We start from the raw sequence: 57,671 nt of genomic DNA, 5'->3' as shown, positions 1-57,671 counted from the left end.
GCAGGGAGGCGATGGGATCATCATTTCCAAGCACGCTTACCTCCACTTCTCTGGCGATAATGCCTTCCTCCACAATAATCTTGCGGTCATATTTAGCTGCGAGATCCATAGCCTTGGTTAACTCTCCCCTGTGGCGGGCTTTAGAAATACCGACGCTGGAACCAAGATTGGCCGGCTTGACAAAACAGGGATAGCCTAACTCCTTTTCCACTGTCTCGACCACAAGGGATGCGTTGTTTACCCAGTCCCGCCGCAGGCAGGACCAAAACCTGGCCTGGGGCAGGCCATGCTGAGCCAGCACTGTTTTCATCAATACCTTATCCATCCCCAAAGCTGAACCCAGCACACCCGCCCCGACATAGGGAACATTGGCCAGTTCCAGCATGCCCTGGACGGTCCCGTCCTCCCCGTAGGTACCGTGCAGGACCGGAATTACCACATCGACCGGGCTGTTATCCTGCCTTGCTTTTCCCACCGCAAGCAAGGCTACTTTTAAATCTGTCCGGTCATCTTTTGGTTTTTCCGGATCTACGCCAGCATCCACATCCATCCCTGTCAGAACCGGTTGACGTACTCCAGCCTTCAATTGCTCAGGGGTTACTCCGGACAGCCAATTCCCTTCCCTGGTAACAGCCACCGGAATTACTTCATATTTTTCCCGGTCTAAAGCAGCTATTACATTGGCTGCTGAATTTAATGAAACCTCATGCTCGCCGGACCGGCCCCCGAAAAGCACCAGCACCTGTTTTTTTTGCTTCATCTCAATCACTCCACCTAAAATTACTCCACAGATATCAGCCTGTTCCTTTTGTTGATATAATACATATTCCACCAGCAGCTTTCTATGTGTAATAAAGGCACTGCCGCTTGAGGTCAAAAACCGGCTTCTCTTATGAAAAGCCGGCCTCAATTACTACACCCGCCTGCCGTGAACGCACGGCATCTATTACTCTCTGGTTGCGGGAGCCGCGGAAGGGCAGTTCCAAATCCCGCTCCTCCTGGATAAAAGGGCCATCCACAATATAATCGGATACCAGGAGCAGCTCACGCACCGCGTTGTCCTCTTCCGCAAGGGCCAGCAGCACCTCCCAGGTATACCCGGTAAAAGTGATCAGGTCCAGGCCGAGCTTTTTAACCTCCCGACCCAGCCAGGCCAACTGCGCCGCCTGGAGAAATGGTTCGCCCCCGGAAAATGTTACCCCTTTGATTAACCTGGCAGTTTTTATTTGTTCCAACAAATCTTCTACTTTGATCAGGGCGCCGCCGGCCTGGTTCCAGGTATCCGGATTGTGGCAGCCCCTGCACCCGTGCCGGCAGCCCTGGGCGAATACAACAAACCTCAGGCCCGGCCCGTCCACCACGCTCTCTCTCTCCGTTCCAGCTATACGCATCTCCATAAAGCTTATTCCTCTTAGATCGTAAGTTTGACTTGTAAGATTCTATTATATGATTAAAATAAAACAAATTGACAGGATTAACAAGATTAGACGGGATTAACAGGATTAATAATTTAATCAATAGATTATTTACTGATTTTTTTAATCCTGTTAATCTTATTAAATCCTGTAAATCCTGTCTGATTGTTTTTTTTATTATTTATGAGCTATCCTGTCCCGTAACTCCGAAAGCTTGCTGTCGTTGAACCTGTCGGTGGTGCTGAGGTAACCGGTGATCCGGCGCACCCGCCTGATGTTGATTGAACCGCAGCGCGGGCAGAGATCTTCATTAAAAACTCCGGTCAGGCTGCAGTTGGTGCAGAAATCCACAGGGTAATTAATACCGCAGTAACCCATATCGCTGTCGTGCATATGCCTGACTATTGTTTCCACCGCGTCCGGGTTGTGCAGCGGCGGCGAAGACATTTCCACATAGCTGATGTGGCCGGCGTTGCAGTATTTATGGTACGGGCCCTCCAGGCTGATTTTAGCAAAACTGCTGATGGGGAAATCAACCGGCACATGGAAGGAGTTGGTGTAGTAATCCTTTTTGGTGACACCTGGAATAACACCGAATTCCTTGCGGTCCAGCTTGACAAAGCGGCCGGACAAACCTTCCGCCGGGGTAGCCAGCAGCGTGTAGTTGAGGTTGTACTCGTCAGAGGCCTCGTCAATTTTCCCGCGCAGGAAGGCTACTATCTCCTGGCCCAGCGCCTGGGCTTCCTCATCCTGCCCGTGGTGGCGGCCGGTCAGGGCTGTAAGCGCTTCAGCCAGGCCGATAAAACCAACAGAAAGAGTGCCGTGCTTGATCGCCTCTTCAATTGGATCATCCGGCTTAAGGCACTCCGAGTCAAGATAAAGCTTCTGTCCCATAATAAAGGGCATGTCCTTAACTTTCAGCATAGACTGCACCTGGTAGCGGTGGTAGAGCTGCCGCACGGTCAGATCCACGATTTCTGACAGCCCGCGGTAAAAAGCGTCTAAATTCCGCTCAGCCTTGATCGCCACCCTGGGCAGGTTGATGGTGGTGAAAGATAAATTGCCCCTGCGGTCGGTAACCTCCGGACCGCGCCTGTTGGCCATGACCCTGGTACGGCAGCCCATATAGCTGACCTCAGTGCCGAACTGCTTGTTGAAAGAGGAGTCCATAAAGCTGAAGGTCGGATTCAGCCGCTTGCTTGCCACTTTGATGGCCAGCTTGAACAGGTCGTAGTTCGGGTCGCCGGGGTTGTAGTTAATACCTTCTTTAACCCTGAAGATGATATTGGGGAAAATAGGGTTTTCGCCGTTGCCCAGGCCGGCCTCGTAGGCCATCAGGAGGTTTCTTACCACCCGCCTGGCCGGTTCTGATGTCTCTGAACCAACATTAATGGAGGAGAAGGGCACCTGTGCGCCAGCCCTGCTGTGCATCGAATTAAGGTTATGAATTAAAGCCTCCATGGCCTGGTAGGTTTCGAAGTCGGAGGCTTCTTCCACAAAGGGGGCGATATCCCGGTCGAAGAAAGCGTAAGACTGGCCGCCGTGCATATCGTTCTGTGAGCTCTGCAATATTATGGCCGCCTGGGCGGTGGCTGTTGTAGGCCGCTTGGGAGGGCGGATATAGCCGTGCCCGGTGTTAAATCCCTCCATCAATAACTTGTTCAAAGGTATCTGCAGGCAAGTTAATGTTTTTCCGTAGAAGTCCAGGTCGTGAATATGAAGATCGCCCCGTATATGGGCCTGGGCCATTTCTTCGGGGATCAGCCGGTTCAGGTAGTATTTTTTACTGGCGGCACTGGCGATCTGAAGCATTTTTGCCGAAGGTGAGTTGCTGATGTTGGCGTTTTCCCGGTTGGTTTCTTCCAGGATTTCTTTCACCGCGTCCATCAATTCACCCTTGGCGTCCCTCATCCGTGTCCGCCTGGCGCGGTAAAGAATGTACGCCTTAGCGGTGCGCGCGTGCCCGGCCTCAATCAGTACCTTTTCCACGATATCCTGTACATCTTCCACACCGAAAAGGTTGCCGTTATACTGCTTTTTCAGCAGCTTTAAGACCTCAATGGTCAACTCCATGGCTGTCTGGCGGTCCTCGCCGCCGACCGCCCGCGCGGCTTTGAAAATAGCGTCTGTAATCTTGGTCTCATCAAAAGCTACTTCCCGGCCGTCCCGTTTTTGTATAGCTTTAAACATTTCCCTCCGGGCCCCCTTTTGAACTGCTTCCTTTAGTGCTAAGAAGGTCTTTCAACTCTTCCATAAAACTTTCCGCATCCCGGAATTCACGGTAAACCGAGGCAAAACGCACATAAGCGACTTCATCAAGCCCGCGCAGGCGCCCCATTACTAGTTCTCCAATATACTCGCTTTTCACTTCTGTTTCCGCCGTGTTTCGCAACTCCCTTTCTATATTGTCTACGACTGCCCCGATTTTTTCAGTTGAAACAGGCCTTTTCTGGCACGCCTTAATTAAACCGAGCACCAGTTTTTCCCGGTTAAAGGTTTCTCTGCGGCCATCCTTTTTCACTACTACCAGGGGCAGGCAGTCCACCTTCTCATAGGTGGTAAATCTTTTACCACAGCCCCCGCATTCCCTGCGCCGCCTGATCGAATCACCCTCCACGGTAGGCCGGGAATCTAGCACACGGCTGTCCGATAATCCGCAAAAGGGGCATTTCATAGCTATATTCACGCTCCGTGCTTTTATTTAGCTACATAATATGGTATCAGACATAGGAGAATTATACTATATATTGATTATTATTGAAAACGGTAAACAATACCATAATAGCAAATGGGAGAGCAGTAACTCCCCCACGCTTCAAAAAGGTTGCTGTTTCTTAAATTTTTGCTAATCCGGACAATGCTCTATCAGATAGAATTCTGCAATTGGCTGCAGTTTAATAACCGCCTCTGGCCTCATGCCTCGGGTCGGTAAAAGTGTTGACCTCGACCAAAATAACATCTGCTCCTATTTTCATTATTTTATTCCACGGCACGACTATCTCTTCTTCCTTACCAAGAAAGCCAAGAAACTTACCGCTTACACCAGGCAGGATAATAGAACTGATTTTTCCCTCTTCCAGGTCGATGTCTATGTCCTTGATCAAGCCGAGCCTGCGCCCGTCCACCACATTGATAATCTCCCGCACCCGCAGGTCAGAAATTTTAACCACCATCAAGCACCTCCGGTATTGGTCGTGAGAAGTGGGCAGTGAGTCGTGAGAATCCAAGCATTTCTATGTGGTCAATACTCATTACATCTATATGTTCATAAGACTCCAATCTGAACAAAAATATTGGGATAGAATACAGAATTCAGGAGTCAGCAGACAGAAGAAATGATCTTAATTCTTTATTCTGAATTCCGGCTCCTGAATTCTGTATTCTGAAAGAAGCGGCTCTTCAGAGCCGCTTCTTGCTAAACATGCTTTTTCATGTGACTTAGCGCGGCCTTTTCCAGCCGCGAAACCTGGGCCTGGGAGATACCTATTTCATCTGCTACTTCCATCTGGGTTTTTCCCTCGTAAAAGCGCAGCGTCAGGATTAACTTTTCGCGGTCGCTGAGTTTCTTCAGGGCGTCCCTGATGGCTATCCCCTCGAGCCAGTTCTGGTCCTGATTTTTTTCGTCACTAATCTGGTCCATCACAAATATGGGATCGCCGCCGTCATGGTAAATAGGCTCAAAAAGTGAGATCGGCTCCTGGATGGCGTCCAGGGCGAAAACTATTTCCTCCCTGGGCAATTTTAACTCACCGGCTATTTCATTAATGGAAGGCTCGCGGGAGAATTTGTTGACCAGGGCGTCTCTCACCTGCAGCGCCTTATAGGCGACGTCCCGCAGTGAGCGGCTCACCCTGATCGGGTTGTTGTCCCGCAAATAACGCCGTATTTCCCCAATGATCATCGGCACGGCATATGTTGAGAATTTAACATTTTGGGACAGGTCAAAATTGTCTATAGCCTTCATTAAGCCAATGCAGCCTACCTGGAAAAGGTCGTCTACATACTCGCCCCTGTTGGTAAAACGCTGGATCACACTAAGCACCAACCGCAGGTTGCCGTTAATCAGCTTAGGCCTGGCTGTGGTGTCTCCTTTTTGCATGGACTCGAACAAAGCTCGCATCGCGCTTCCTGTCAATACCGGGAGTTTTGACGTGTTGACACCGCAAATCTCGACTTTGTTCACCAGCATGAACGGACCAGCACCCCTTCCATATATCCAATTCGTTTTTACAGTCACATTATTACCACGGCAAAATTTTATTATACATCAGCGCCTCCAACCAAAAAGCCGCCTCAAAGGGCGGCTCAGTGGATTACTCCATGCGGTGGATTTCTTTTTTCAGCCTCTTGATGATCCTTTTCTCCAGCCTGGAAATGTAGGACTGGGATATGCCCAGCAGGTCGGCGACTTCCTTTTGCGTTTTTTCGAGGCCGCTGTTCAGGCCGAAGCGCAGTTCCATGATTTTGCGCTCCCGGCCTGATAGTTTCTGGAGTGCCAGGTAAAGGAGCTTTTTGTCCACCTCATCCTCAATTAGTTTATAAATTATATCGTTTTCCGTGCCCAGTACGTCGGACAGCAGCAGCTCATTGCCGTCCCAGTCGATGTTGAGCGGTTCGTCGAATGACACCTCCGCCCTGGTTTTATTATTTCTTCTGAGGTACATCAGTATTTCATTTTCAATGCAGCGCGACGCGTAAGTTGCCAGTTTAATCTTCTTGGCCGGGTCAAAGGTATTGACAGCCTTAATCAAGCCGATCGTTCCTATCGAGACCAGGTCTTCTATGCCCACCCCGGTGTTTTCAAATTTGCGGGCGATATAGACCACCAGGCGCAGGTTCCTTTCAATGAGGATGCTTCTGACGGCGCTGTCTCCGGATTCCAGACGGTTGATCAGAAAAGACTCCTCGTCCGTTGTCAAAGGGGGGGGCAAAGCTTCGCTGCTTCCCACGTAATATACTTTGGGCCGGTAGCCCAGCCATATTAACAGGCGCAGCGCAGCTAGCCTAATCGTCCATTTGACCTGCCAGAATTTTAACCGGGCCAAGAATAATCCCCCCTAAACAGACTGTAAGGACACTTTTCAGATTTACCTCCGCCTAGACTTTTCTTAGGGTCAGGATACCGGAGCCAGCAGCTCGGAACTTAGCAGGGCATGATAACTGCCGCCTGGGTCAAGTTTCTTATGGTAGATGGCAATGACCACTTTACCCACCCGGACCTGCCTCCCCTGACTCTCAATCAGAACTTCATCCGGCCGGAATCCTACCATCAGCCCGTTGACATTGCCCAGCGACTGGAATGGGACCGCCGTAAAGCGCGAGGCATAGTTTTTATCACCAAGAGAGCCAAGAAACCCCCAGACGTCAGGCTCCCCTTCTCTTTCGAAGCAGTTCCTGGCTTCCTCCGGCAGCAGGGGTTTTAAAACTGCATATTCCGCCACAATTACCGGGCGCCTGGTCATAGGGTCCTTCAAGTGGTTTCCGGTATCTAAAAAAGCATCCACCTTGATCCACCCGCCGTCGGATTTGATTATAAGACGCATGTTGAAGAGGTTTTCAAAATAGCCACTCTTAATAAGCGCGGCTATGCCTTTTGCGGCGGCATAGAAAGCGGCAAGCCCCAAAAATATGCCAGGCCAAAAATGCTCGGCAATAATGCCGCCAAGCCCGCTGTAACTTGCCAGGCGGCCGGAATGTGAAAAAAAGATCAGGCCTAAGGTCAACCCGCCCAGGGCAAAAGAGCTTAAGTAGAAACAGCCCAGGCAGGTCAAAAACTTACAGAGACTGACCGGCGCAAAGACTGTGGCTGTGATCACTATGGAAGCAGCTGTTTTAAACCATACTGTCATCAAAAAGCTGTTGCCCGGGAAAAACAGCGCCAGAGAATAAGCCGACCCCAGCGCGGCCCCCGCGGCAAGGCGCCACCTGCCGGCCGGGGCGCGTCCAAGTTTTGCGGCTGACCACAGAATAGCATAGTTCATCACCAGGTTGCCCAGAAAGACCTGGTCCAGGTAAACCGTGTAAGCCGCCATAAGGCCAGACTCCCATTACCCATACTACCATTATATTTCCTTAAATAGTCTCATATTACATACCGGCTAAATGATTACAGCCCTGGTCTTATTATACATTGCCAGGGCTGGATAATTTGTCGTGCCGTGACTTGCGGCTGTTTTATTATCCGCCAATTTAATACAAAACAATTTTATTTCCGATCTGATTCTTTTACCCAGACCTCACAACCTTCAAAAGGATTAGCGGCGCCGCTGCACAATTTACGATGCAAACGTCAACTCCTTTTAAAACCTGCCTTTTTGAAGGATTTAAGTTTGCGTAGAATAATCCAAAACTTAAAAATTTGGAGAATGGTTTTTTGTTCCTTACCGGTTTGAATATATATTAAAGACACTCCGGAACGCCGGGGCAATATAACTAGAGAAAATGTATGGCTATCCAGGGTTTCTATTTTCGCCATTTTTCTAAACAAAATGTTTTTATTTTTATAGGTGAATAATGTTTATAAATACTTTTGAATTTGGATTATTAATTATTTTGAGTATTATTAAGCCAGTCCCCATAGATAAACTATCATTAAGGATATGGAAATATGATACAACTCTTGAGTTCGAAATTAAAAAAAATTATCTATCGAAGTCCTAGATCTGATGAATATTTATATAAGATACAGGAATTAGAAAAACAAATTAAAGAAATTAAATTGCAAATAACTGATGCGCAGGTATTAAAAATTGAAAAAGTCATTGTTGAAAAAATAGTCTGTGAAAAAATTGAAACCAATTATAAAATAGATTCTATTACAACAGAAAATCTCTCCGGGACAATGAACGTTGGGACCATATATCCCAATTATGAAACAAAATATGCGTTCAATAAGGACGAAAAACCTTTGGATCAGTCAGAACCTGGAAAACCAAAAGTCAACTTGATATATGAGTAAAAGATAAGTTTTGGCCGATAGCACCTATTTAAACTTCTGGCAATATATTATATGACAAATCCATTGAAATTGAGGTGACAATATGTGGATGACTTAAAAAAAATATTATCTCAGGCAACCTTGTTACAAAAGCAGTTATTAAATTCCTCCGAAAGAAATCAAATGAGAAAATTTACCTTAAGACAACTAGCAGAAATAGCAGAGACTTTGATGGATTCCTCACCTAATATGGAAATCCATTCATACAAAGATGAGGTGATTGTATCAGGAGTAGTTCCTAATATCCTCAATCCTCAGGATATTTCTGTTGAGCTTGATAATGGTATAATTTTAAGAATTGAATGTATTTGGCATAAAAGTGACGAAACCGGAAACTTGGAATCAAAACCTTGTGAATTCAAGAAAAAGATAGAGCTTCCTTATTCAGTCATTCCTGAGACATTATCAGTCACATACCAAAAAGGAATACTTAGCATATCGGCTAAAAGGACCGATGGAACAAATACCTGGGCAGCCAAAGCACAGTTTTTGGATTAAGGTGATATTAATGGCTCAAATAGTAATTGGCAGTTTAAAGATAAACTGCATTCATTCGGGCGCGGTTTTAAATATCGGAGATATTATTTTCAGCCTGCCTTCGAATAAAATTGAATTAACGGCAGGAAGCAATTCTTTTTGCTCTGGGGACGGCATCACTTCACTTGTTCAAAAAGAGCAGCAAAGTCCTGCCGGAGAGAAGAAATATTTACCTGCAAATCCTTCGGGATGACAGGATAATACTGGAAAATCGGTTCTTTCCTTGTTATTAGTTTTTATATATGTTTTAACAGATTATTTTGTTACCGCTCCTTCATTTTACCCAAAACAACCATCGTTCCTTCCTTCTTTACGGCAGCCATTTTTCGCCAGGCGTTTGTAGATATTTTTTGATTAGTCGCATAGTCTATAGAAGAAAGGTTTGTTAAGTAATCTTTAAAAATATTTTTAACTCAAAAGGAATTGATTACCGTGCCTGTAATTATTGGACCTGTTATAGTAGAAAACCAAACTGGAGGAAAATTTAATTTTGGCGTCATTTTTTTTACAACTGACAAAAACAATATGCACCTTGAGGGCAGATGTAGTTCATATAACCAGGGTAGCTTTAATAACCAGTCCTCTCTTTCAAATTACCCTTCCATACTAATTAGTGGAATTTCCACTGATATAGTAGATTCAGAATTATTGGAAAAAATCATTTAATTGCTTGGTGTCAAAGCCGGTGGGTCAGAGTCCAAAGAGACAAGGCGATTTTTAAACTAATGGGAGCGCAATTAGTGCTCTCCCGGCAGGGAAGCGAGGTAGTTGAACAATGCCTTTAGTCATAGGGCCTGTAAGGGTTGCTATGCAAACCGGCGCAAAATTTAATTTTGGCAGCGCATTTATAGTTGTTAATAAAAACAACTTGCATAATGAGGCAGAAGTTAATTCTTTTAACCAGGGAAGTAAGAATTTTCAAAATTCGTTTTCCAACGCCCCGGATTTGGAATTCAGGAAGGTACGTACCGACATTATCAATAACAGCAATTTTAATAATTTCTTGCGGAAAGCTGGCTATAAAACAGATTGAGGTGTTTTTTTTGGCTTTAATTATAGGCGGCCTCAACATTGAGCTTCAATCGGGCGGCATATTTAACTACGGCGAAATAGCAATCAATTGCGCCAGGAGCAACATTCACCAGGAAGCGGACGCCAATTCCTTTTGCGTGGGAGACGGCAGCTTTTTCTACGGTACAACCGACCAGCCCAGCGTCTCAGTAAACGGTGTCATCACCGATATTATTGACGGTGACGCCGCAAAGACGGTAAAAGAATTTGCCGGCTTTTAACCATTTTGAATGAATTGTCGGGGATAGGGTTTTGTCTATCCCCTTTTAAACAGGAGGCGCAAAAATGGACGAGACTGCTACAAAAGGCATGGATATCATAATGAAATGTTATATCCACCACGACCCCCGTATACTTCTTGACAAGCTTATGAAGAACGAAGAAATGTTGGTATCCTTATACTACGAACTGGCCAATGACCCTCCGCCCGAACACTTAAAAAAAACAATCGCGCACATGTCGCAACATCACAAAGCTGTTTTAGAAAAAATAAAAATGCTCGTCCATCACTTCCCACCGGTATAAATACGCTGGGCTTGAACGACTCCGTTAAGGAGATATCATAACACATTCACCATCTGGCTCGAAGGGTAAAAAGGGTTAGGAACATAGCGTCGTGTCAGTGCCGCCTGTTATAAGCCCATGCATAAATGGAGGTTTACGGCATGAATTTTCAAAATAAAGATTGGCTTAAATTCGCCCTTGAACTCTACGAAAAAACCAAGGATATGGGCTTTACCAACTATTGGGACAAAGGTGGCCTGGAGTCACTGATAGATGTAGCCAATAAATTTACTTCCACCGGCATCGGCCACACACAACCCGATAAAGGGGAAAAAATTCAACAGGAAGCCAGTTTTACGGACCAAGAAAAAATAGAGAATGAGGTCTTTTGGCAGCAGGAGACCGGGCCCGTACATAGTGGAACGTTCGTGTCAGGAGCAACAAAGAGTGGCTATAACGTACCTGTCTCAGTACATGAAACAAACAATGAAATAAGTATTCATGTTATTATTCCCGGTATTGCCTCCAGGGACGACCTGAATCTCCTTCTTTCCCATGAAGCGCTGGAATTATCCGGCGTCAGGACTGCCGTTGGATTTTCGGGAGGTGATAAAAGGATTGAAAATTTTTATAAAAAAGTACGATTACCAGCGCTGGTAGACCCTTCAGGAGCTACCGCCACTTACCGTAACGGGTTCTTGTATATTCGCGTCCCCAAGAAGAGCCTTCTTTCCCCCTTGAAAATGGAAGTCAAGTTTGAGTAAACAGCATCAAACGCTGCTTACTGATCATGGCTCTTTTTTTATATTGTTCAGGCTTTTACCTTTCTACATAAATTAGAGGTTCTTTAGATTCTATGATCTCCCCAATCTTTGCCCCGGCTACCCCCGCCGCCATCAAAGCTTCAATTACATCCCCGGCTTTTTCTCCGGGAACTGCTATCAGCAGGCCGCCGGAAGTCTGCGGGTCAGCCAGGATCAGTTTATCGAGATCATCCAGCCCACTGCCCCAGCGCAGCCACTGTTCCAGGTACTCCAGGTTGCGGTAAGCGCCGGCCGGCACCATGCCAATCTCAGCCAGGGGACGGGCCTGTTCAAGCAAGGGGACTTGATCAAGATAAATACGGCCGCCTGCTCCGCTCGCCGCCACCATCTCATAAAGATGGCCCAGCAGTCCAAAGCCTGTGATATCAGTGCAGGCCCGCACCCCTACTTCCGACATAACCCTGGCCGCCCTGTCGTTAAGAGTCGTCATCAGTTCCACGGCCGCCCGGCAGGCCGAGTCATCCGCGAGCTTGCCTTTGACTGCCGTGTTAATAATGCCGATTCCCAGCGGCTTGGTCAAAACCAATATGTCATCTGGCCGTGCCCCGGCGTTGGTGATAACCCGGTCGGGGTGGACAAGGCCTGTTACCGCGAGCCCGTACTTCGGCTCGTTGTCCTCGATGGTGTGGCCGCCGGCCACAATCGCACCCGCTTCCCTGACCTTATCCGCGCCGCCTTTCAGAATTTGGACCAGAATCTCCATGGGCAGCAGTTTGACCGGGAAACCAATGATGTTAAGGACCAGTAGGGGTTTTGCCCCCATGGCATAAATATCACTCAAGGCATTAGCCGCGGTAATCTGGCCAAATGTATAAGGGTCGTCAACCACGGGGGTAAAATAATCCACTGTCTGCACTATGGCTGTTTCTTCATTCAGGCGGTAAACAGCCGCGTCATCAGAGGTGGAGGAACCAACCAGCAGGTTAGGGTCCTCTATAGAGCTTAAATGGCACAGTACCTGTGCCAGGTCCTTGGGACCGATTTTCGCCGCTCAGCCGGCGGAACTGGCCATCTCGGTAAGATTATAGCCGGATATCTGGGGAAGGTGACAGTTTTTTTCCCGCTGCATGCTCTTCCGCCTCCCTTATTTATGAATGTAAATAATCCTAGCTTTGGTGAGGAGCACTTATTTTATACAAAAAACCCCCTGCGACGGGGGGTGTATTTTTAGCGTCGTCTTAAAAAGGCCGGAATATCCAGATCATCATGGTTGGCAAAGGGCTTTATCTCCAAATCAGATTTCTGGCGCTCTTTTTTAAAAGCTCTCTGTTCAAAACCTGTTGCTATAACAGTGACTCTTACCTCTTCTTCCATTTGTTCGTCAATAACCGCCCCAAAGATGATATTCGCTTCGGGATCGGCAGCCTGGAAGATAATTTCCGCCGCTTCGTTCACTTCAAACAACCCCAGGGAAGTTCCACCGGTTATATTTAACAGAACTCCTCTGGCTCCTTCAATGGATGTTTCCAGCAACGGGCTGGAAATGGCCCCACGGGCCGCTTCAGTCGCCCTGTTGTCACCTTTGGCGCTGCCGATGCCCATTAAAGCCGAACCTGTATCCTTCATGATCGTTTTAACATCGGCAAAGTCCAGGTTAATCAGGCCCGGCACGGCAATCAGGTCGGAGATGCCCTGCACCCCCTGGCGCAGCACATCATCGGCAATGCGGAAAGCTTCAACAATAGAGGTGTGTTTTTCAATTACCTGCAGGAGCCGGTCATTGGGAATTGTGATTAGTGTATCCACCCTCGATTTAAGATTCTCAATACCGGACTCTGCCTGTGTGGCTCTTTTACGTCCTTCAAAGGTAAAAGGCCTGGTTACCACTCCCACAGTCAGGGCGCCCAGCTCTTTGGCTACTTCCGCAACGATGGGCGCTGCGCCTGTACCAGTGCCGCCGCCCATGCCGGCTGTGACAAAGACCATGTCTGAGCCTTTCAGCGCATGTAAAATTTCGTCTCGGTTTTCTTCGGCAGCCTTTTCACCGATCTCGGGGTTTCCTCCCGAGCCCAGCCCTTTAGTTAGCTTGGTGCCGATTTGGATCTTGTGATTGGCCTGCGCCAGATAAAGCGCCTGGGCGTCGGTGTTTACCGCGATAAACTCCACCCCTTTAAGACCTGCGTTGATCATCCGGTTTACCGCGTTGTTGCCGCCTCCCCCGACCCCTATTACCTTAATATTGGCAAACTGGTCAAGGTCGAGATCAAAATCTAGCATGTTTTTGTCCCCCTCTGTTGTTACTATGGAAACCAACCTTATTATGGACGCCGCAAAGCCATTGGCCTGCTTAGTGTTTTTTTGACTGACCTGCCTTATAATCATTCAACTGAACATGGAACCAATCTAATATCTTCGCAGCCGATTCTTTCAGGCCGCCCTTTGAGAAATTCTTTCCGGGAGGATCGGCATGCCTGTAAGCGCACCGCAGCAAACCCAAGGCGCCGGCATAGGCAGGTCCCGCTGCAACATCCTGTGGCGCCGTTCTGGTTTTAACAGGCTGCTGCAGCTTGTCTTCAGCCAGCTTCGCCAGGCCGGCCAGGCTCGCAACTCCTCCAGAAAAAATCACACCACCTGGCAGCGTACCGGGATAATCAAATTCCCTAATTGACGCACTAATTAAATCTATAATTTCTTCAGCCCGTGCTTTTATGATCGATCTGGCCAGTTGATCCCTTTCCCCTGTAACCGGACCTGCCTGTTCAACCGTCAAATCGCGATTGTCCGACCGCTCCGCATCTTCTCCCAAACAACCAGCCTGTAATATTTCCTGTGCCTGACCCAGGGTCGTGCGCAGGCCTATGGCCAGATCACTTGTGAGATGCTCTCCGCCAAGGGGGAAAACAGCGGTTTCCCTGAGCAAACACCTGTCAAAAACACTTACAGAGGTTAATCCGGCGCCGATATCTGCCAGGACAGCGCCAAACTCTCTTTCGGAGGGAAGCAGCAAGGCCTCAGCCGCCGCCAGCGGCCCGTATATGATTCCCTTGGACTCCAGGCCAGCCAGACGAACGCTCCGGGTCAGCTGTTCCAGGTCCCGGGATCTGGCTGTAATCGCCCGGGCCTCTCGCCCAAATCCGATTAATCCGGTGCGTGGCGGTATTATCTGCAAAAGTTCTTCATCATGGGGTATCCCAGTGACTGCCGGTATATCATGAACAGCGTTTGGATAAACTTTCGCACTGCCGGCTGGCATATCGACGGCGGGGTTTTCTAAACAACAACCTCTTACTTTTACGCCGGCTCCGTTAAAACTCAAATATACATAATCTATCTTCAGGCCAGCCATTTTTTCAGCTTTTTCCAACGCCTGCCTGACAGACCTGGCTGCTGATTCCGTATCTGTGACTATCCCCTTTTGCACACCTATACTGGGACTCTCTCCCAACCCCAATAATTCTAAAGATGCATTTTTTACAGCAGCTATGGCAACAGCCGTTTTTGAAGTGCCTAGATCAAGGCCGGCCAGTACAACAGGGTTTCCTTTGGCCAACCAGGGCACCTCCCGTGCTAAACTTTTCTTGTTTTGTTAGGATTCAACACCAAAGGCTATTTCCCTTTTTGTTATATTATTTTTTTAGAAGGTGCCGGCGCAGTATGGCCAGGTTTTGGAAAATCCTCACGCCGAACGCGACTACCGCCGCCAGGTAAAGATCCATACCCAGCCTTTCCCCGATGAAGGCCAAGCCCGCCGCCAGGAGCGCGTTGCTAAAAAAACCTGAAATGAAAATGGTGTTGTCAAAGTGATCCTCCACGGCGGCGCGGATCCCCCCCAGCACCGAGTCTAAAGCGGCCAGTGCCGCTACTGAAAGGTACTGGGCGTATGCCTGAGGAAGTATTATCGGCACTTTGAGACCGATAACCACCCCAACCGCAAGGCCTAATATTCCCAACCAGACTCCTAACCACATATCCCAAAATCACCCTCTTTGAGCAGCTTTAGCATAATCAAATTTTAAAGAACCGTTATAAGCCGGGACTTCTATCTTCTCCCTTTGCTGGACAGCAACAGTGATACCATTGGCGCTGAGATACTCGACAAATCCTCCTTTTATCTCCAGGCTGCTCTTCAGAGTACCAGGGTTGCCTATGGCTAAAATATGATAAGGTGGTGAAAGCCTGACCAGGTTTACATTGATATGGTTGCCGGCCAGGCGGATTTCACTGGTTGCGAGAATTCGCTGCCCATTGATGGACATAGCTTCCGCGCCCGCGCCCCGCAGATCGTTAATCACTTTCAAGATATCTTCATCCCTGATTGAATAAAAACTGGCGCCGCCGTTCTTATCCGGCGGGTTCTCCATGATCACTTCCACACCGGGGCCGCTTAAAGGGGTCAGGCCGGCGTACATGCGGATCTTGGAGAGCTCACTCTCAAGAACTTCACTGGCCTGGGAGCGTCCTTTTTTGGCTTCTTCGATTTTGGCTGCAAGATCGGCCGCCTCCTGCTCAAGGTGAGCATTATCCAGCTCCACCTGTTTTTTTTCGATGGTGAGTTCCTGGAACCTGTCCACAGGCACTCCCCCGGCAATACTGCTGGTTGTGCGAAACTGGAACGCTATCAGGAGGCCGAATACCAGTGACACTGCGGCAATAGAAAAATATATCGGCTTCTTCAAACCTTATTCCCCCCTAACCGGCGGCTTTGGCATAATCAAAACTTATACCTCCACTGTATGGCGGAACGGTAACCTGAGGGATTTTCTTAACCCCTACCTGGATCCCCCAGAACTGGAGTGTTTCCGCCACCCCGCCTTTCATTTTTATTGATCCTTCCAGGGTATCTGGATTGCCTATGGCAGTTATCACATAAGGGGGAGCCAGCCTTTTGTTTTTATTCAACACGATCGTCGGCCCGGTACAGCGTATTTCAGTGCTGGCCAGAAGCCTTTGACCGTTTATGGAAATAGCTTCCGCGCCGGCTGCCCTGATCTCATTCAGCACCCGCAGCACATCTTCATCGTGCAGCACATAAAGATTGGGGTTCTCGCCCGGCTTAAGGGTGATATTGCTGTCATTCAGGGTTACCTCCACCCCGGGACCGCTTAACTCTGTCACACCGGCAAGAATCCGGGCCATCTCCAGTTCTTCTTTTAGCTCTGTATCCCTCGGACCGGCCGGCAGCTGGTCCAAAGTCGCACGCAGCTCACTGACACTGGCCTGAAGATAGTCACGCTCTTTTTTCAACTGGCTCACCTCAGCTGACATCCGCTGCGCTCTTTGTACCGGTTCTGTTTTGTTTATCTCCCTGGTCACCCTGAATTGAAAGGCCAGCATAATACCCAGGACCAGGCCCACCAAAGCAAGCGCCCACTGGAATCCTTTCACTAAAAACCACCGCCGTTTAATTGTTTTTATACTGTACCACCGGCTGACCCGCACAGGTCAGGTCAATATAGCTGACTTTTGCTCCCTGTTTGCGCAGTTCCAGCAGAAGCTGGGACAAAATAGCTCCCTTTTCCTGTACATCCACAGGCAGGCCAAAACGGCACTGAATTCCTTCCATGGTATAAATTTTGATCAGGCCCTCTTCATCAACATGCACTTCTGAAAGATTAGCCACTGTACTGTCGGGCAGTTCCTTGATTACTGTCAGAGCACTACCCAGCTTTTCCGATTTAACCGGTTGCCCGAGTCCGGCAATCTCAGCCTGTACACCGGTTATAACAGGCAGGCCCGGTGTCCCGGCGCCCGCTTTTATTAAATAAACACCTTCCTCATCAACCTCAATAAACCCTTCAACAGTAGGTAAAAGTCCAAGCGGCACGCGCTCTTTAACGGTGATCACCACAGTGGAAGGCAGGGACCTGGTAATCTGCGCCTCTTTCAGCATCGGGATCAGCTTCAGGTTAGCGTCGGCGGCTGCCAGGTCCAGCTTAAAAATATTCACACCAACGCCTATATCCGCCACAGAGCGGATTCTTTCCTCATTTAGAAAATGGTTGCCCCGCACCACTACCCTTTTTACTTCGAAAAAAGGTGAGCGCAGCAGGACGTACGCGGCTACAAGCACCAGCAGCACAAAAAAAATGCTCTGGAATAGATTCTGATTTTTAAGCCGCCTGCGCCTCTGACCCGAACCCCCCAAAACATTCACTCCGATACGGCCTTAATTAGTTTATCCCATAAGTTATTATACTTACCGTGCCTGACTTGTCCATATAAAAACTAAAAAAGAAAAAAAAGAAAAACCCCAGTCCTTTGGTTGTCCTCAAAAAGTTTTAGGCGATGTATCCTGCTCGCCATGTAACCATTTAATTCCTTAACGCATAGGATAAGGTAGCCCTTAAACAGAAATCAAAAAGGAGGAATAAAAATGGCATTTGGTGGTGCTGGAGCTGCCGCCGGAGCTGCCGCCGGAGCTGGAGCCGGTGTTGGCATTGGTGGGGGAAGCTGGGCTTTCATCCTCTTCCTGATCCTGATCCTGTTGATCCTGGGCTTGGGCCTCTGCTTTATCTAAAAAAAATTTATTGGTAAAGGAGGAATAAAAATGGCGTTTGGAGCTGGTGCTGGAGCTGCCGCCGGAGCTGGAGCCGGTGTTGGCGTTGGTGGGGGAAGCTGGGCTTTCATCCTCTTCCTGATCCTGATCCTGCTGATTTTAGGACTTGGCCTGTTCTTTATCTAAAATTGTAAATATATAAAAGAAAGGAGGAACAAATATGGCATTTGGAGCTGGTGCTGGAGCCGCTGCCGGAGCTGGAGCCGGTGTTGGCGTGGGCTGGGGCAGCTGGGTTTTCATCCTCTTTTTAATCCTGATCCTGCTGATCCTGGGGATAGGTTTCATCTTTATCTAAACTTTTAAGATGAACCGCTTCACCGCCTCCCCAGGTCCGAGGTCCTTCCGGTAACTTATGGCTGGTGTACCGGGGGATACATTGAAACCATTCTAAGGCAGAAAACCGCGCAAGCGGTTTCCTGTTTTTTAAAACGTATATTTATTTGCATTAAAGCAGGAAAAGGGATAATCCTACTCTAAATTCATGTAGGCCACGGTCCCGAAGGGAGGACTCTATTATGTTTACCCTTAAAGAACTATTCTTTAAAACCCAATGGGTGCGGAAGTATTAAGGGAGTTCACAGAAAAAAAGAAAACCGGCCTGTTGTGGAGGACAGCAGGCCGGTATTGGAGTGATATAGATATATTTGCATGCGCGGTTTCGACAAACAAGTAGAAGAGAGAATAAGAAGGGGAAAATAATGTAAGATAGCCTTGTAAGTATTGGGAAAAGTGATTAAAGGAGATTAACAGCAAATGGCAGGTAGTAGGAGTGTGATGGTATGTTTTATAACTTTAATTGTGGACTCTGATAATCCTCGCCCCAAGGGCGTTATATTTTAATTCCAGCCGCTCGTAGCCGCGGTCTATATGGTTTATATTTTCTAAAATCGACCCGTTTTCAGCCGCTAGTGCAGCCAGTACCAGGGACGCGCCGGCCCTTAAATCACTTGCTTCGATATAAGCGCCGCTCAGCTTTTCAACTCCCTTGATGATAGCTGACTGGCCCTCCACTTTTATGTCCGCACCCATGCGCCGCAGTTCTCCGACATGTTTGAACCGGTTCTCAAACACCGTCTCGGTAATAACACTTGTTCCCTCGGCCAGGCTCAGGAGAGCCATCATCTGAGGCTGCATATCGGTTGGAAAACCAGGATACGGCATTGTTTTTATATCTACGGCCCTGATCCGCCCGGAACCCAGCACTCTGACGTAATCATCCCCCACGGCTATCTCGACTCCGGCCTCACGCATTTTTGCCAGCAGCGGTTCCATATGTTCGGGAATAACGTTGGCCACTGTGACATCACCGCCGGTTATGGCGGCCGCTACCAGGTGTGTGCCCGCCTCAATCCGGTCGGGAATAACGCTGTGGACCACAGGTTTCAGCTCACTGCCGCGCACACCCTCGATTTTGATGGTGTCGGTACCGGCGCCTTTAATTTTGCACCCCGCTTTATTGAGAAAGTTCTGTAGATCCACCATTTCCGGCTCCTTGGCCGCGTTGCGGATTGTTGTCACTCCTTCAGCCAGTGCCGCCGCCATCATTAAATTTTCTGTGGCGCCCACACTGGGCAGGTCGAGGTGTATGTCCGCGCCTGATAGTTTTTTCGCCTCTGCGGATATATACCCGTATTTTTCCTGAATGTTTGCCCCCATCGCCTGCAATCCTTTAAAATGCAGGTTCATTGGACGGCTGCCGATCTGGCAGCCACCAGGATATGATATTTTAACTTTGCCAAACCTGCCCAACAGGGCGCCTAAAACCAGGTTGGAAGCGCGCATACGGCGCATTAGTTCTTCGGAAATTTCTACTGATTGAATATTGGAACTGTCAACTAAAATTGTATTGCCCTCACATACTACCCTGGCGCCAAGATAGCTCAGCACATCTTCCATTACCGAAACGTCTCTCAGCCTCGGCGCTCCATGAATCAAATTCTCCCCGGAGTTTAAAATACAGGCTGCCAGTATGGGCAGTGTGGCATTCTTGGAGCCGCTGGCGCTTATTGTCCCTTTTAGGCGGTTGCCACCCACAATTAAAAACTTATACATGCTGTCACCTCCGCCTATATGTCACCGATAATCTTTACCTCCAGTTTTAGTTCCACGCCGCAATCGCCAAGCACCGTTTCCCTGATTTTGCCGATCAGCGCCAGCACATCCCGGGCCGTGGCCGCGCCAAGGTTAACGATGAAATTGGCATGCAGCTCGGATACTTGAGCGTCACCTACCCGCAGACCTTTTAGGCCCGCCGCTTCAATCAGGCGGCCGGCGGAATCTCCCGGCGGGTTCTTGAAAATACTGCCGGCGCTGGGATAGTGCAAAGGCTGGGTTGCCTTTCTTCTTTTAAGAAACTGCTCCATCTCTTTTTGAATTTCGCTTTTGTCCCGCCGGCCGCAGGCAAAAGCAGCTTCTATAACTATGGCAGGTTCTTGCTGCAGGACGCTGGTGCGGTAGCCGAAACCCATCTCCTCTCTGGACTTATGGAAAAACTCTCCCTCCAGACTAAGCAAACTGACTTCCCGTACCAGATCGCCGATAGAAGAGCCGTTGGCTCCGGCATTCATCGCCAGTGCCCCACCTACGACACCGGGAATACCAGCGGTAAATTCAAAGCCCCCCAGGCCGGCTCGCCGTGCCGCGGCGGCTATTCTGGACAGTTTGGCGCCGGCTTCCGCCACTATGCCATCCGGTCCTGTCACAATTTTGTCGATGCCCCTGCCAAGCTTTACTACAATTCCTTTTATCCCTTGATCCGCAACCAATATATTTGTGCCGGCGCCAATCACGGTCAGAGGCAACTCACGCGTATGCGCGTATGTTACCACAGCTTTTAAATCTTCACGTCCGGATGGTTCCACGAATATTTCTGAAGGCCCGCCGATGCGCCAACTTGTATGTTTTTTCATCAACTCGCCGGCCTTCACCTTTCCGGGCATCATTGCCAGCAGTTCTTGGTAAAAGGCCGACTCAATCAATGTTTTGACGCTCCTTTAGCCGGTCTACCAACTCAACACCAGCGTTCCAGATATCACCGGCTCCCATGGTCAAAATCATATCACCGGGCCGGGCTGTACGGGCAAGATATTCCACAATCTCTCCCCTGGTCGGCAGGTAAATAGGCGTACGGCCATCATGTCTTTCAATAGCTGAGATTATGGTCTGGGCGGAAACCCCTTCGATCGGACGCTCGCCGGCGCTGTAAATTTCGCTGATAATTACCACATCCGCGTCTTTGAAAGCTTCCCCGAAGCGCTCACCGAGTATGGAAGTCCTGGTATAGCGGTGGGGCTGGAAAACACCCACTACTCTTCCTGATTTGACTTGAGCGGCTGCCTTTAGTGTGGCTTTGATTTCCGTTGGGTGGTGGGCGTAATCGTCAATAACCCTGATGCCGTTAACCTCACCTGTCAGTTGAAATCTTCGCCCCGCTCCCATAAAGTTCTTCAGGGCAACCGCTATCTTTTCCATGGTCAGTCCGATAAATCTGCCTACCGCCGTAACGGCCAGCGCGTTGGCAAGGTTATGTTTGCCGGGGACGGAGAGTTCCAAAGCACCCAAATACTGGCCGTGGTAATAGACGTCACCTGAAGTAATCCCGCCGCCGAGCCTGATATTGCGCATAGTATAATCCGCCCGCGGGTTATCCAGGGCGTAAGTCTGACAGGGGCGGTCGCACCCTGCCAGCAGCTTTCTTACGCCGGGGTCGTCAAGACATACAACCGCCTGCCCGCTGTCAGGCACTTTAGCCAGGAACTCACGAAAAGCTGCCGCAATATTTTCCTCGCACTTGTAATAATCGAGGTGATCATCTTCGATGTTGGTTATAACTTCAATAAAAGGATCCAGTTTCAGAAAAGATCCGTCGCTCTCGTCAGCTTCCGCTACAATGTACTTTCCCCTCCCTAACTTGGCGTTCCCGCCTATATCTGTCAATTCACCTCCGATAACAATGGTAGGGTCAAGTTCATTTTTTTCAAGCATCAGGGCTGCCATCGAAGTAGTTGTTGTTTTTCCGTGCGCTCCGGCTATTGCTATGCCTTTTTGCCTGCGCATCAGCCAGGCCAGCATTTCACTCCGGTGGGCAATCTTCAGGCCTCTCTTTTTCGCTTCAACCAGTTCCACGTTGTCCGGCGGAATGGCCGTCGAGGCTACCACCAGATCAGCTTCGCCCAGGTTCTCTCCATTATGCCCGGTAAAGCAGTCAATCCCCAGGGCTTCCAATTTCTCAGTCGTAGCCGATGGTTTTAGATCGGAACCGGTTACCCGGTAACCCAACCCCAGCATGATCATGGCGATGCCATTCATCCCTGAGCCGCCTATTCCAATAAAATGAACATGCTGCGTACTCTGCACTGATACATATCTCCTTCCGTGCCGGAAAATAGGAAATGACTTATTTAAAAATCCTGGTAATACTGGGGATGATATCAGATTTCAGGAAATATAAGGTCTATTTTTCTGGTTTTTATGCTTTTTATCGCTCAGGCAGTACTTATGGTGCTTTATCGCTTAAATTATAGAATATACTATGCATACCTCATAAATCGTGTTACATCCGCTGTCATAAAGCCTGTCCTACTGCCTGCCAGGGCTTTGGATCAATTCGTCCACACAATTTATAATATCTGCGAGAGCCTGTTTTCTGCCTAGTTTTAAACTGGCCAGGGCCATAGCCGACAACCTGCCGCGGTCAACAAGCAAGTCAGCAACCATATCTCCCAGCATGTCCCCGTCCAGCCGGCTGTCCAGGACCACCCGAGCTGCTCCTTCCTTTTCCAGGGCCCGGGCGTTGTACTCCTGATGGTTTTCCGCGGCATAGGGATAAGGGACTAAAATCGCAGGAATGCCCAGGGTGGTAAGCTCAGCCAGCGTAGCGGCGCCGGACCTGCTGACAACCAGGTCTGCGGCTGCCAGAGCGTCCTGCATGTTATATACATAAGACATGACCCTAAAGTTCTCTGCTTTTGCCGTATCTATACCCACAGCCGCGCAATCGCTCAGGAATTCTTCATAACCGGTGGTCCCGGTTACATGCAGGATGTAGATACGAGGATCAGATGCAAAAAGTTTGATTACTCTCACCATGGCTTTATTGATTGTACGCGCCCCCCGGCTCCCCCCAAAGGAAAGCAAAACAAAACGGCCATTGCCGATGCCCAGATTGCTTAAAGCTTCCTGTTTCTCCGCCTGTAAAACTTCCGGACGTACAGGCAGGCCGGTCAGCCTTATTTTTTTTTGCCGTGGAAAATACTTTTCTGAAGCGCTGAAAGTAACCGCCACCGTCGTGGCAAAACGTGCAAGCAGGCGGTTGGTCAAGCCCGGCAGTGCGTTTTGCTCGTGGATCAAGGTGGGGATCCGGTTTAAAGCTGCCGCCAAGATCACCGGCCCGCAGACATAGCCGCCGGTGCCAATCACCACGTCAGGGCGCCAGGACCTGATCATCCCGCGCGCCTGGCACAACCCGCGGCAGGCCTGCCAGATGGTGATAAAATTGCGTAGAGTGAGTTTCCTCTGCAAACCCGTGGCCTCTATACCTTTAAAAGGAAGTCCCTCTTTGGGGATAATGTCTGCTTCCATTCCCTTTGAGGTCCCGATATACAGGATCTCAGCACCGGGGTACCTTTCTTTGAGTCCCCCGGCAATAGCCAGCGCGGGATAAATATGCCCGCCGGTACCGCCGCCCGCCACAATGAAACGCAACTGTCCCAACTCCTTGCTGTAACCACTATTCCACCGAAAAGCTAAAGTATCCTGCTTACCGGGTAGTGGTAAATCGTGAGATATTAAGCAGGATGCCCACCGCGATCATGGTAAAAAGCAATGAGGTGCCGCCGGAACTAATAAACGGCAAAGGAATGCCGGTTACCGGCAGGGATCCTGTTACAACACCTATGTTGATAATAGCCTGTACTCCCACCCAGGCGGTAATACCCGTGGCCAATAAGCTGGCAAAAGGGTCCTGTGAAGTAACCGCTATCTTTATACCCCGCCAGATGAACAGCAAGAAAAGCATAATCACCAGAGCCGCTCCGATAAAGCCAAGCTCTTCCCCGATGATGGCAAAAATAAAGTCGGTGTGGCTCTCGGGGAGGTACAGGAACTTTTGCTTGCTCTGGCCCAGGCCCAGGCCGAAAAGCCCCCCTGACCCTATCGCATAAAGTCCCTGGATAATATGGAAGCCCGCGCCCTGCGGGTCAGCCCAGGGGTCCAGAAAAGCGAGGAACCTCTGCATCCGGTACGGCTTTAAAACAATAGCAAAACCTATCGCCGCCACCCCGGCTAAACCAATACCGCCAAGGTGGGACATCCTGGCGCCGGCCGCGAAAATCATCACAAAAACTATACCCGCCAGAGACATCGCCGTCCCCAGGTCCGGCTGGAGCAGGATCAACCCGGCCGCAAGCGCCAGCACGATCAGGTACGGCAGGACACCCCTGGTAAAAACCTTCACTCTTTCCTTTTCCCTGGCCAACCCGTAAGCGGTAAAAACGATGATGCAAAGCTTTACCAGTTCAGCGGGAGCGAATGGTATCGGCCCGACACCAATCCAGCGCCTGGCGCCGTTCACTTCCCTGCCCACACCGGGAATCAGCACTAAAACCAATAAGACGAAAGCGATGATTAAAGCGGGGCCGATGTAGCGCTTCAGCCGCCAGTAATCGTAATTCAGAGCCAGCAGCATGGCGGCAATACCCATGGCGGCCCAGATCAGCTGTCTCTTAAAAAAGTAAAAGCTGTCATTGTAGTCAATCAGGGTTTTGTACTCACTGGCGCTCAAGACCATAATTACCCCAAGACTAAGCAGGCTCATTACAGTTAAGAAAAGGACAAAGTCAGGAGATTTTTTTCTTATTGACATTGCCGGTCCCCCTATTTATGGCATGGGATTTTTTAGAATTTATGATTTAAATATATTCTCATACCATTTCTTTTAGGCCAAGCACTATCTTTTTAAATAAATCCCCCCGCACTTCGTAACTTGTAAACATGTCCCAACTGGCGCAGGCCGGGGACAAAAGCACAATCTCGCCAGGCCGCGCGGCCTGGTGAGCCAGGAGCACCGCTTCCTCAAAATCTGCGGCGTGCTGAATATTGGTGAAACCTTTAGCCTTGGCGGCATCAGCGATCAGGTCCGCGCTTTGCCCGAGGACCACCAGAGCCCTGGCTTTTGCCTTAATCTTTTCTGCAAACTCAGCAAAATTACTGCCCTTGTTCTTTCCGCCGGCAATTAAAACTATAGGCTCAGCATAGGCTTCGAGCGCCTTGATTGAGGCATCGGGGTTTGTTCCCTTGGAATCGTTAACATACCTGACACCATTTATCTCCGCTACAAATTCCAGGCGGTGGGACACACCTTTAAAGGTCCGCAAAGTGTTGGCTAAAACAGGAGTTTCAACTTTCATCGCTTTGGCCACAGCCACTGCCGCCAGGGCGTTTTCCAGGTTATGAGCCCCTGGTATGCCAAGTTCCTCAACCCCGCAAATTATTTCCGGGCGCTGGTCCAACTCTGCTATGATTTTCCCGCCGCGCACAAAAACCCCGCCCGGCAGTGCCTGCCGCCTGCTGAAGAAGACTGCCTGCCCGCCGGTTTTGTGCCCCAGCGCCGCAGTCACCGGATCATCATAATTAAGCACGGTAAAATCACCAGAGTCCTGGTTGGCGAAGATCATGGCCTTGGCTCCGGTGTAATTTTCCATGCTGCCGTGCCTGTCCAGGTGGTCAGGGGTGATGTTCAGAATAGCAGCGACCTTTGGTTTAAAAGCACTGACAGTTTCCATCTGAAAACTGGAAACCTCAGCTACTATGATGCTGTCTGGGCCGCACCGTTCCACTTCGGTTACCAGGGGCAGGCCAATATTGCCACCTACCAGTGTATCTCTGCCGGTGTTTTTGAAAATCTCGCCGATTAAGGTGGTGGTAGTGGTCTTGCCGTTCGTCCCGGTGATGGCTATAAACGGCGCCTTGGCGAAATTATAAGCCAGCTCAAGCTCGCCGGTGACCGGTATGCCTTGTTTTTGCGCCTGGCTGACCGGCTCAATCGCCAGCGGCACGCCCGGGCTCATCACCACCAGGTCGAAAGTGCCGCGTTCAACTGCCGGATAACCGCCCAGCAGGACCTCAACCCCCGCGGCTTTCAGCTGTTCAAGTTCGCCGCCCGGGTATGACGGGCTGCCGGCATCGGCTAATACCGCCCTGGCTTTTTTGCCCGCGAGAAAGCGGGAAACAGCCAGTCCACTCTTGCCAGCCCCGATTACCAGCACTTTCTTGCCTCGAAGTTCCAATGCACATCTGCCCTTCATAATAGAGTGAAAAACAAATTGACAGGATTAACAGGATTTTTCTGATTAACAGGATAAACAATATAAAATTTATAAAATGATTATTCCTTTTACTCAGTGCGGCACTGTGTTAAATGTAAAAGGTTTTCAAGAGCACAACTCTAATCCTGTAATTCCTTTTAATCATGTAAATCCTTTTAATCATGTAAATCCTGTCAATTTGTTTTAAGAACTAATAAATCCCATAGAATCCTGCCAGGCCGATGGCTGCGAAAACAAGGGTCGCCGCCCAGAAGGAATATACGACACACTGCTCGCTCCATCCTCCCAGTTCAAAATGGTGGTGCAGGGGCGCCATGCGGAAAAGCCTGCGGCCAGTAGTCTGAAACGATATCACCTGAATGATTACAGAGAGCGTTTCAAGTGCAAATATCCCGCCAATGAGCAAAAGGAAAAGCTCGCTCCTGGTTATTACCGCGGCTGCGCCCAGTGCGCCGCCCAGGGCCAGGGAACCTGTGTCGCCCATGAAAACTCTTGCCGGGTGGCGGTTGAAATACAGGAAACCCAGACACCCTCCCGCAAGAGCCGCCATAGTAACGGCCACACCATCTTTTAGTATAACCACGGCAATCAACATCAGCGCCAGGGCGACAATCATACTTATGCCCGTGGCCAGCCCGTCCAGCCCGTCGGTTAGGTTGACAGCATTGGCTGAACTCACTACAACTATGATGGTGAAAGCTAAGAAAGGCCACCAGCCCAGATCGACCTGAGCGCCGCCGAGTGTAAAGTAACCTGAAAACGGCAGCACTATTTCCGTACCGCGCTCAAGTCCCTTTACAACCCAAAAAGCCAGACCCGCGGCAAGCAAAATCTGGCCCAGCAGTTTCTCCCGCGCCCGCAGGCCAAGTGACCTTTTTAAAACCACTTTTATATAGTCGTCTAAAAACCCGATAAAACCAAAGCCAAGAAGGATCAGCAATACCGCCAGACTGTCCTGCTGCCCGTGTCCCAGCAGGATACCTCCAGCCAGCGTCCCGGCTAAAAACATTACCCCTCCCATAGTCGGGGTCCCTGCTTTGCTCAGGTGCCTTGACGGCCCGTCCGAGCGTATATTCTGGCCAAATTTAAGCCCTCTCAGCAAAGGAATCACCAGCGGCCCCAGCAGTAAGGTTACTACCAGTGAGACGGCAAAAGCCTTCCACAAATTTTCCATAAGGACCCTCCTGCCGCACCACGGCGCAACAAACGTATCCTGTGGTGCGTTTTTCAGCAACACCCCCGTGAATTTACCAGGTGCTGGACGATTTGTTCCATTTTCATCCCCCTGGACCCCTTGACCAAAACCACGTCCCCGTCCCGCAGCAGGTCATTTAAAACCCTGATCGCCCCAGGGTTGTCATCACAATGAAAAACCCTTGCCGCTGCAAGACCGGCGCCGGCGGCCCCGTTGGCCACGTCAGCGGCCAGGTCGCCCACTGTCACAAGGTAGTCCAGCCTGAGACCGGCTGCTGTTTGCCCTACTTCCCTGTGGCCCGCTGTGGCCCGCGGCCCTAATTCCAGCATATTTCCCAGCACAGCCACTGTCCGCCTGCCGCCAGCCAGTTCAATCAGAGTCTGCAGGGCGGCCTTAACCGATGCAGGGCTGGCATTATAAGCATCGTTGATAATCTTCAGCCGGCCCGCTTCAATAATTTCCAGGCGCATACCTGTTAAAGCTGCCGCTGCAAGGCCTGAGGCGATCTCCTCGTCTGCAAGCCCCATTTCCCTGCCTACACCGACTGCAGCGAGGGCATTCATTACATTATGCCGGCCCGGCGCCGGCAGGGTGAAATTATATCTCCAACTGCCGTCTGTCGCGTCAAAACGGCTGCCGCCGCCTTCTACAACAATGTTTTCAGCTCTAATACCGGCGCCCTGATCTAAACCAAAAAAAACAACCCTGCCCTTGCAGCGCGCAGCCTCCCTATGGATAAAAGGGCTCTCCGAGTTTAACAGAGCAAACCCTTGCGCGGGTATGTGCTCAAGAATTTCCCCCTTGGCGGCTGCTATATTGCTTATTGTGCCCAGCAGTTCCAGGTGGGTTTCACCAATATTGGTGATAACCGCGGCATCCGGCCGGGCGAGGCGGCACAGGTCGTCGATTTCTCCCGGCCCCCGCATGGCCATTTCCACTACCGCAGCTTCATAATGGTCATCAAGCTCCAATAAGGTCAAAGGAAGCCCTATTTCATTATTAAAATTGCCGGTGGTTTTCAGGGTGCGCAGGCGTATTCCCAGTACCGAGGCTATAATATCCTTCGTCGTTGTCTTGCCGGTGCTTCCGGTGACTCCCACCAGGAAAGCCTTACTCCGGGCCCTGTTGGCGGCAGCCAGTGCCTGCATGGCAGCCAGCGTGTCCTGGACATACAGGACAGGCACATCAGGTAATAATTTCTCAGTCCTGCGGTGCACCACCAAAGCGCCGGCGCCCGCGCCGGCAGCCTGAGAAAGAAAATCATGGGCGTCATGGCGCTCACCCTGCAGTGCGAAAAACAGGTCCCCTTTTTTCAACGTCCTGCTATCGGTTGAGACCGCACTAAACACGGCCTGCGGGTCGCCCTGTAAAATCACGCCGCCGGTCACTCCGGCAATATCACCCAAAGTTATAGGTATCATACATCCTCCATATTGAGCTGTGGGAAGTGGGAAGTGGGAAGTGGGACGTGGGTATTCAGGTATTGCTTACGGGTCATTTTGTGCGACTGAAGTCGCACCTACATCTTCTCACTTCTCACTTCTCACTTCAGTTCCTCCAGGGCCTGGGCGGCTTCGAGGCGGTCGTCGAACGGGAACTTCCGGGTCCCAATAATCTGGTAGTCCTCGTGTCCTTTGCCGGCTATGACTACAACATCACCGGGGCGGGCTGCCTTTACTGCCGCGCGGATCGCCTTGCGCCGGTCAGGTTCCACAGTGTAGCGGCACTCATTAGCTGCCGGCTTTAAGCCATTTTCAATTTCATCAATAATGCCTAAAGGGTCCTCAGTACGCGGGTTATCAGAGGTGATGATCACAAAATCACTGTATTTGGCAGCAATCTGGCCCATGAGCGGCCTTTTGGTCCGGTCACGGTCACCACCGCAGCCGAACACCGTAATCAGGCGCCCCCTGGTAATCTGGACGGCGGTTTTTAAAATATTTTCGAGCCCGTCCGGGGTATGAGCATAGTCCACAATGACAGCAAAGTCCTGCCCCTTGTCTACCAGCTCAAAACGTCCAGCTACCCCCCCGGTCGCTTCAAGTGTGTCCCTGATCGTATTGGCCGGTATGCCAAGCGCGGCAGTCACGGCAAAAGCGGCCAGAGTGTTGTAAACATTAAACAGGCCGGTGATTTTTAGCTTCAAGGGGCAGCTACCCCACCTGCCCCGGGCGGTGAAATTGACTCCTCTGGCGCTGACCTCAATACCCTCCGCCCGCACGTCAGCCTGGCTTTCGATCCCGTAAGTATAAACAGGGACACCGGCAGATCTGATAAACTCCGCAGCCCTGGCGTCATCGATATTAACAACCGCATACTTTCCTTGCTTCTTCACACCTGGCAGGGCCAGGCTTTTAAACAGCCCCAGCTTAGTTTCCAGGTAATCTTCCATATTTTCATGGAAGTCCAGGTGGTCCTGGGTGAAGTTGGTAAACACAGCGACATCAAATTCACACCCTGCCACCCTGTGCAGGGCCAGGGCATGAGAAGAAACTTCCATGATACAGGTACCGACACCTTCAGCGGCCATATCAGCCAGCAGCCTTTGCAGGTCAAGAGATTCCGGCGTGGTGTGTTTTACCGGCAGGATCCTGTCACCGATACGGTTGTGGATAGTGCCGATTAAGCCGGTCTTCTGGCCGGCGGCGCTTAAAACGGCAGCCACCAGGTTGGTGGTGGTGGTTTTGCCGTTGGTACCTGTAATACCGATCATTTTCATTTTAGAGGATGGATAACCATAAAAGCGTGCGGCAAGAAGCGCCAGGGCTAACCTTGTGTCCGGCGTCAGAGCCCAGGCCAGGCCGGGTGGAAGGTCAGCCTCACGCTGCGTGACCACCGCCACGGCGCCATTTTTTATTGCCTCGTTGATATATTCATGACCGTCAGCTTTAAATCCCTTTACCGCTACAAATAAAAAACCCGGCTCTACCTGGCGCGAATCATACGCTATCCCCTTTACCGGTACAGCCGGATCGCCGGCAGTGGCACAAACCTCAACCGCTTCAAGCAATTCCCCAAAAAGCAAGGCAAAATCCTCCTGATATATAGCACATAATATCTTGCTTACATATTATTTCCAATATTAGGCAAAGTATTCCAGGCCACAGCTCCGGGTGGTTCATTCAGCCTCAAAAGGTAATATAGGCCGACCAATAATTTCTTACAAATTATAAACCAGTTTACTGCGTCAGTCGAGAAATTCTTTTATCCCCGGGGGCTGGAAATCTATAGTAATAGTGGAACCTCTGGCAGCTTTTGAACCCGGCTTTTCCTGTTGGCCTACTGCTATACCGGTACCCCGCGGGTTAAGATGCAGTCCCAGTTTTTCTAAAACACTTCCCGCTTCTTTCATGGTTAAGCCGGCCAGATCCGGCACTGTTATTTCTCCTGACGGGTCTGTGCCGCCGGCCCGCAGTTCCAGAATAACGGTCGAACCGTTAAATACCTGTGCTCCTCCTTTGGGTGTCTGGTCAAACACAATTTCTCCCTCGCCCCTTGTCTGGACAACAAATCCAGCATTATTGAGCACATTTTGAGCTTCCTGCAGCGGGTAATTCACAACATTGGGCATGCCCCGCTTGATCTTCGGCTCCTCATAAACAAAAGGCAGCTGCGGCTTCTCCAGGTCAGGCCTCTCCGGCACTTTCAAATACCTGAGGGTGTCCAAGGCAATAGACTTGAAAGCCGGCGCAGCCACCTGGCTGCCGAAATAGGCCGCGCCGCTTGGTTCGGCGACCATAACCAGCACGGCTATTTGCGGGTCTTCCGCTGGGGCAAAACCGCAAAAAGAGGCGACGTACTTGCCGTCAGAATACCCGCCCGTTTCCGCCACCACCTGGGCTGTGCCTGTTTTCCCCGCTGCTCCGTAACCATCTACAAAAGCGTTTCTGCCAGTCCCTTTAAACACCACATTGGTCAGCAACTCCATCAGGGTCTGCGCGGTTTTTTTAGATATAACCTGGCGGACCGGCTCGGGTTTAAATTCTTTAATCACCTTTCCATCCGCGTCAGTTATTGACTTGACCAGGAACGGTTTTAACAGGACTCCGCCGTTAGCCACAGCCGAAGCCGCCGTCAGCAGCTGGATCGGGGTCACAGCGATCGACTGCCCTATAGACATGGTGGCTATATTAAGTTCAGTAGCTTCATCCTGTGGTATTTCTATGCCTACCTCTTCACCCGGCAGGCTGATGTTGGTTTTTTGCCCAAAACCAAAAGCATTAATATATTTATAAAACCTTTCAATGCCCAGCCTTAAGCCCACTGTAATGAAACCGGGGTTGCAGGAGTTTTGGGCGACTTCCTCAAAAGTCTGGGAGCCGTGCCCGCCGTCGTACCAGCACCTGATTGTACGGTCCGCAACCCTTATATAACCGGGGTCGTAAAAAGAGTCACCCGGCCTGACCGCCCCTTCTTCAAGAGCTGCCGCCGCTGTAATAATTTTGAAAGTTGATCCCGGCTCATAGTTATACCAGATGCTTGGGTTGTGGTCCCATACCGACTGGGGCTGTTTTCTCCAGTCACCAGGATTGAAAGTGGGCCGGTTGCCCATGGCGAGGATTTCACCGGTTTTGGGATTCATCACAATAATTACGGCCAGCTTGGGGTGGTGGACATCAACGATCTTGTCCAGTTCCCTCTCCGCAAAAAACTGAATATGCTGATCTATGGTCAGCACAAGATTGTGGCCGGGTGTTGGAGGGATAAATTTATGGAGAGCTTCCGGGATGTTCCTGCCAACAGCGTCCTTTTCAATGACTATCCGTCCGGGAACACCTCTTAATTCCTTGTCATAAACACTTTCTACACCAATCAGCCCCTGGTTGTCATCACCGGCGAAACCCAGGACATGCGCGGCAAGGCTTTCCTGACGGTAGAAACGCCTGTTTTCTTCCACCAGTTCCACCCCCTCCAGTTTCAGAGCTTTCAACCTCTGGGCAGAGTCGTAGTCTATTCTTCTTTTCAGCCAGACAAAACCTACTTCTTGGTTTAACTTTTTATATATTTCCTCCTTATCCTCACCCAGCGCCGCGGCTATTTTGTCTGCAGCTTCGCGCTTATTAGTTACCTGAGGCGGAAAGGCGTAGGCTGAATCAACACTGACACTTGTCACCAGTTCGTTGCCGTTGCGGTCTAAGATTGCTCCCCGCTTGGCCTCAACCGGCACATCCTTCATCCGGACTTCCAGGGCTTCCTCCCTTAACCGGTCTCCTTCAACAAGCTGCAGCCAGGCCAGACGAAAAATCAGCCCGATCAGAGCCAGCGCTGTAAGCAGAAAAACCCAGGTTATTCTTTTCCGGATCAAAATGGTTGTTGTCTGCATTTTTTCCCTCTACGAATTCATTAACGGGAGCGAGTCCCAGCCGCATAGAATTCTCCAGTCGGCCAACTAATTCGGTGAAGGCTCTGATAAGACGGTTCTTTTCCGGTCCGGCAGAGGAATTATCGGCAACCTGAGTGTTGACTGAGGCAGCGTCAACTGTCTGCGGCCTGCCGGCCACTGCTAAAACCATAATGTTGTTGTTTGCTGGTTTTACCATCCCCAGTTTGTTTACAGCCAGGTACTCAACCCTTTCCAGCGAGCTCAGCTTGTGAATTTCCTCATCAAGACTGTTGTTTTCCACGCGCAGAAGGGTGAGTTCCTTTTCCAGTTTGGTAATCTGGTAACCTAAAGTCAGCACCTGGGAAAAGTAATAGGTTATCAGCACGCCCACTAAAAAGCACACCAGAACAAGTCCGGATAACGCAGGTACCGGACTCTTTTGTACAAACCTTCTCCTGCGGGTTTTTTCGGGGCGCGGATCCATGTCTGAAAACCCGCGGTAGCCTGTCTTATCCTGAGCTACTATCAATATTATTCTACCTCCGTACGGAATAGAACCGTTAAACAGGAAGGATATGCCATGACTTTAGGTCATCATATTTTTTCAGCCACCCGCAGCTTTGCGCTTCTTGCCCGGGGGTTTCTTGCCAACTCTGCCAGTGAAGCCGTAACCGGTTTAACGGTTACAATTTTTAAAGTCTTAACCCCCGCACAAACACAAACTGGAAAATCCCTCGGACAGGTACAAGGTGAAGCCAGCCGCCGGAACAGGTCTTTGATGATCCTGTCTTCCAGTGAGTGAAAAGTTATCACACATATTCGTCCACCCGGTTTTAAAACTTTTACCGCGGCAAGAACTGCTTCCTCCAGGATCTCCAGTTCCCTGTTCACAGCTATGCGCAGCGCCTGAAAAGTCCTTCTGGCCGGGTGCGGCCCCTCCCGCCTGGCGGGAGCGGGAACAGCCTTTTTAATAATTTTCACCAGCTGGCCTGTAGTTTCTATAGGGTTTGCTTGTCTTTCCTGACCGATAAAACTGGCAATTCTGGCAGACCAGCGTTCTTCCCCGTATTCCTTGATGATCCTGGCCAGTTCCGCCACAGGCAGGTTGTTGACAAGCTCCCTGGCGGTGACTGGCTGCCCCGTGTCCATTCTCATATCAAGAGGCGCGTCAAACTGGTAGCTGAATCCCCTGGCGGGATTGTCCAGCTGGTAGGAAGAAACCCCCAAATCAAACAGTATCCCGTCCACCGCTTGCAATTCCATGCCGGTGAGAATTTCCACAAGTTTAACAAAGTTGGCCTGGACCAGCACCGCCCTGTCCCCAAAAGGGGCCAGCCTTTCTCTGGCGGCACTGATAGCTGCCTGATCCTGATCCAGAGCTACCAGGCGCCCGCCGGGTTCATCACCCAATTTTTTTAAAATCACTTCACTATGGCCGGCGCCGCCCAGAGTGCAGTCCACAAAGACGCCGCCAGGTTTAACCTTTAGGTTTTCCAGTACTTCATCAGGCATAACAGGCTGGTGATAGTATTCTATGAAAACCGACCTCACTAGTTTAATTTTCCGTTTTGAAAGCACATCTTTTATAGTCTATTAAGAATCCCTGTTTATAATTATACTGTCCTTAAACTGTTAATAATTCAATTTAATTTCTTAAAATCCTGTTAATCCTTAATAATCCTGTAAATCCTGTCAAATTGTTTTATCTTTTATTAACGCAGCACTTATATTCCAAGATCGAAATCAACGATTTTTTCCGCTATTTCCTCATAGGATTCGGCCGCCCTGGCATTGTACTCATCCCACTGTCTCTTCGCCCATATCTCTACCCTGGAGGAGACACCGATAACAACCACATCCTTTTCCAGATGGGCAAATTCTCTCAAGTTGCCCGGTATTAATATTCTTCCCTGTTTATCGGCTTCACATATAGCCGCACCTGAGAAAAAAAACCGAACAAAGGCCCGGGCGTCACCCTTTGTAAAGGGCAAGGACTTCAGCTTTTGCTCAAGCGCGTCCCATTCGGGCTGCGGGTATGCAAAAAGACAGCCGTCAAGACCCTTTGTAATTACAAAAGAGTCCCCCAGGCCTTCTCGGAAGCGGGCAGGTATAAAAAGTCTCCCTTTGGGGTCAATATTGTGCTGGTATTCACCCATGAACATGTCAGGAACAGCTCCAGCTATGAACTATCCACCACAAAAAACCACTTTCCACCACTATACTATAAATCGGCTGAAATTCCTATGGAATTTAGAAAAAAATTAAAGATTTTAAATTTTTTTTTTTAAAGAAATAAAAAAGAGAGACATAACATCTCTCTATTTTATCCCCACTCTATTAAACTCGTTGCCCGGGCACTGTTTTACAGATACTCGTCAAGCCTGTGACGGTTTTTTTTGACAACGTCTTGCGTGGTCTCCTGCTTGATCACTGTTTTTTCTTTTTCATCCCTGCGCAGGGATACTTTTAAATCCAGGGTATAGTCCGCCGGCAGGCGGAGTCCCTGGGGCAGATGCACCACTATGGCGTTCTTATCTCCGGCAGTCCCGTAATCCTTTTTGGAATTAAAGGCTCTTTTTTCAGAAAGCCAGAGGCCTGAGCGGCCGGCTGCAAGGAAGAAAGTAATTATGAAAACGGCAGATGAAATAAATACCAGTCCCAGGCTGATATAGTCCATAAAAACACCCCGCAGTACCAATTATTTACATATACTGTTCTGTAAATGTAAAATAATTCCTGCCGGTACTAGTAAATTTTTACAAATTTAATCTTCCTGCCGGTAAATGTGGCAATTTCCCGGTAACCAATTTTTTTAACCAGCCCGACTGCTTCCTCCAAACCGTTCCCCACCTGCCGGGGGTGGTGAGCGTCGGAACCTATGCTGACAGGAAGGCCATATCTGAAAAAGACTTCCAGCAGCCTGGCGGACGGATAAATCTCTCGGGCCGGGTACCTGAGCCCCGCTGTATTTACCTCTACACAAACGCCTGCCTGCTTAAACACACGCGCTGTGTCCTCATAAAGAGAGCTTAGGTCCCTGACTGGGCGGAAGCCGAACTTCTTTACCAAATCCGGGTGGGCCATTATATCAAAATACCCGCTCAGGGCGGCCTGTCTTAAAAGAGTAAAATACCGCTCATAAACCTCGTCGATGTCTCTCCGGGCATACTCCCCCATCTCGTCCGGGTTGTCAAAACCCCACCCGTCAATAAAATGAACTGAACCCATGACGAAATCAAAAGGATATGGGGACAGTATATTTTCCAATGTTTTTTCATAGCCGGGGACAAAATCAGCCTCGATCCCCAGTTTCACACTGACCGGCGAATTGCTGCCAACCTGTCTGACCCTTTCTGCATAGCGCGGCAGGTCATTTTCATCCATGGCATAATTCATAATCTTTTTGCCGGGAGGCAGCCAATACAAAGGCAGGTGGTCCGAAAAACCAACTTCCCGGATGCCTTTCCGCTCAGCGGCGTCAATGTATTCCTCAATCTCGCCGGATGCGTGGCCGCATAATTTAGTGTGCAGGTGATTATCAACCGGGATCAAGATTCCTTACCCTCACGGGAGCGCAGTTTCTCAGAAACAGAGCTGGCAAGAGCATAAATCTTCTCAGCCAGTTCCGCGTCAAGCAGTCCCGTCCCGCAGGCCGGCGCAATAATGCAGTTTCTGTACAAAAGCTTGCGGGAAACACCCCGCCTGGTCAGTTCCTTCCACTCACGGTCAAGAATTGCCAGCAGGGAAGCCCCGTCCTCATCCAGAACCAGGTCATCCAGAGTGGGGACCACACCCCAGGCTAAAAGGCCGCCCCTTTTCAAAAACTCTTTTAAAGAGGCTATAAAGGGAACAATGGAGCTGAAGTAGTTGTAAGCGTCAAAATTGACCACTTCCACACTTGACTCAAAAAGTATCGACCAGTCAATAGCGTCACAGCAGTGCACGCCTGCCAGGGCGCCCGCGGAGTGTACCGCCTGAAACACAGCTTCCAGGTCTTCTTTAATGGCTTCCTTGGTTACAGTGATATAACTGGACTTGCCATAAACCCGGATCGAGGGCTCATCAATAAAAATGAGTACCGGCAGACCAAACTTCTTTAACTGTATGACCTGCCAGACCGAGTGCAGGGCGATGGTTTTCACAATCAGGTCCCGCAGCTGATCATTGTAATAGGCAAAACGTCCCCGCTCGTCTTTCAGCTGAAAGGCCGCAGTCAGAGGCCCTACAACCTGTCCTTTTAAAACTCGCGCGCTTCCGGCGCCTTTTTTCAGGTCTTCCATAAAGGCATAAAACCCGGCCGCTGAGTCTTCCTCAAAGGCAAACTGGTCCAGCACCGTGAGGTCACCATCCTCATAGGCCAGATACAGAGAATAGAATGCAGTCAGGTTATCCGCCCAGTCCGGGCGGGTTGTGTCAAAATAAACCCTGTCCCCGTCATCAACCAGCAGGCCTATATTTACCAGGGGCTTCAGGAACTGCTCCGCGATGTTCTCCTGCCTGCCGCGCTGCGGCAGCTGAGGCCAGTGAGGTATGCAGGGAACATATTTTTTAACCACGGACAAGGCTTCTTCAGCACCGGTATGCGGTAAACTGCCTATTCCCGTAGCCAGGCCTTTCGGTTCAAAAACCATTGCAAAATCTCCTTTCAGTATTTCTGTAGATAGTAAAATTTTTATTTAATTCAGTCTTTCCAGGCGGGGCTCCCAGCCGACTTGCCTGAAAAGTTCCGGGTAATGCTCCGGGCGGGTTTCGGTACCTTTACCCATAATAGCCACTATGGCCGCCTCCAACATGTTGGCGCCGAGTGACCTGCCATGGAAAGAAGGACCTGCCGCCGCCAGCCACTGGACCCCTCTCTTTTTTAGTTCGTGTACATCTTCCGGGGTGAGAGTGCTGGTTATAATATTTTTACCGCTGAGGTCACCTGGCAGGTGACGCCGCAGGAAATGAAAATCACCCGCTATAACGTCAGCTTTGCGGTAAAATCGTTCAAAGCGCGGTACTGTCGCCTCCTGACTTGCTCCAACCGGGTACAGCCAACCTATGGGCAGCCTGCCTAAAACAGGCAGGGTCAGGCAGGCAGCGGCCCGGAAAGACGACAGTGAGTAAAATGGCGCCGGCAACCCCAGGGCAAAAAGGGCGTCTCCGATAATTAAGCGGCATCCCGCTTTTTCCAGAGCCGCCGCCAGCCCGTAACGGTCGAGCGCAGACACGACCAGGACAGTCTGGCCCCGCCTCGGCCAACCGGCCTGAGACTGGATAAACGGAATCAATTCTCTCTCAACCGTGTCTTTAATACCGCCCCCGTCAACCAGCGGGGTTTTTTGCACCAAAGAGGCTAACCTTATGCCGTCCCACAGTGTGTAGCTCTTGTTGCCGGCCCGCAGGGCAAAATTAACTCCGCCCAGGCCAAGGGCGTCCACATTGCCGTCAAAACTCTTCAGCAGCCCCGCCGCCTGTTTAATATCTCCTCCCGTGCCAATCCTTCTGACAGACAACCTGCAGACTTTTGTTTCGATTTCAGCAGCAAAATCCCGCCGGGGTGAACCCAGGCTGACACTTACAACCCGTTTCATCAAAAACCCCTATTATCAGAATTCAGAATTCAGAAGACAGGAGACAGAATAAAGGATTTATTATTACTTATTCTGTATTCTGTCCTGACTCCTGTATTCTCTGTGTAAATTATAGTTTTCCACTCACAGCCTGTCAAAATTTAGCTGCCAGCGCCTCACGGTATACGTCCAGAGTATCCAGGGCGATGCTCTGCCAGTCATAAACAGTCAGCACTTTCTTCCAGGCCCGCCTGGTCAGGTCACGGGCCAGGCCGGGATTAACCAGGACCTCCCTGATGTAATAAGCCAACAGGCCCGGATTACCGGGAGGCACCTTATAGCCGTCGATCCCGTGTGAGACTACCTCGCTTAGCCCTCCGGTATCCGAAACAATGACTGGAATTTGAGCGGCCATGGCTTCCAAAGCGACAATGCCAAACGGCTCATAAAGGCTGGGAAACACGGCCACATCTGATTGTTTAAGATGCTGGTTGCGCTGGTCCTCATTGACAAATCCCAGGAATTCCACTTTATCTTTTAGCAGTGGGTTATTAGCCTTATCCTTTAAGAAACCTTCGTAGGGGCCGGTCCCGCCCACCAGCAGCTTAACATCAGGCATCTGCGGGAGCAGGTGCAGCAAGGCTTCCAGCAGCACCTGCACACCTTTTTCAGGCACCAGGCGCCCTATAAACAGTATAGTCTTGTCCCCGCCGCGCGCCTCTTTTTCACCAGGCAGAAGCTGCCTGGGCACACCCAGACTGGCCGGATCAACACCATTCGGTATGCTGTGCGTTTTTTTCCTGGCAACCCCAAAGAGCCCCGTGATTTCTTCCGCCATGTAATTGCTGCAGCATATTACTGTTGCCGCCGCATTGGCCAGCCTGTCCTCCAGGTTGTGGATACGGCGCTGTAGATCGTTGTGGATACCCCTGTTGCGGCCATATTCGGTGGCATGTATGGTTGCCACCAGGGGCAGCCGGTAACTGCGGCTCAAGGCTGTGGCGGCTTCCTCAACCAGCCAGTCATGGGCGTGGATAAGGTCACAGGCCTCGTGGTCCATCAGGCTGCAGGCCAGGATTTCCATTGACCTGTTCAGCTGTTGAACCCACTTCATAAAATCTGTTTCAGTCAGACCGGATTGGCTGACACGGTGCACGTGCACGCCTTCAACCAGCTCGTAGTCACTGGCTACGGCTGCCGGGCAGGTAACCACGTGCACATTTTCACCAAGGCGGGCCAGCGCCCGCGAAAGATCATAAACATGCCGGGCCAGGCCGCCCACCGTCCTGGGCGGGAATTCCCATGAAAGCATTAATACTTTCAAAGGCTCACCGGCCAGGCCGCCCCGTGACCTGCTGCCGCGGCTCAAACGGTAGTGGCGGCTGTATATGTTATAGTCTATATCCGGGAAGATGCTGTCCTGCCTCTCGTAATTGGCCAGTTCTTCCTCGTTAACCTGACCGTCCACCAGTGAGGAAGTCAGGCTGTTAAAATGGTTGATATGTTCGCTTGTGCGCTGTACCGCATACTGTACCGCGGTGCCGGTCTTAATGATAAAAGCCCAGTCGCTGCTCTGCGCCAGGAGCAACTCCCGCGCAGCCTGGTTTAACGTGCGGCGGACTGCCCCTGACGCATTCGGGTACAAATCTGCCAGGTCCACCATCGTTGTTTCAGCACGGTGCAGGTGCCTATAGATCCAATCGTTGCTGGGATTAAGCCAGACCTCGTTATAACCGCCTTCTCCCCAGCTGGAAGCGGCCAGATCCACTACCTGGTTTTCAACATATTCACCAAGATAACCAGCCGGGGTGGACATTCTAATGCCGTCACGCCCGCTGTCAACAGCCCGGCATAAATTTTCCAGCCAGATCGGACCTTCATACCACCAGTGCCCAAAAAGCTCAGCGTCGTAAGGAGCCACAATAATTGGCTTGCGATCCATCCATTCAGCCAGCTGGCGTACCTGCTGGCCTCGTTTGCCGGCGAAATCCACCGCGTCCTCAACAGCTTTTAACCCTGCTATATCTGGCTGGTAAGGCTCTTTATAATCCCCCCGCCCTGTAATCCTGAAATACTTAAGGCCGGTGTCGCAGCGGATATTGCCCCCGGGCAGGTAAGGAGCGAGGTAATCCAAGTCCAGGTCATAGCCGATGTCGCGGTAGAACTCCCGGTAAAAAGGGTTGCCCGGGTAGCCTGTGTGCCTGTCCCAGACCTGACGCGAGCTTTCCGGGTCACGGCCGAAAGCGGCCACCCCGGAGCGGCAGAAAACAGGAGCGTATACTCCGTAACGCGAAACCGGGCTAGCCAGGTTGATGCCGTGTGTTTCAACAAAGAAATATCTCAGCCCGAATTCCTTTAATATTTCATCCACACCAGGCACGTAAGCGCACTCAGGCAGCCAGATGCCGGCCGGCAGCCTGCCAAAAAAACGGCCGTACTGCTCTACTGCAAGCTGCACCTGCGACCGCCTGGCCTCCCGCGTCATAATCAAAGGCAGGTAACCGTGCGTGGCGCACGTGGTTATCACCTCCAGCACCCCTAACGCCTGCAGGCTCTGGATGGGCAAAATCAGGTTGCCCTCATAATCATCTTCGAAAGACCGGCGGAGCTCATTTAGCCGGTTAAAATACATCTCTGCCACATTTCTGAAGGCAGGGCTTTTTTCGTTTCTGGCGATCTCGGCTTCCGCCAGTGAAATTAATCTTTTCAGGTGGCGCAGGTAGCGCTCCTGTAAAAGATGATCATTCAACATGGTGACCAGGGGCGGTGATAGGGAAAGAGTAATCTTGAAATTGACACCGTCTTTGACCAGCTTTTCAAAGGCCATGATCAGGGGAACATAGCATTCGGTTATAGCCTCGAACAGCCATCGCTCCTCCATTATCCCCGGATCTTCAGGGTGGCGGATGTACGGCAGGTGCGCGTGCAGCACCAGCGCCAAATAACCTCCGGTCATAAAGAAAGCCCCCCTGGGAAAAAATAATCCATGCTTTAATTATAGCATGGAAGTATTATCCGGTCTTACTTATTTTGGTTTTTTGCACTGTTCGCATACACCGAAGATTTTGAGCTGGTGGTCGGTCACCGTAAAGTTATGCTTCTTGCTGACCCTGTTTTCCAGCTCTTCCAGCAGGTCCTCGTTAACTTCAATAATGCTGCCGCACTTAATACATATTAAATGATGGTGGTGATGGTTTTCTCCTGCCTCCGGGCCGAACTCGTAACGTTTGCGGCCATCCCCGAAATCAATTGTTTGGATCAGGTCGAACTCCTGAAAAAGTTCCAAGGTCCTGTAAACCGTCGCCAGACCCACGTCGGGAGCCCGGAGCTTGACCAGGTTATAAACTTCTTCAGCGCTGAGGTGCTTGCCGTTGTTTTCCAGGAGCACTTTTAAGACCAACTCCCGGCGTGTTGTCAGTTTTGATTCTTTCGCCCTGAGTTTTTCCCCGACATCGGATATAACTTTTTTCATCATCACACCACCTTTCGGGTTTTATTGTGTCAGCCTATAAAACAAATTGACAGGATTTACAGGATTAAAAGGATTTACAGGATTTTATAAAAAATATATGAAGACCTTTTATAATTGTTTCTTTTACCCATTAACATACCTTTTAAGGTTGTCTTAAGAAATCCTCTGTAAATAAGAATTCTAAATAAAATGTGATTATTTAATAGTCCTGTTAATCTTCTAAAATCTTGTTAATCCTGTCAATTTGTTTTTATCTTTTCATTAAGCCAACGGTATAATCATCTTATTTAATATCCCCAACTAGCTCCTACAGGTAGTACTTGCGCTTGTTGTACATCTGCCAGCGCCTGCGGCGCATTTCGTTCTGGTACAGGGCTATGGCAGCAGCGGTAGCTATCGCCGCCAGAACTAACAGCCAGAACCACCATTTAGCCAGTATCCTTCTTTTTACCTCTTGCTGGGCCACCAAATCAACCCTGCCCAACTCCTGGCCGTTTGCATAAAAGGCTGCTTCACCCACCTTTTTGCCAGCCTGCAAAGGAGCCGCAATATTATCGAACAGGGTGATTTCCTGACTTATTTGAGGTTTAGCACCAATTGGAAAATCATAGACCAGCGAGCTGCCCGTCTGGGCGCGCACGGTTTTGGCAACACCGTAACGCACCGGCACATCAGCCATAAATTTACCTGCCTCGACCAGGGACGCCTGGTTAAATTCAGCAAATCCAAAATCTAAAAGCTTTGTCGAATCAGTCCAAATGTCAGTCCCCTCACTTTTCATTACCACGGCGATCAGTTCCCTGCCCTGCCTGGCCGCGGCTGACACGAGACACTGCCTGGCCTCGTCCGTATACCCGGTCTTAACTCCGATAGCGCCATCGTAATTCCACAGCAGCTTGTTATGGTTGTCCAGGTATGTCTGCGCGTTGGGATCGCTGCGTGTGATCGTTTTTACTTTAGTCGAGACAATTTCTCTGAATTCCGGGTTTTGCATGGTGTAGCGGGCGATTAAGGCCATGTCGCGGGCAGTGGTATAGTGATTGGGATCGGGCAGGCCATTGGGGTTGTTAAAATGCGTGTTAACCGCACCTAATTCAGCAGCCCTTTTGTTCATCATCTGAACGAAACCGGGCACCGAACCGCCCAAATGGCAGGCGATAGCCACAGCTGAATCATTGCCTGAATTCAACATCAGCGCGTAAAGCAAATCCTCCAGGGAAACCTGTTCGCCTTCCTGCAGTCCTACTGCGGATCCCTCAACATCAGAGGCCTCTTTGGGGATAGTGACCATCTCACCAGTTCTGGCGCTTTCCAAAGCTATAATCGCGGTCAGAATTTTGGTGGTGCTGGCCGGGTACACCTTGACGGACGCATTTTTCTCGAAAAGGACCTGCCCGTTTTTTGAGTCGACAAGTACCGCGGCTTCTCCAGTAATCACAGGCGAAGCTGCTGCCGCGGGAAAAACAGCGGCCGATAACAAAAATGCGGCCAGACATACCCACAAGGATATTTTTTTCAGCATTCCATCACCTTTACAAGGTTTTTAGGGAGCAGCAAAAAACACCCAGACTAAAAACAATTATACCACAACGAACGCTTGGAGAGCTATACCTGTTTATGATGCCCTGCGCGGCCTGGACAGCATGGTCAGCACCCATAAAAAGACAGTCACGAAAACAACCAGGGTCAAGAGTACGGGGGTTTGGTGAAAGCCTGCACTAAACATGTATTCCAACAGGCGGGTAATCATACCGCCTATTAATATTGCCAGGCAAAAAACGGCTAACCAGACCGCCAGACCCTCGCGCAGACCCCGCTCTTTAAAAATTACCATGGTCGACGCAATACACGGGACGGTAAGTGAAAGTGTCAAAAGCACAATAAAGTTTTGCAGGGGGAGCATCTGCAGGTTTAGTATCGCCGCGGCGCCGAACTCCTTTCTGATCAGACCCATCACAAAAATATCGGCCACCTCCTGCGGCAGGTGCAGCCAGCTCACAGTCACAGGCTGCAGGGCATTGCGCAGGCCCCGCAGCAGGCCTGTCACCTCAAGGATGCTTAAAAAAAGTGTCCCCCCGGCGAATATAGGGAAGGCTTCTTTGATAAACTGGTATGACCTGGACCAGGTCTTTACCAGGAAGTTGCGGGGCCGGGGCAAACGGAGGGGCGGCAGCTCGATCAGCAGAGGGGACGTCTCTCCCGGCAGAAAGCGGCCGAGCAGGGCGCCGGTGCAAAGGAGGACGCTGAGCATAATCATCACGTATAAAACCATATAGAAAGCGCCCTGCCCGGACAAAACGGCAATGATAATGGCCATTTGGGCTGAGCAGGGGACACCAAGCGCCAGCAGGAAAATTGCTATACGTCTCTCCCGGTCTGAACCCAATACCCTGGTTGAAATACAGGCCATGGTTACGCACCCGAAACCGAGGATCATCGGGATCACAGCCTGGCCGTTCAATCCCGCTCCAATTAAAGTGCGGTCGACCAAAGTGGCAATCCTCGGCAGGTAGCCAGAATCCTCAAGTATAGACAACACCAGAAAAATTCCCAGCACCAGCGGCAGTAAAATGCCGATCAGGTAGGTCACAGTAAGGGTTAAGACTCCGTACTGGCCGGTTAAAATGGTACTGACAACCGTCCCGGGCGGGAAAACACCGTTAATCAGCGACCTGAGCGCGGGCTCATAATAACCTGTCATAAAGCTCTCGGTATTGTCTACAATATATTGCGCAAAAAAAACCCCCACCAGTTCATAAACCGCCCACAAAGTAAATGCCAGCAGCGGAAAACCGGTGGCAGGCAACAGCATCCAGCGGCCCAGGCGGGAGGTAAAGCTTTCACCTTTTCTGCTCTCCTTCACTACCAGCGCAACCAGATTGTTCACTCTTTCCCTGCGACCCTTGTAGATAGCTTCCCGGTCCGTACCAGGTTCCAGTCCAAAGCGCCGGCTGACTTCCTGGTCACCTTCAAGGACCAGCAGGGCTTCCCGCCTGCCGGCAGGCGGGCTCACCTGATTAATCCTCTCCTGCAGGCCGGGCGCTGACTGACCGGGCTTGGCCAGATCTATCTTCCTCTTTAACTCGTCCATACCGGAGCCGCTCTCTGCCGCCATGGAAACTACGGGAACACCCAACAGGTTTTCCAGAAGAAGCGCGTTGATCTCCAGCCCCTCCCGGGCAGCCTCATCCGTCATGTTAAGGGCCAACACCATCGGGATACCCATATCGATAATCTGCAGGGTCAGGAATAAATCCTGCGCCAGGTGAACCGCGTTGACAACGTTCACCAGCACATCCGCGGCCAGGATGATGTCTCTGGTAATCTTCTCTTCCTCACTTAAAGAAGAGACACCGTAAACGCCCGGCGTATCGATTACAACATCACCGTTGTAACGACCGCAGGCCATATTAAGAGTAGTGCCCGGATAGTTTGAAACGTCCATGTACAGGCCGGTAAGGTTATTAAAGATAACAGATTTTCCGACATTGGGATTGCCGGCCAGCACTATTTTCCTGCCGCCTGGCGGGATGGCCTCCACCCTGCTTGCACTCTCCAAAAACTGATCACCACCATTTTCTATGTACAAGAGAAAACCGGCCTGCGCCGGGGATAAAACTAATATGGCTCAACTGAAATGGTCCTGGCCAGACTTCGACCAATGGCGATTTCCTGTTTATTCCTGGCCACCACCACCGGCCCCGCCGGCACTATCTCCCGGCAGGTGACAACAGATCCCTCGGCAATGCCCAGGCGGATAGCCTGCATTCTGGTCAGGTCATCTTTGATCCTGGTAACTTTGATGAGCTGCCCCTTTTTCGCTTCATCCAGGTTCATTGAGCCCGCCTCCAAATATAATGATAATCATTATCAACAGAATGAGAAAGATAACCGTTCTCATTTTACTTAAATTATATGTAATCTATTCAGCAAAATCAACAATATTTTTAGCAGAAAAGAGACAGAATATAAAAAAGCAAAAAGGAGGGTGAAAAGTGGCTGAAATAAACACCAAGGGAATGAAGGTGGCTGATCTTTCGGATGAACAACTCAACGAGCTCCTTCAGGCCGAACAAAAAATGAACAAAGCAGCAAATAATAAACAGGAACTATACCTGCTGGCAGTAAAAAGGTAAAGCCGGGGGCGCAAGCGCCCCCTACAGACTCGCTTTAAAAACAAAATAACTGCTTTTTCCGTCGCACTTTTTCAATTAATCCAACCTGCACGCTGGAAACAACAGCGGCAAAGCAACCGCACTGAAAGCAACATCCGGGCTGGCTTTTAATTGTAGGTGCGAATTCATTCGTCAGCGGAATGGGGACACATCTCTATTTGGGGCATTAATTAACAGCCGAGATATGTCCCCGATTGGATTGGGTATTCCTTTATTGACGAAGTATGTCCCCAATGCCTCAAGCTATTTTGGCGCTGACGCGCCTTGTTCGACTGAAGTCGAACCTGCATTATTAATTGTTATCCCCGTTTCTTGTCACGATAATTCTGCCCGCACTGTCTCCCAGAAGGAGGCGTCCTCAAACCCCAGTCGCCATATGGCTATGCCGCCGATACCGTAACTTTTAGCCAAATTCAGCTTAATACCAAGGCTGTACTTGTTCTCAAACCAGACCTCATGCTTTTTCCCCTTGTCATCATAGTAAATTAAGTAGGGCGAAGAAGCCCAGTCATTCCATTTAGCCGGCCCGTATTTCGAAATGAGTTCGCCGGTCTTGTACCAGCGCACTGACTTGTTCCCCACTGCCGACCAATCGTACCCGTAAGCCGGAATTCCCATTAATACCTTTTCCTTGGGTATGTTCCGCACCGTATAGTCCAGAACCCTCTGCACCCAGGGCAGCGAGGCAATTGGCCCGGGCGAGCCGCCCGACCAGTGCTCCTCGTAAGTCATCACCGCAACCAGGTCGGCAGTCTTCCCGATGGTCCGGTAGTCATAAGCGCCATACCACTCGTTGGAAGGGTTGTCCGTTGTCTTGGCGGGTATGGAAACTGTTAAGAGGTAGCCGCCGGGCTTTAACATCTGACTCAGCTCAGACAGGAATTTATTATAATTGGACCTGTCCCGCGCAGGCACACCCTCAAAGTCGATATTAACTCCTTTAAAACCATTTCCCTTTACCAGCGATACGATATTCCTTTCCAGGTTTCTTCTGTTTTTCTCCACCGACAGGACCTTGTGGATGACATCCCTGCTGTTGTATTCGCCCACGTTGTGAACCAACAATAAAGACTTGGCGTTCCTGTCAGCAGCAAGTTTCACACCGTCTTTAGGCACACTGCCGGTTAAGTCGCCGTCCCCGTCTTTGTTAACCAGATAACTAAAAAACGCCACACTGTTTACCAGCGCCTGTTTGTTGGAGAGCGAATTAAAGGACAGCTTGTCCCCCGGGTAGTCCTCCGCGTAATACCCCAAAACGGTCATTTTTTTTGACGCGGCCGACGCGTAGGCCGGGTAAAAAAACAAGCCCGCCAACAGTCCCGCAAAAACTAAAACAGCGATTAAAGCCCGCCTGGCATGTTCCATTATCTTCCCCCGCCTTTCAAATAACTTTAAAAAATCCAATCTTATGATAACAGCTCACTTGGACCTTTAACAAACATTCATTATTGCCAGTTATGGAACTCCCAGCATGGACAAGAATAAGCAGGAAATGTCGCGGCAGGATAAGCTGTTTAAAAAATGTTTCCCAGCCCGCGCCATAGTGTATAATATCAGTATAGTTAAACCAGATCTATCCACCAGTAAGGGAGTTGCCTTTAACCTTTGCACGAGCTGAAAGCCATATTTACTTCAAAAAGAGAACTCGGCCTGATCCTGATGCTTTTCTTTATGGAATTTACCAGGGGGGCTTTCTTCCTTACCTTCTTGCCTCTTTACGCCGTCAACTACCTGGGCATATCAGTCGCAGCCGCAGGTTTGGCCGTTTCAGCCCACTACCTGGTGGAGACCCTCTTTAAAGGAGCCGCCGGCTGGCAGCTGGACCGCATAGGTTATCCGGTTTTGCTCGCAGGGCTCCTGCTCGGCCTGGGCTCACTGCTTTTTATGAAGTTCTGCCACTCACCTGCCGTCCTGCTTATTGGCTCAGCCCTTTTCGGCCTGGGTGTATCACCGGTTTGGCTGGCTGTAATCAGCGGAGTGGCTCCTGTACAGCTAAAAGAAAGAGCCGCCCGGATGGGGATTGTCTTCGCGGTATGGCTTTTTGGCAGCGGCGGCGGTCCGGTAGCCATTAATTTTCTCATCGCCAGGGACTACAACCTGGCCTTCTGGCTGCTGATCGCCCTTTGGGGCGGCGCCCTGGCCGTGACCCTGCTGCTGCTCCCCTTTATGGAGAATAAGGCTGATGAAAGCTCCGGCTTCTCCTTCTGGACGGAAGTCGGCAAAATGGCGGAAAACCAGACGTTTAAGAAAATACTTATGCCGGGTATGTTCCTCCAAACCATGACCGGCGGGCTGATGCTGCCGCTGCTGCCCCTGTACGCGCAAAACAAGATAGGCCTTAGCCCCAACCAGTACGCTTTGCTGCTTTTAATCGGAGGAGCCGCCGCGGCTGTTTCCTTCCTGCCCATGGGGCGGCTGGCGGACAGGATCAGGCTTAAGACCCTGCTGGGCACCGGTTTTGGCATGAGCGCCGTCTCCCTGGCCCTTTTCCCAACCGCCCATAACGCTGTCACCTCCTACGGTATGGCCGCACTGGTCGGTTTTTCATACGCCATGGTCCTCCCCTCCTGGAATAACCTGCTGGCCAAGGTGATTTCACCTGAAAGACAGGCCACCGGCTGGGGAGTCTTCTCAACCATAGAGGGCATGGGCATTGCAGTCGGCCCGGCTCTGGGTGGCATAGTGGCCAAGAGTTTTGGGATTTCTACCGCCCTTTTTTTAGGCGCCGTACTGCTGGCCATGATGTCCTGCTTTTATTTTCTGTACCCTATTGAAAAACTTTTTACACACAGCCTTACAAACTGATCTGAGGATTTAATAATGGAAGCTTCTATTTTAAAAATCTTATTTCTGCTTATTTTTGTCTACTCACTGGCGCCGACGGTAGTGGTCCGTTTAGGCCATATCGGCGCTGTGTCACGGGCGCCCAAAGGCTGCGGCAGAGTCGCCCTCACCTTTGATGACGGCCCGGACCCGCTTTACACGCCGCAAATCCTGGAGATCCTGCACCGCTACCAGGTAAGGGCCTGTTTCTTCCTGGTCGGCGCCAAGGCCAGGGCTAACCCGGAGATCACCAGGCAGATCATCAAAGCGGGTCATGAAATAGGCAGCCACGGCTACGCCCACAAAGCCGCCTGGCTGCTTGGACCACGCGCCACAAGCAGGGAAATCGGCGAAGCCAGCCTGGCCATTGAAGAAGTGACCGGGCAGAAAATTCGCTTCTGCCGCCCGGCCTGGGGGCTGTTCAACCTTTTTTCAATCTGGTACTGCCGCCTGAAAGGCTTAAAAGTTATACTATGGACTTATATGAGCTGGGACTGGACTAAGAAGGCCACCCCGGAAAGCGTTACCCACAAAGTGCTGAGCAGGATCCGGGATGGCGCGATACTGGTCCTGCACGACAGTGACGCCACGCCGGGCGCGGCTAAAGGCAGCCCGTCGCGGGTGGTGGAAGCCCTGCCCCGCATCCTGGACGGCCTGAAGCAGCGCGGCCTGCAGGTAGCGCCGCTGGAGGAGATTATGCCGGCTAAAAAGAAGCCTTTTTCTAAAAAAGTTCTGCAGCGACTTTGGAGCTACGTGGACAGGTTTGTCCGCCTCATATCAGGGATCAGTAATTTAGGCGATGGAAACTCTATCTGGCGGATCGCTTTGCGCCGGCACCGCGGCAAGGACTGGACGATGCCCGGCGGCAATGTATTAAAACGCGGGGAACTCTATCTGGAGCTGCACATGAACAACGACAGGCTCCTGTCACTGGTGGGGGAAAATGCACTGCTTGAGCATTCTATATTTACCGCCTTGCGTGAAGTACGCAGCGGGCTTCCCCTGTTGGCTAAATTCTTAAACAGCAATGAGAAATACGGCGAAATAAACACCATTTTAGGGATCACCCTCCTGCACCGCGGGCTGGGCCGTTTTGGCTTTAAAACCGTGGATATGAAGCCCGGGATTTTTCAGACCTTTACCAGCCTGTACGAGCGGTGGCTGCTGGCCATTTTCCACCCCGACGGCTTCAAGGGCTTAAAATCTTACCGTTACAAACTCACACCCAAATATGTGGTGATTACGCGGCAGGAACTAATGAGCAAAAGAATACAGGAGTCAGGGTGAGACAAGAGTGAGACAAGGGGACAGAGTGAGACAAGGGTAGTGAGACAAGGGGACGGTTCTCTTGTCTCAAACCCTTGTCTCACAAATTAGTTAATGAGGTGTTTAGCATTGGACAAAGCACGTCTGGGGGCTGAACTTAAAAAAATATTTCCGGCGGAGCGGGTGCTTACCGGCAACCTGGAGCTAAAGCTGTACAGCTATGACAGCTCGTTCATGGCCAGGTTCCAGAGTTTTGTGCCCGACGCGGTAGTGCTGCCCCAAAGCACTGAGGAAGTATCCGCGGTGCTGCGGCTGGCCTGCGCGCACAGCATACCGGTTGTGCCCAGGGGCGCCGGCAGCGGGGAAACCTGCGGCTGCCTGGCCACCCGCGGCGGGATAGTTCTCGACCTGTCTGCCTGGGATACCATCGAAGAGGTTGACACCGAAAATATGCAGGTTTTTGTCAGGCCAGGCGTGGTGCATTACAAGCTTAACGAGCACCTGGCCGGCCACGGCCTGTTTTTCCCGCCCGACCCCGGCAGCACCCGCATGTGCACCATAGGCGGCATGGTCGCCAACAACTCCAGCGGCTTGCGGGCGGTAAAATACGGCGCCACCGAGCAATACGTCCTTGGCCTGGAAGTGGTGCTGCCTGACGGCCAGGTCATCAACACCGGCGGGGTCGGCTGCAGGGCTTTAAAAAACGTGTCCGGCTTAAACCTCACCAAACTTTTCGTGGGGTCGGAAGGCATATTGGGGGTTATCACCAAAGTGCGTTTGCGGGTATGGCCCCGTCCCAAAGCGCGCGGCATCGCCATGGCTGTTTTCAGTGAACTTGACCAGGCGCCCGCAACAGTGCTGGATGTTTACCAGTCTGGCATCCTGCCCTCGGGCATAGAAATTTTAGACTCTTCAGCGATCCAGGCTATCAACCTTTACAAACCGGAGATCAATCTCCCGGCCGCCGAAGCCATACTTATCTTTGAAGTTGACGGCAACCCGGCCAGTGTTGAGTGGGAAGGCCGGCAGATCGCCGAGATTGCCGGCAGGCGCGCTGCTTCCGTGGAATGGGCCACCAACCCTCAGCGTATGGCCGACCTGTGGCGGGGCCGGAGTGTAGTGGCCATTGCCGCCGCCAGGCTCCGGGCAGACGGCAGCAGGATCTTCGCCGGCGAAGATATCAGCGTCCCCTTAAACAGAGTTACAGAATCACTGCGTAGGATTAAAGAACTGAGCCGGCAATTCGGTGTTACAGTTGTTAACTACGGCCACATCGGGGACGGCAATATTCACACCGCCCCGGTGATCAACCTGGAAAGCCCGGAAGAAGTCGCCAGTGCCAACGGGTTGGTTGACGCCATTCACCGGCTGGCTATAGAACTGGGCGGCTCCACCACCGGCGAGCACGGGGTCGGTGCGGTCAGAAACCAGTACACCCTGGCTGAACACGGCGAGGCGGCCACGATTATGAAGAGGGTTAAGAAAGCATTGGATCCGTGCAACATCATGAACCCCGGCAAACTGCTGGCCCCGGAGGGGGATCAGGGAAGTGTTTGAGGAACTGCCCGAACTTAAAGATCATTACCTGCGCTGTGTGCGCTGCGGGCAGTGCCGTTCTGTCTGCCCGGTCTTTGAAGTAGTCAGAAATGAGACGGCCACACCAAGGGCGAAGGTTTTTCTGGCCCACATGCTGGCCAGCGGTGAGGTTAAGGCAAGTGCCGGGGTCGCCGCCCAGATGTCCCGCTGCCTGCTCTGCCAGGCCTGTACGAAGGAATGCCCCTCGGCCATCCCTGTTCATAAAATTGTCACCGCCACCCGCTCCCTGCTGGCCAGGGAAGTACCGTCCTCTCTGCAGAGAATTATTTTCAAGGAAATCTGGACCCGCCCCCGGCTGCTGCAACTTTCAGCCGGCCTGTTCAGAGGCTGCCAAAACCTTGGCCTGACCGGCCTGGGCAATTCTCTAGGGCTGCTGCCGCCCGCCCTGAACCTGCCCGGCAAACTGCCCAGCCGGCAGGCGCGGTCCTTCATCCAGGAAATCACCAAAGCTGAGGGTACCCCTAAAATGAGAGTGGGATATTTTCTGGGCTGCGCCACCAACTTTTTATTCCCGGCTGTGGCTAGAAGCACGGTAGCTGTGCTCGCACGGCTGGGCTGTGAAGTTGTTACCCCGGCGGAATTAAAGTGCTGCGGCCTGCCCCAGGAGGAAAACGGGCAAACAGAGGCCGCAGAAGCCCTGGCCAACTTCAATTCAGCCGCTTTTCAGCGCCTGGGGGTGGAAGCGGTGGTCACCGACTGCGCCTCCTGCTCAGCCGCACTGCGGGAAAGCATCGCATTAAAAGGCATGGAGATACTGGATTTATCGGAACTGCTCAATGATCTCCTTACCGGGCGCCATCTGCAAAAAATCAATAAGGTTATAACCTACCACGACCCCTGCCACCTGGCCAAAGCCCAGGGAATTACAGCCGGGCCGCGCGAGCTGCTGGGCCGGACTTGCGGCGAGTTCAGGGAAATGCCCGGCGCGAACAACTGCTGCGGGGGCGGCGGCTCCTTTTCTTTTTACAACTACGACACCAGCATGAGCATACTTGATAAAAAGATATCCTCGATAAAAGAAACAGGAGCAGAGGTTGTGGCAACCTGCTGCCCCTCCTGCACCATGCAAATCCGGCACGGGCTGTCAAAACAGGGCCTGCTGATCCCTGTGCTCCACCCGGTCGAACTCCTGGCCCAAGGTTTGGGAATCGGTTTCTGAGCTTAGTTTTTAGACAGTTCTTGCCCAATACCACTTGGGAAACCAAAAACTAAATGCGAAAAAGAGCAGTGTAGAAACATTACCATAGATCATACTTATTGAATAATAAATTCCCATCGACGCTGAATAAAGCAATATAATCCTCAAAAGTGCTTGTGTGATACTTAGAATTCCCCAGCCTACGGTTAGAATTTTCCATGCCGATTTATACTTTGGTTTTTTACGAAAGTCCTCCGGAAAGGCATCCTTCATTTCATACTCCGCAAACATCTGAATCAACGGTTTGCCAAAGAGCAAAGAACCCAGAAAAACCAAAGCAAGTAAAAAATCAGTAACTATCGGTGACGCTAAATAGAAAACCGGATTACGCGAAATAACAGTACCTACTAACGAGATAAAGGAAATGATCGCGCCAATTATAGCGTAAATATTAATCTTACGTTCCCGTATATATTGTATTAAAACAACTGCGACAGACCAGCTTCCCGCTAGTATAGTACCTGTAAGCTTCATCTGAAAACGGCCGAAAATGACAAATATAACTATTGGACATATGACGCTTATAACAAAATTCTTATTTAAAAACCTTCCCAGTACCGAATTGTTTAAAGCTAGTGACAACTGACCAGCCCGCGCAGCAAAGTCCTTTTGGGCGGAGGATTCCTGACCGTTCCCCCGACTTGCCTTTACTGAGCGGAGCTCGACTTTTTTGAGAAGAGTTCGTTCATCCGCAAGAGCAAACCAAAGTCGCCTTCAGTCCGGTACAAACCCTGCATAAAGGCGGTTTGTCCGCTTAGTTCGCCTCTGGCAATCTTCAGCCAAATCTCCGAGGGGGTAGTGATTGTCAGCGCAGGTGCGGGGACGGTCCCCTGGTGAGCGGTGCACTGGCCGTCCGCTATACGCAGTAGATAGTTACCTGGCTCTTGTCCGCCAACAATAAACTGAATATCTGCACACAGGTTCCCCGCGGCGGCAGCGTTAAAGGCTGCCGCCTGGCCGCTTATAAGTTCACGGAAGGTATCCGGCATGCCTTTTCCCATTGGCGGCAGGGGCAGCGGCGGTGAAAGGGTCCCTGCCCCGGCTGATTCTACCGCTTTTTCTGGCTGCGGTTCTTGAACGTCATAGCTCTCCCAGTGAGTGTTGGCAAAGCTTGAATATACTTCCGGATCTATCAGCCTGCGCTCCAGTATCTCCTGTGTTTCGGGTGTAATATGACCATATTCGGCCAGCTCCCGCCCTGCGCGGCGGGATGCCTCCAGATACCAGCGGATACTATCCTGCGCCTCCGGTACTTTCAGCAGCTCACCGGCAGCGCATAAAATAGCGGCGCTGAGGTCCAAGTCCGGCCCGGAAGTAAAAATACGGAATGTCTCTACCAGACCCGCAAAGTGATGCCGCTCCGGGAAACCGCAGTTGGAAATGAGAATAACCCGTTTAGGCCAGATTCCCTCGTGACGCATGGGGTGAATATACTGGTCGCCCCGTTTGATAATACTCGGCTTTAACAGCGGGATAACGCGGTCCATAAAGTTTTTCATCAGACCGGTTACGGTAAATATATAAAGGGGTGTGGCGTAGACCAGGACGTCCGCAGCCTTCATCTTCTCCAACAGCGCGGGCATATCATCTTTATGGACACAAACGCCGGGTGTCCTGGTCCAGCAGGTGAAGCACCCGGTACAGTGGTTGATCTTTTGATCTTTCAGATAAATTGTCTCCGTCTCCCCTCCCGCCTCACGGGCACCTTCCAAGAAAGGCTGCAGGATGCGGTCGGTATTGCCCTTCTCACCGCGCGGGCTACCGTTGACAGCCAAAATTTTCATTTATAGCGCCTCCTCTCTTTTTATCCCCGGACCTTAGTCTTTAGTTACGGGCATATCTAATGATTCAATTTTCACAATGGCCTCTTCAAGCCATTCAATCCATGCTTTTTTTTGTTTAATGCCCGCCTCCAGTGTGAGACCCCAGAACAGGCCTTCCTGCGCCAGGCCTGTGGCCTCGATATACTGCTGCAGGACTTTCCTTACCGGCCCCTGGTAGGCGCTCACCTGCTCCTTGTGCAGCGACAGCTGGCAGCGCAGTTGGGCCAATAGATCTTCTTTAGCTATGTTCCCGCCAAAAAAAACTTTGACCAGGAAGGGCTGCCGCTGCGGCGGCGTTTCCATAGGTTCCCGCAGCCAGCGCCGCAGTTCCGCGCGTCCCGCCTCCGTAATGTGATAGACTTTGCGGTTGGGGCGGTCTTCCTGGTATGCCACCTCCATAGTCAGCAAACCTTCTTCCTCCAACTGGCTTAGAGTTGGGTAAATCTGACTCAGGTTGGCGCTCCAAAAATGTTGGATTGACTGGTCGAAGCACTGTTTCAAGTCATAGCCGGACATACTGCCATAATTTAAGAACCCCAGTAAAGCATGTTTTAGCGACATATTACTCTCCTTGTTAAAGATATATTCAAGCACTACATTATATATACTATTGTATATATATGTTCTTATATATGATTATGGAACAATCTTCTTTCACTGTCAAGTATTAAGCAAAAAATATTTAACGGAAAATAAAAAAACGATCATGGGCGATCGTTTCTGTTTGCAGTCAGAGTTTAAATACCGTTAATATGGCAGGTTCAATTTCAATCGGACAAGGCGTGGCAGCACCGAAATAGCTTGAGACCTTGGGGACATACCTCATCAATAAAGGAATACCCGAAACAGAGATGTGTCCCCATTCCGCTGACGAATAAATTCGCACCTACAATTTTAAGCAATCATCGCCCAATCGGGGACATAGCTCGGCCGTTAATTATTACAATCGGGGACATAGCTCGGCCGTTAATTAACACCCCAAATAGAGATGTGTCCCCGTTCATTAGCTGATGTGTCCCCGTTCATATTACAGCAGTTTTCTCCACGGCTCGCCGGCCCGCCTGTCCAGAGCGCGTGACTCCCACTCCACATGGTCCCTGATCAGCGGGTCTTTGATCAGTTCTTCCCAGGCCAGCCTGACCCGGGCTAAGAAACGCCGGTCTAAAAGACTGATATCCCCCGCCTTCACCAGGGGGCATACCGGCACCGCGGCTTCATCCAGCCGCAGCTCGAGAGCGCCGCCCGGCGAGAGGTACGGTAAGACGGGAAAAGTCCTGCAGGCAAAGGGCCTTTTTTCCCTCGGGCAGACACCCCGGCAGCTCACAAAATAAACAACACCGCTCCAGCTGGGGCAAAACTCATATTCCTCCGTGGCGTGCTCCTGCCAGGTCAGCCACTCCTCGTTCCTGTTAAACATGACTTCTTCACCCGGCAGCAGGTACATGCCCCCCCTTTCTCCCATTCGGCGCAGCAGATGCCGCCGCACAGCAGGCCGCAGTCAACAGCCAGGGGTGTTACCTGGTCCAGCAGCCTGTATGCTCTCTCCCAGTCAACCAATTTTCTCAACTCCAAGATCGTCGCAAGATCTTCTTTATCTTATATTTTGCGGCTTTTCGGCCACCGCCAAGGTCAGCTGGCTTAACTGGCGCTTGCGTATGATAGACATATTTACCGTCTGACCGGCCTGCGTATTTTTTATGGCTGCCACCAGTTCATCGGCGTTGCTTATTTTTTTGCCGTTAAACTCAACAATAACGTCCCATTCCCTAAGGCCGGCCTTTTCTGCCGGGCTGCCTGCGATTACTCCGTCTATAACCGCGCCTTCAGCCCTGTCCAGGCCCAGGTAGCGAGCCAGCTCATTGTCCACGGTTCTGACCTGCACGCCTACCCAGGGGCGGCTCTTGCTCACATTGTTCTTGAGATCCTCCAGCACCTGCCGCACGGTGCTGGTGGGTATGGCGAAACCAATGCCCTGCGCCTGGGAGCTGATGGCCGTGTTAATGCCGATAACCTCTCCTTTCAGGTCCAGGAGAGGGCCGCCGCTGTTGCCCGGGTTAATAGACGCGTCAGTCTGCAGCAGGTTCTCATACTTCCTGTCGCTGACACTGATCGGGCGTCCTTTGGCGCTGATCACCCCGGTGGTGACCGTATGGTCGAGCCCGTAAGGGTTGCCGATGGCGATAACCCAATTGCCTACCCTGATCTGGTCTGAATTTCCCAGGTTCAAAAAGGGAAGATCACGGCCCGGTTCTATTTTCAGCAGGGCCAGGTCCAGGTCATAGTCCGCGCCTGTGACTTTTGCTTCCAGGTCCCGGTCAAACCCGGTCACGGTTACAGAAATACTGCTGGCTCCGTCTATGACATGCTCATTGGTGAGGATGTACCCGTCCTGCGAAATGATAAAGCCAGACCCCATGCCTTCCTCCTGCCTTGGCTGGGACGGCAGGCCAAAGAACTGCCGGAAAAAAGGATCGCTGAACAGGGGATCACTTGAGCCGCGTGAAGTTACCCTGGTCGATATTTTCACCACTGCCGGGCTGGCCAAAGAGACCACATCAGCCACTGTATCAGGGCCCACACCCGGCAGCAGGCCGGCCTGGTCCTGCCCGGAGTTTTGTTTGGACTGCGGCTGCTTGAGTAAATTACATCCCCCGTTAGATGCTGCCAGGACGGCAATTACTATGATTAATAAAAAAGCCCGCTTGATGTTCTTAAACAAAATCTTCCCTCCTGTCTGCGCGGTTTTTACATTAGAAGACTTATAATCGTTTTAAGTTTTAGTGTAATTACATCTTATATATTATTGCCTTTCTTCCTGCAGATTAATGAAAAAATTACCATGCTCAAATAAAAAATTTTATTTAATCATACGCTGGAATAAGCATTTTGCAGAAGGCCCGCCCCGGAGCGCGGCCTTCTTATATCTTTTTGTCAGGAAAAAAGATATAATCCTGACTTTGACAGTTATGAGGGCGAAAAGAGGCCGCAATCCTTGCAAATAAAGGGGTTGCGGCCTTCACTTATTGTCATAAATATGTAGGGTAACGGCTCATTTTTTGCTCTCTGCCAAAATATTT

At 50.8% G+C, this 57,671-nt stretch carries 58 protein-coding genes and 1 pseudogene (1 of these 59 running past the window's edge); 15 read left to right on the top strand and 44 right to left on the bottom strand.

Going from position 1 to position 57,671, the window contains the following annotated elements; translation table 11 throughout:
* The 8 genes and pseudogenes from Pmgp_RS02245 to Pmgp_RS02210 form a co-directional block, all read right to left on the bottom strand.
* Nucleotides 1–760 (bottom strand): annotated as a pseudogene (locus Pmgp_RS02245) (D-alanine--D-alanine ligase) (its annotated part extends 326 nt beyond the left edge of the window); the annotation flags it as partial.
* A gap of 130 nt (nt 761–890) precedes the next feature.
* Nucleotides 891–1,397, bottom strand: coding sequence for an anaerobic ribonucleoside-triphosphate reductase activating protein (gene nrdG / locus Pmgp_RS02240; RefSeq protein WP_134212339.1), 507 nt, complete (start codon nt 1,395–1,397; stop codon nt 891–893).
* Nucleotides 1,398–1,592: 195 nt separating this feature from the next.
* Nucleotides 1,593–3,605, bottom strand: a complete 2,013-nt coding sequence (gene nrdD / locus Pmgp_RS02235; RefSeq protein WP_134212338.1) for an anaerobic ribonucleoside-triphosphate reductase — start codon at nt 3,603–3,605, stop codon at nt 1,593–1,595.
* Nucleotides 3,598–4,089: a transcriptional regulator NrdR gene (nrdR, locus tag Pmgp_RS02230; RefSeq protein ID WP_134212337.1), complete on the bottom strand. Its 492-nt coding sequence runs from the start codon at nt 4,087–4,089 to the stop codon at nt 3,598–3,600. Before nrdR ends, nrdD begins: the two co-directional genes overlap by 8 nt.
* A 220-nt stretch (nt 4,090–4,309) precedes the next feature.
* Nucleotides 4,310–4,585: a YlmC/YmxH family sporulation protein gene (locus Pmgp_RS02225; protein WP_134212423.1), complete on the bottom strand. Its 276-nt coding sequence runs from the start codon at nt 4,583–4,585 to the stop codon at nt 4,310–4,312.
* A gap of 245 nt (nt 4,586–4,830) precedes the next feature.
* Nucleotides 4,831–5,604, bottom strand: a complete 774-nt coding sequence (sigG, locus tag Pmgp_RS02220; RefSeq protein ID WP_134212336.1) for an RNA polymerase sporulation sigma factor SigG — start codon at nt 5,602–5,604, stop codon at nt 4,831–4,833.
* 124 nt (nt 5,605–5,728) lie between these two features.
* Nucleotides 5,729–6,460, bottom strand: coding sequence for an RNA polymerase sporulation sigma factor SigE (gene sigE, locus Pmgp_RS02215; RefSeq protein WP_134212335.1), 732 nt, complete (start codon nt 6,458–6,460; stop codon nt 5,729–5,731).
* A 69-nt stretch (nt 6,461–6,529) separates the two neighbouring features.
* On the bottom strand, nt 6,530–7,447 hold the full coding sequence (locus Pmgp_RS02210; protein WP_134212334.1) for a sigma-E processing peptidase SpoIIGA: 918 nt from the start codon (nt 7,445–7,447) through the stop codon (nt 6,530–6,532).
* A gap of 575 nt (nt 7,448–8,022) precedes the next feature.
* Between Pmgp_RS02210 and Pmgp_RS02205 the strand changes: the two genes are divergently transcribed.
* From Pmgp_RS02205 to Pmgp_RS02180, 7 genes are all read left to right on the top strand, one after another.
* Nucleotides 8,023–8,373, top strand: coding sequence for a hypothetical protein (locus Pmgp_RS02205; RefSeq protein ID WP_134212333.1), 351 nt, complete (start codon nt 8,023–8,025; stop codon nt 8,371–8,373).
* An 84-nt stretch (nt 8,374–8,457) separates the two neighbouring features.
* Complete coding sequence (locus Pmgp_RS02200) at nt 8,458–8,910, top strand: Hsp20/alpha crystallin family protein (RefSeq protein ID WP_134212332.1); 453 nt, start codon at nt 8,458–8,460, stop codon at nt 8,908–8,910.
* A 10-nt stretch (nt 8,911–8,920) separates the two neighbouring features.
* The gene (locus tag Pmgp_RS02195) at nt 8,921–9,142 is read left to right on the top strand and encodes a spore germination protein (protein ID WP_134212331.1); all 222 of its coding nucleotides are present in this window, start codon (nt 8,921–8,923) and stop codon (nt 9,140–9,142) included.
* A 239-nt stretch (nt 9,143–9,381) separates the two neighbouring features.
* Entirely contained in the window at nt 9,382–9,615 is a 234-nt protein-coding gene (locus tag Pmgp_RS19490) for a hypothetical protein (RefSeq protein ID WP_153189174.1), read from the top strand.
* 368 nt (nt 9,616–9,983) lie between these two features.
* Complete coding sequence (locus tag Pmgp_RS02190; protein WP_134212330.1) at nt 9,984–10,241, top strand: hypothetical protein; 258 nt, start codon at nt 9,984–9,986, stop codon at nt 10,239–10,241.
* 64 nt (nt 10,242–10,305) lie between these two features.
* A complete protein-coding gene (locus tag Pmgp_RS02185) occupies nt 10,306–10,545 on the top strand; it encodes a hypothetical protein (protein WP_134212329.1) in 240 nt (79 codons plus the stop codon).
* A 140-nt stretch (nt 10,546–10,685) separates the two neighbouring features.
* On the top strand, nt 10,686–11,288 hold the full coding sequence (locus Pmgp_RS02180; protein ID WP_192902741.1) for an Hsp20/alpha crystallin family protein: 603 nt from the start codon (nt 10,686–10,688) through the stop codon (nt 11,286–11,288).
* Nucleotides 11,289–11,343: 55 nt separating this feature from the next.
* Here Pmgp_RS02180 and selD read toward each other — a convergent pair whose 3' ends face one another.
* The 7 genes from selD to Pmgp_RS02145 all read right to left on the bottom strand — a co-directional run bounded on the left by selD (nt 11,344) and on the right by Pmgp_RS02145 (nt 17,433).
* Nucleotides 11,344–12,360, bottom strand: coding sequence for a selenide, water dikinase SelD (gene selD, locus Pmgp_RS02175; protein ID WP_427910005.1), 1,017 nt, complete (start codon nt 12,358–12,360; stop codon nt 11,344–11,346).
* 155 nt (nt 12,361–12,515) lie between these two features.
* The gene (ftsZ, locus tag Pmgp_RS02170) at nt 12,516–13,565 is read right to left on the bottom strand and encodes a cell division protein FtsZ (protein ID WP_134212326.1); all 1,050 of its coding nucleotides are present in this window, start codon (nt 13,563–13,565) and stop codon (nt 12,516–12,518) included.
* A 70-nt stretch (nt 13,566–13,635) separates the two neighbouring features.
* Nucleotides 13,636–14,838 (bottom strand): cell division protein FtsA, encoded by a 1,203-nt coding sequence (gene ftsA / locus Pmgp_RS02165; protein ID WP_192902740.1) that lies wholly within the window; start codon nt 14,836–14,838, stop codon nt 13,636–13,638.
* 76 nt (nt 14,839–14,914) lie between these two features.
* A complete protein-coding gene (locus Pmgp_RS02160) occupies nt 14,915–15,256 on the bottom strand; it encodes a small basic family protein (protein ID WP_134212324.1) in 342 nt (113 codons plus the stop codon).
* Nucleotides 15,257–15,265: 9 nt separating this feature from the next.
* A complete protein-coding gene (locus Pmgp_RS02155; RefSeq protein WP_134212323.1) occupies nt 15,266–15,964 on the bottom strand; it encodes a DUF881 domain-containing protein in 699 nt (232 codons plus the stop codon).
* 13 nt (nt 15,965–15,977) lie between these two features.
* Nucleotides 15,978–16,673 carry a DUF881 domain-containing protein gene (locus Pmgp_RS02150; protein WP_243119693.1) on the bottom strand — a complete coding sequence of 232 codons (696 nt, stop codon included), beginning with the start codon at nt 16,671–16,673 and terminating at the stop codon, nt 15,978–15,980.
* A gap of 16 nt (nt 16,674–16,689) precedes the next feature.
* Nucleotides 16,690–17,433, bottom strand: coding sequence for a cell division protein FtsQ/DivIB (locus Pmgp_RS02145; RefSeq protein ID WP_134212322.1), 744 nt, complete (start codon nt 17,431–17,433; stop codon nt 16,690–16,692).
* 228 nt (nt 17,434–17,661) lie between these two features.
* Between Pmgp_RS02145 and Pmgp_RS19605 the strand changes: the two genes are divergently transcribed.
* Genes Pmgp_RS19605 through Pmgp_RS20495 form a run of 3 tightly spaced genes read left to right on the top strand, consistent with a single transcriptional unit; the run spans nt 17,662 to nt 18,139 of the window.
* Nucleotides 17,662–17,805, top strand: a complete 144-nt coding sequence (locus Pmgp_RS19605) for a hypothetical protein (protein WP_192902739.1) — start codon at nt 17,662–17,664, stop codon at nt 17,803–17,805.
* Nucleotides 17,806–17,835: 30 nt separating this feature from the next.
* Nucleotides 17,836–17,970 carry a hypothetical protein gene (locus tag Pmgp_RS20500; protein WP_282432861.1) on the top strand — a complete coding sequence of 45 codons (135 nt, stop codon included), beginning with the start codon at nt 17,836–17,838 and terminating at the stop codon, nt 17,968–17,970.
* A gap of 34 nt (nt 17,971–18,004) precedes the next feature.
* The gene (locus tag Pmgp_RS20495; RefSeq protein ID WP_282432860.1) at nt 18,005–18,139 is read left to right on the top strand and encodes a hypothetical protein; all 135 of its coding nucleotides are present in this window, start codon (nt 18,005–18,007) and stop codon (nt 18,137–18,139) included.
* A gap of 497 nt (nt 18,140–18,636) precedes the next feature.
* On the opposite strand, the gene murA is transcribed toward Pmgp_RS20495, so the two are convergent.
* The 22 genes from murA to Pmgp_RS02035 all read right to left on the bottom strand — a co-directional run bounded on the left by murA (nt 18,637) and on the right by Pmgp_RS02035 (nt 45,550).
* The gene (gene murA / locus Pmgp_RS02140; RefSeq protein WP_134212321.1) at nt 18,637–19,896 is read right to left on the bottom strand and encodes a UDP-N-acetylglucosamine 1-carboxyvinyltransferase; all 1,260 of its coding nucleotides are present in this window, start codon (nt 19,894–19,896) and stop codon (nt 18,637–18,639) included.
* A gap of 14 nt (nt 19,897–19,910) precedes the next feature.
* Nucleotides 19,911–20,822 (bottom strand): UDP-N-acetylmuramate dehydrogenase, encoded by a 912-nt coding sequence (gene murB / locus Pmgp_RS02135; protein ID WP_192902738.1) that lies wholly within the window; start codon nt 20,820–20,822, stop codon nt 19,911–19,913.
* Entirely contained in the window at nt 20,815–22,200 is a 1,386-nt protein-coding gene (gene murC, locus Pmgp_RS02130; RefSeq protein WP_134212320.1) for a UDP-N-acetylmuramate--L-alanine ligase, read from the bottom strand. Before murC ends, murB begins: the two co-directional genes overlap by 8 nt.
* Before the next feature lie 222 nt (nt 22,201–22,422).
* Nucleotides 22,423–23,547, bottom strand: coding sequence for an undecaprenyldiphospho-muramoylpentapeptide beta-N-acetylglucosaminyltransferase (gene murG / locus Pmgp_RS02125; RefSeq protein ID WP_134212319.1), 1,125 nt, complete (start codon nt 23,545–23,547; stop codon nt 22,423–22,425).
* 55 nt (nt 23,548–23,602) lie between these two features.
* Nucleotides 23,603–24,706, bottom strand: coding sequence for a stage V sporulation protein E (gene spoVE, locus Pmgp_RS02120; RefSeq protein ID WP_134212318.1), 1,104 nt, complete (start codon nt 24,704–24,706; stop codon nt 23,603–23,605).
* A 58-nt stretch (nt 24,707–24,764) separates the two neighbouring features.
* Nucleotides 24,765–26,129, bottom strand: coding sequence for a UDP-N-acetylmuramoyl-L-alanine--D-glutamate ligase (gene murD, locus Pmgp_RS02115; RefSeq protein ID WP_243119692.1), 1,365 nt, complete (start codon nt 26,127–26,129; stop codon nt 24,765–24,767).
* A 229-nt stretch (nt 26,130–26,358) separates the two neighbouring features.
* Nucleotides 26,359–27,342, bottom strand: coding sequence for a phospho-N-acetylmuramoyl-pentapeptide-transferase (mraY, locus tag Pmgp_RS02110; protein ID WP_134212316.1), 984 nt, complete (start codon nt 27,340–27,342; stop codon nt 26,359–26,361).
* 53 nt (nt 27,343–27,395) lie between these two features.
* Nucleotides 27,396–28,784: a UDP-N-acetylmuramoyl-tripeptide--D-alanyl-D-alanine ligase gene (locus Pmgp_RS02105; protein WP_134212315.1), complete on the bottom strand. Its 1,389-nt coding sequence runs from the start codon at nt 28,782–28,784 to the stop codon at nt 27,396–27,398.
* 122 nt (nt 28,785–28,906) lie between these two features.
* Nucleotides 28,907–30,388, bottom strand: coding sequence for a UDP-N-acetylmuramoyl-L-alanyl-D-glutamate--2,6-diaminopimelate ligase (locus Pmgp_RS02100; protein ID WP_134212314.1), 1,482 nt, complete (start codon nt 30,386–30,388; stop codon nt 28,907–28,909).
* Between the two features lie 162 nt (nt 30,389–30,550).
* On the bottom strand, nt 30,551–32,686 hold the full coding sequence (locus tag Pmgp_RS02095) for a stage V sporulation protein D (RefSeq protein ID WP_134212313.1): 2,136 nt from the start codon (nt 32,684–32,686) through the stop codon (nt 30,551–30,553).
* Entirely contained in the window at nt 32,577–33,215 is a 639-nt protein-coding gene (gene ftsL2 / locus Pmgp_RS02090) for a cell division protein FtsL (protein ID WP_134212312.1), read from the bottom strand. Before ftsL2 ends, Pmgp_RS02095 begins: the two co-directional genes overlap by 110 nt.
* A 65-nt stretch (nt 33,216–33,280) precedes the next feature.
* The gene (rsmH, locus tag Pmgp_RS02085; RefSeq protein ID WP_134212420.1) at nt 33,281–34,222 is read right to left on the bottom strand and encodes a 16S rRNA (cytosine(1402)-N(4))-methyltransferase RsmH; all 942 of its coding nucleotides are present in this window, start codon (nt 34,220–34,222) and stop codon (nt 33,281–33,283) included.
* 188 nt (nt 34,223–34,410) lie between these two features.
* The gene (gene mraZ / locus Pmgp_RS02080) at nt 34,411–34,848 is read right to left on the bottom strand and encodes a division/cell wall cluster transcriptional repressor MraZ (RefSeq protein WP_134212311.1); all 438 of its coding nucleotides are present in this window, start codon (nt 34,846–34,848) and stop codon (nt 34,411–34,413) included.
* 200 nt (nt 34,849–35,048) lie between these two features.
* Nucleotides 35,049–35,363, bottom strand: a complete 315-nt coding sequence (locus Pmgp_RS02075) for a hypothetical protein (RefSeq protein ID WP_134212310.1) — start codon at nt 35,361–35,363, stop codon at nt 35,049–35,051.
* A 68-nt stretch (nt 35,364–35,431) separates the two neighbouring features.
* Nucleotides 35,432–36,238, bottom strand: a complete 807-nt coding sequence (locus Pmgp_RS02070; protein WP_345789117.1) for a histidinol-phosphatase HisJ family protein — start codon at nt 36,236–36,238, stop codon at nt 35,432–35,434.
* The gene (locus Pmgp_RS02065) at nt 36,235–37,317 is read right to left on the bottom strand and encodes a uroporphyrinogen decarboxylase/cobalamine-independent methonine synthase family protein (RefSeq protein ID WP_134212309.1); all 1,083 of its coding nucleotides are present in this window, start codon (nt 37,315–37,317) and stop codon (nt 36,235–36,237) included. The genes Pmgp_RS02070 and Pmgp_RS02065 overlap by 4 nt, the downstream gene beginning before the upstream one ends.
* Before the next feature lie 45 nt (nt 37,318–37,362).
* Nucleotides 37,363–38,262, bottom strand: a complete 900-nt coding sequence (locus Pmgp_RS02060; RefSeq protein WP_134212308.1) for a quinate 5-dehydrogenase — start codon at nt 38,260–38,262, stop codon at nt 37,363–37,365.
* A gap of 133 nt (nt 38,263–38,395) precedes the next feature.
* Entirely contained in the window at nt 38,396–41,197 is a 2,802-nt protein-coding gene (locus Pmgp_RS02055; RefSeq protein ID WP_134212307.1) for a 1,4-alpha-glucan branching protein domain-containing protein, read from the bottom strand.
* A 69-nt stretch (nt 41,198–41,266) separates the two neighbouring features.
* Nucleotides 41,267–41,713 carry a Fur family transcriptional regulator gene (locus tag Pmgp_RS02050; RefSeq protein ID WP_134212306.1) on the bottom strand — a complete coding sequence of 149 codons (447 nt, stop codon included), beginning with the start codon at nt 41,711–41,713 and terminating at the stop codon, nt 41,267–41,269.
* Between the two features lie 307 nt (nt 41,714–42,020).
* Nucleotides 42,021–43,235 carry a D-alanyl-D-alanine carboxypeptidase family protein gene (locus Pmgp_RS02045; RefSeq protein WP_134212305.1) on the bottom strand — a complete coding sequence of 405 codons (1,215 nt, stop codon included), beginning with the start codon at nt 43,233–43,235 and terminating at the stop codon, nt 42,021–42,023.
* Nucleotides 43,236–43,328: 93 nt separating this feature from the next.
* Nucleotides 43,329–45,272, bottom strand: a complete 1,944-nt coding sequence (gene feoB, locus Pmgp_RS02040) for a ferrous iron transport protein B (RefSeq protein ID WP_243119691.1) — start codon at nt 45,270–45,272, stop codon at nt 43,329–43,331.
* Between the two features lie 59 nt (nt 45,273–45,331).
* On the bottom strand, nt 45,332–45,550 hold the full coding sequence (locus Pmgp_RS02035; protein WP_134212304.1) for a FeoA family protein: 219 nt from the start codon (nt 45,548–45,550) through the stop codon (nt 45,332–45,334).
* Nucleotides 45,551–45,708: 158 nt separating this feature from the next.
* Here Pmgp_RS02035 and Pmgp_RS19600 point away from each other — a divergent pair, with 158 nt between their 5' ends.
* The gene (locus tag Pmgp_RS19600; protein WP_192902737.1) at nt 45,709–45,849 is read left to right on the top strand and encodes a hypothetical protein; all 141 of its coding nucleotides are present in this window, start codon (nt 45,709–45,711) and stop codon (nt 45,847–45,849) included.
* A 354-nt stretch (nt 45,850–46,203) separates the two neighbouring features.
* On the opposite strand, the gene Pmgp_RS02030 is transcribed toward Pmgp_RS19600, so the two are convergent.
* Nucleotides 46,204–47,253: a glycosyl hydrolase family 18 protein gene (locus Pmgp_RS02030; protein WP_134212303.1), complete on the bottom strand. Its 1,050-nt coding sequence runs from the start codon at nt 47,251–47,253 to the stop codon at nt 46,204–46,206.
* 240 nt (nt 47,254–47,493) lie between these two features.
* Between Pmgp_RS02030 and Pmgp_RS02025 the strand changes: the two genes are divergently transcribed.
* The 4 genes from Pmgp_RS02025 (at nt 47,494) to Pmgp_RS02010 (ending at nt 52,732) form a co-directional block, all read left to right on the top strand.
* Nucleotides 47,494–48,693, top strand: coding sequence for an MFS transporter (locus Pmgp_RS02025; protein WP_134212302.1), 1,200 nt, complete (start codon nt 47,494–47,496; stop codon nt 48,691–48,693).
* 15 nt (nt 48,694–48,708) lie between these two features.
* Entirely contained in the window at nt 48,709–49,998 is a 1,290-nt protein-coding gene (locus Pmgp_RS02020; protein WP_134212301.1) for a polysaccharide deacetylase family protein, read from the top strand.
* Between the two features lie 108 nt (nt 49,999–50,106).
* Nucleotides 50,107–51,534: an FAD-binding oxidoreductase gene (locus Pmgp_RS02015; RefSeq protein ID WP_243119690.1), complete on the top strand. Its 1,428-nt coding sequence runs from the start codon at nt 50,107–50,109 to the stop codon at nt 51,532–51,534.
* The gene (locus Pmgp_RS02010; RefSeq protein WP_134212299.1) at nt 51,527–52,732 is read left to right on the top strand and encodes a (Fe-S)-binding protein; all 1,206 of its coding nucleotides are present in this window, start codon (nt 51,527–51,529) and stop codon (nt 52,730–52,732) included. The genes Pmgp_RS02015 and Pmgp_RS02010 overlap by 8 nt, the downstream gene beginning before the upstream one ends.
* Before the next feature lie 9 nt (nt 52,733–52,741).
* Here Pmgp_RS02010 and Pmgp_RS02005 read toward each other — a convergent pair whose 3' ends face one another.
* From Pmgp_RS02005 to Pmgp_RS01985, 6 genes are all read right to left on the bottom strand, one after another.
* Nucleotides 52,742–53,353, bottom strand: a complete 612-nt coding sequence (locus Pmgp_RS02005; RefSeq protein WP_282432859.1) for a VC0807 family protein — start codon at nt 53,351–53,353, stop codon at nt 52,742–52,744.
* Nucleotides 53,354–53,418: 65 nt separating this feature from the next.
* Nucleotides 53,419–54,555, bottom strand: a complete 1,137-nt coding sequence (locus Pmgp_RS02000; RefSeq protein WP_134212297.1) for an NAD(P)H-dependent oxidoreductase — start codon at nt 54,553–54,555, stop codon at nt 53,419–53,421.
* 33 nt (nt 54,556–54,588) lie between these two features.
* Complete coding sequence (locus Pmgp_RS01995) at nt 54,589–55,155, bottom strand: PadR family transcriptional regulator (RefSeq protein ID WP_134212296.1); 567 nt, start codon at nt 55,153–55,155, stop codon at nt 54,589–54,591.
* 466 nt (nt 55,156–55,621) lie between these two features.
* Nucleotides 55,622–56,038 carry a hypothetical protein gene (locus Pmgp_RS01990; RefSeq protein ID WP_134212295.1) on the bottom strand — a complete coding sequence of 139 codons (417 nt, stop codon included), beginning with the start codon at nt 56,036–56,038 and terminating at the stop codon, nt 55,622–55,624.
* Complete coding sequence (locus Pmgp_RS19595) at nt 55,984–56,151, bottom strand: hypothetical protein (RefSeq protein WP_192902736.1); 168 nt, start codon at nt 56,149–56,151, stop codon at nt 55,984–55,986. Before Pmgp_RS19595 ends, Pmgp_RS01990 begins: the two co-directional genes overlap by 55 nt.
* Before the next feature lie 34 nt (nt 56,152–56,185).
* Nucleotides 56,186–57,313 (bottom strand): S1C family serine protease, encoded by a 1,128-nt coding sequence (locus Pmgp_RS01985; protein ID WP_243119689.1) that lies wholly within the window; start codon nt 57,311–57,313, stop codon nt 56,186–56,188.
* Nucleotides 57,314–57,671 lie beyond the last annotated feature (358 nt).

It is taken from the genome of Pelotomaculum propionicicum, assembly GCF_004369225.1.
Classification (GTDB): Bacteria; Bacillota; Desulfotomaculia; order Desulfotomaculales; family Pelotomaculaceae; genus Pelotomaculum_B; species Pelotomaculum_B propionicicum.
The sequence above is the reverse complement of the archived record's forward strand: the minus strand, read 5'-3'. Positions and strand labels throughout refer to the sequence as shown.

What these genes read in the sequence shown, in the direction of transcription:
- nrdG (WP_134212339.1), bottom strand. Translation starts at nt 1,397, where the DNA reads ATGGAGATGCGTATAGCTGGAACGGAGAGAGAGAGCGTGGTGGACGGG.
- nrdD (WP_134212338.1), bottom strand. Translation starts at nt 3,605, where the DNA reads ATGTTTAAAGCTATACAAAAACGGGACGGCCGGGAAGTAGCTTTTGAT.
- nrdR (WP_134212337.1), bottom strand. Translation starts at nt 4,089, where the DNA reads ATGAAATGCCCCTTTTGCGGATTATCGGACAGCCGTGTGCTAGATTCC.
- sigG (WP_134212336.1), bottom strand. Translation starts at nt 5,604, where the DNA reads ATGCTGGTGAACAAAGTCGAGATTTGCGGTGTCAACACGTCAAAACTC.
- Pmgp_RS02210 (WP_134212334.1), bottom strand. Translation starts at nt 7,447, where the DNA reads ATGGCGGCTTACACGGTTTACCTGGACCAGGTCTTTCTGGGCAACCTG.
- Pmgp_RS02205 (WP_134212333.1), top strand. Translation starts at nt 8,023, where the DNA reads ATGATACAACTCTTGAGTTCGAAATTAAAAAAAATTATCTATCGAAGT.
- Pmgp_RS02195 (WP_134212331.1), top strand. Translation starts at nt 8,921, where the DNA reads ATGGCTCAAATAGTAATTGGCAGTTTAAAGATAAACTGCATTCATTCG.
- Pmgp_RS02185 (WP_134212329.1), top strand. Translation starts at nt 10,306, where the DNA reads ATGGACGAGACTGCTACAAAAGGCATGGATATCATAATGAAATGTTAT.
- Pmgp_RS02180 (WP_192902741.1), top strand. Translation starts at nt 10,686, where the DNA reads ATGAATTTTCAAAATAAAGATTGGCTTAAATTCGCCCTTGAACTCTAC.
- ftsZ (WP_134212326.1), bottom strand. Translation starts at nt 13,565, where the DNA reads ATGCTAGATTTTGATCTCGACCTTGACCAGTTTGCCAATATTAAGGTA.
- Pmgp_RS02160 (WP_134212324.1), bottom strand. Translation starts at nt 15,256, where the DNA reads ATGTGGTTAGGAGTCTGGTTGGGAATATTAGGCCTTGCGGTTGGGGTG.
- Pmgp_RS19605 (WP_192902739.1), top strand. Translation starts at nt 17,662, where the DNA reads ATGGCATTTGGTGGTGCTGGAGCTGCCGCCGGAGCTGCCGCCGGAGCT.
- Pmgp_RS20500 (WP_282432861.1), top strand. Translation starts at nt 17,836, where the DNA reads ATGGCGTTTGGAGCTGGTGCTGGAGCTGCCGCCGGAGCTGGAGCCGGT.
- Pmgp_RS20495 (WP_282432860.1), top strand. Translation starts at nt 18,005, where the DNA reads ATGGCATTTGGAGCTGGTGCTGGAGCCGCTGCCGGAGCTGGAGCCGGT.
- murA (WP_134212321.1), bottom strand. Translation starts at nt 19,896, where the DNA reads ATGTATAAGTTTTTAATTGTGGGTGGCAACCGCCTAAAAGGGACAATA.
- spoVE (WP_134212318.1), bottom strand. Translation starts at nt 24,706, where the DNA reads ATGTCAATAAGAAAAAAATCTCCTGACTTTGTCCTTTTCTTAACTGTA.
- mraY (WP_134212316.1), bottom strand. Translation starts at nt 27,342, where the DNA reads ATGGAAAATTTGTGGAAGGCTTTTGCCGTCTCACTGGTAGTAACCTTA.
- Pmgp_RS02105 (WP_134212315.1), bottom strand. Translation starts at nt 28,784, where the DNA reads ATGATACCTATAACTTTGGGTGATATTGCCGGAGTGACCGGCGGCGTG.
- Pmgp_RS02095 (WP_134212313.1), bottom strand. Translation starts at nt 32,686, where the DNA reads ATGCAGACAACAACCATTTTGATCCGGAAAAGAATAACCTGGGTTTTT.
- mraZ (WP_134212311.1), bottom strand. Translation starts at nt 34,848, where the DNA reads ATGTTCATGGGTGAATACCAGCACAATATTGACCCCAAAGGGAGACTT.
- Pmgp_RS02075 (WP_134212310.1), bottom strand. Translation starts at nt 35,363, where the DNA reads ATGGACTATATCAGCCTGGGACTGGTATTTATTTCATCTGCCGTTTTC.
- Pmgp_RS02065 (WP_134212309.1), bottom strand. Translation starts at nt 37,317, where the DNA reads ATGGTTTTTGAACCGAAAGGCCTGGCTACGGGAATAGGCAGTTTACCG.
- Pmgp_RS02060 (WP_134212308.1), bottom strand. Translation starts at nt 38,262, where the DNA reads ATGAAACGGGTTGTAAGTGTCAGCCTGGGTTCACCCCGGCGGGATTTT.
- Pmgp_RS02055 (WP_134212307.1), bottom strand. Translation starts at nt 41,197, where the DNA reads ATGACCGGAGGTTATTTGGCGCTGGTGCTGCACGCGCACCTGCCGTAC.
- Pmgp_RS02050 (WP_134212306.1), bottom strand. Translation starts at nt 41,713, where the DNA reads ATGAAAAAAGTTATATCCGATGTCGGGGAAAAACTCAGGGCGAAAGAA.
- Pmgp_RS02045 (WP_134212305.1), bottom strand. Translation starts at nt 43,235, where the DNA reads ATGCTGAAAAAAATATCCTTGTGGGTATGTCTGGCCGCATTTTTGTTA.
- Pmgp_RS02035 (WP_134212304.1), bottom strand. Translation starts at nt 45,550, where the DNA reads ATGAACCTGGATGAAGCGAAAAAGGGGCAGCTCATCAAAGTTACCAGG.
- Pmgp_RS02030 (WP_134212303.1), bottom strand. Translation starts at nt 47,253, where the DNA reads ATGGAACATGCCAGGCGGGCTTTAATCGCTGTTTTAGTTTTTGCGGGA.
- Pmgp_RS02020 (WP_134212301.1), top strand. Translation starts at nt 48,709, where the DNA reads ATGGAAGCTTCTATTTTAAAAATCTTATTTCTGCTTATTTTTGTCTAC.
- Pmgp_RS02000 (WP_134212297.1), bottom strand. Translation starts at nt 54,555, where the DNA reads ATGAAAATTTTGGCTGTCAACGGTAGCCCGCGCGGTGAGAAGGGCAAT.
- Pmgp_RS01995 (WP_134212296.1), bottom strand. Translation starts at nt 55,155, where the DNA reads ATGTCGCTAAAACATGCTTTACTGGGGTTCTTAAATTATGGCAGTATG.
- Pmgp_RS01990 (WP_134212295.1), bottom strand. Translation starts at nt 56,038, where the DNA reads ATGTACCTGCTGCCGGGTGAAGAAGTCATGTTTAACAGGAACGAGGAG.